Origin of the sequence: Actinoallomurus sp. CA-150999, assembly GCF_050942425.1 — a bacterium.
GTDB lineage: Bacteria > Actinomycetota > Actinomycetes > Streptosporangiales > Streptosporangiaceae > Actinoallomurus.
Window position 1 is genome coordinate 8,805,001 of record NZ_CP192063.1, and the last position, 55,179, is coordinate 8,860,179.

Here is a 55,179-nt window from a genome sequence, read left to right on the forward strand (position 1 = left end):
GCAGTGCCCGGACCCACAGCGAGCTGCCGTCTCCGCCCGCCTGAGGCCGCATGGAGTGCCATCGGCCGCTGTAAGTCCGTGATCAACATGCGCCCGTGGAGGGATTCCGACGGCCGCGAGCGCTGAGGCCGCGTCCTGCTACATCCTGGAACGGCAGTTTTCGACCCAGCTGAGCTGGACGACCTTCTTCGTCTACAGCCGGCGTGATCACATCCGCCTCCTGCTCAACGAGTTCTTCTTCGACGCCGCCGTTCCCGCGACCTTGCGGGGGCCGCGGCTGCGCAGGGGCGAGGAACTACAGCTGCCGGACGTTCGACGGGACTTCGCTTCCACCGAGAGCGACCTGCCGGTGCTCTACCCCGACCACCCGCTCGGCTATGGCATGAGTCTGTGGATGCAAGGTCAACGACGAGCCCGCCGCATACTCCACCGACCCGGACCCCGGCTGAGGCGCTCGTATGGAGGCCGAGCCTGCCAGGGCGCTGAAGGACCACCACTCCACGACTCGCGTGGAGGCCGGGCCACCCAGAGCGCTGGAGCGCCACCCTCCACGAGACGCCACTCCACGGCCGCCTGAGCCGCCATGCGCACGAGGCCGGCTCATCCCGACCTTGCGGTCAGGGTGAGCCGGCCTCGTGGCTGCGGGAACGGGCCGCGAAGGGCCCGCAGGGCGTTCAGGCGGTCGGGAGGGCCGCCAGTTGGGCCTCGAGCCGGGTCACGTCGGTGCGGGCCTGCTCGAGGCGGCTGCGGGTCTTGGCGACGACCTTCTCCGGCGCCTTCGCCATGAACTGCTCGTTGCCGAGCTTCCCCTCGGCCTGAGCGATCTCCTTGCCGGCCGCCGCGAGGTCCTTCTCCAGGCGCGCGCGCTCCGCCGCGACGTCGATCGCGCCGGCGGTGTCCAGGCGGACGGTGACGCCGTCGACGGGCAGAGACGCCGTGGGGCTGAAACCGTCTTCCGGGGGCGTGAGGCGCAGGAGGGTCCGGGCCGCCTCCTCGTACGCGGGGTCGATGCCCTCCAGCGCGGCCGCGACCCGCTGGCCCGGCTTGAGGCCCTGGTCGGCGCGGAAGCGGCGGACCTCGGTGACGAGCCGCTGGAACCCGGCGATCTCCGCCTCGGCACCGGGGTCGGAGAACGTGCCGGGCCGCGGCCAGGACGCCGCGACGAGGGTCTCGCCGCCCGTCAGGGCCGTCCACAGCTCCTCGGTGACGAAAGGCGTCAGCGGGTGCAGCAGGCGCAGCAGGACGTCGAGCACGTGCCCGAGGACGGCGGAGGCATCGGTGCTCATCCCCGGCACCTTGGACAGTTCGACGTACCAGTCGCAGAACTCGTCCCAGGCGAAGTGGTACAGCGTCTCGCACGCCTTGGCGAACTCGAACCGCTCGAAGTGCCCCTCCACATCGGAGACCACCGACGAGAGGCGGGAGACGATCCAGCGGTCGGCGACGGTCAGGTCCGCGGGCAGTCCCTCGCCGACCACGCCGACGCCGCCGGCCGGGCTGGTCGCGCCGTTGATGAGGGCGAACCGGGTGGCGTTCCAGAGCTTGTTGCAGAAGTTACGGGAGCCCTGCGCCCACTCCTCGCTGACGGCGACGTCGCTGCCGGGGTTGGCGCCGCGCAGGAGCGTGAAGCGGGTCGCGTCCGCGCCGTACCGGTCGATCCAGTCGAGCGGGTCGACGACGTTGCCGAACGACTTGGACATCTTCTTGCCGTACTGGTCGCGCACCATGCCGTGCAGCGCGATGACCTTGAACGGCTCGACGCCGTCCATGGCGTACAGGCCGAACATCATCATCCGGGCGACCCAGAAGAACAGGATGTCGTACCCGGTGACCAGCACGGACGTCGGGTAGAACGCCCGCAGTTCGGGGGTGTCGTCGGGCCAGCCCAGCGTGGAGAACGGCCACAGCCCCGACGAGAACCACGTGTCGAGCACGTCGGTGTCCTGCGTCCAGCCCTCCGGCGCCTCCTCGCCGGGGCCGACGCAGGTCGTCTCGCCGTCGGGGCCGTACCAGACCGGGATGCGGTGGCCCCACCACAGCTGACGGCTGATGCACCAGTCGTGCATGTTGTCGACCCACTCGAAGTAACGCGGGGCCATCTCCTCCGGCACGATCCGGACCCGGCCGTCGCGGACGGCGTCGCCGGCGGCCTTGGCCAGCGGGGCGACCTTGACGAACCACTGCAGCGACACCCGTGGCTCGACCACCGTCTTGCAGCGTGAGCAGTGGCCGACCGCGTGGACGTACGGGCGCTTCTCGGCGACGATCCGGCCCTGCTCGCGGAGTGCGGCGACGACCGCCGGGCGCGCCTCGAGCCGGTCCAGTCCCTGGAACGGGCCGTGCGCGGTGATCACGCCACGCTCGTCCATCATCGTGATGGAGGGCAGGTCGTGGCGGCGGCCGATCTCGAAGTCGTTCGGGTCGTGGGCGGGCGTCACCTTGACGGCGCCGGTGCCGAACGCCGGGTCGACGTGCGCGTCGGCGACGATCGGGATGCGGCGGCCGGTCAGCGGCAGCTCGATCTCCGTGCCGATCAGGTGGGAGTACCGCTCGTCGTCGGGGTGCACGGCCACGGCCGTGTCGCCGAGCATGGTCTCGGCGCGCGTGGTCGCGACGACGATCGACGCGTCGCCCTCGCCGTAGCGGATGGAGACGAGCTCGCCCTCGTCGTCGGAGTGCTCGACCTCGATGTCGGAGAGCGCCGTGAGGCAGCGCGGGCACCAGTTGATGATGCGCTCGGCGCGGTAGATGAGGCCGTCGTCGTACAGGCGCTTGAAGATGGTGAGGACCGCTCGGGAGAGGCCCTCGTCCATCGTGAACCGCTCGCGGCTCCAGTCGACGCTGTCGCCGAGGCGGCGCATCTGGCCGAGGATCTTGCCGCCGGACTCGGCCTTCCACTCCCAGACCTTCTTGACGAAGGCCTCGCGGCCGAGGTCGTGCCGGGACAGGCCCTCCGCCGCGAGCTGCCGCTCCACGACGTTCTGGGTGGCGATGCCGGCGTGGTCCATGCCGGGCAGCCACAGCGTCGCGACGCCCCGCATCCGCTGCCAGCGGATCAGCGCGTCCTGGATCGAGTGGTCCAGCGCGTGGCCGACGTGCAGGGAGCCCGTGACGTTCGGCGGCGGGATGACGATCGAGAAGTGCGGCTTGCCGGGTACGGCGTCCGGGGTGAAGTGGCCGCCGTCGATCCAGCGTTCGTAGAGTCGCCCCTCGACATCGGCCGGGGTGTATTGAGTCGGCAGGTCAGCACGCGAAGTCACGAGGAAAAAGTCTAGAGACGTTCGGGCGGTCCCGTGGCCGCACCCCGCAGATCCGGATCTTTCAGCGATGCGCTCGGCCCGCCGCCGTCTTTAGGGGTCTGGCGTTTCGTGGGCCAGGACAGGCGCCACTGGGTACGGTTCGAGGCCGCCTCTCCGCGAGGCGGAGAGGCGGTCGGGCCTGCCGCAGCCGCTGTGGCGTGGCCGCGTGCAGGCAACCTGCGGCGCGGACGCTCCGTCGGCGGCACGTGTCCGGTCGGCCGCCGACGGGTCCGATCAGGCCGACTTCTCGCGCGGCTCGCGCTTGTTGCGCTCGCGCGGGACCAGCGTCGGGTTGACGTGCTCGAGGACCGCCTCGCGAGTGATCACGACGCGGGCGACGTCGGCGCGGCTCGGCACCTCGTACATCACGGAGAGGAGAACCTCCTCCATGATGGCGCGCAGGCCGCGAGCGCCGGTGCCGCGCAGGATCGCCTGGTCGGCGATGGCCTCGAGGGCGTCGTCGGTGAACTCCAGGTCGACCCCGTCGAGCTCGAACAGCCGGTGGTACTGCTTGACCAGGGCGTTGCGCGGCTCGGTGAGGATGCTGATCAGCGCCTCACGGTCGAGATTGTGCACGCTCGTGATCACCGGCAGCCGGCCGACGAACTCGGGGATCATGCCGAACTTGAGGAGGTCCTCGGGCATGACGTCGGCGAACAGGTCGGCGGTGTCGTCACCGTCGTCCTTGGTGCGCAGGACGGCGTTGAATCCGATGCCCTGCTTGCCGACGCGCTGCTCGACGATCTTCTCCAGGCCGGCGAACGCGCCGCCGCAGATGAACAGCACGTTCGTCGTGTCGATCTGGATGAACTCCTGGTGGGGATGCTTGCGGCCGCCCTGCGGCGGAACGCTCGCGGTCGTGCCCTCCAGGATCTTCAGCAACGCCTGCTGGACGCCCTCCCCCGAGACGTCCCGCGTGATCGAGGGGTTCTCGCTCTTGCGAGCGACCTTGTCCACCTCGTCGATGTAGATGATGCCGGTCTCGGCCTTCTTGACGTCGTAGTCGGCGGCCTGGATCAGCTTCAGCAGGATGTTCTCGACGTCTTCGCCGACATAGCCCGCCTCGGTGAGGGCGGTCGCGTCGGCGATGGCGAACGGAACATTGAGCAGTTTGGCGAGCGTCTGCGCGAGGAGCGTCTTTCCGGAACCGGTCGGGCCCAGCAGCAGGATGTTCGACTTGGAGAGCTCGATGTTCTCATCCCGGCCGCCGCTGCCCGACTGGATCCGCTTGTAGTGGTTGTACACCGCCACGGACAGGGCCTTCTTCGCCTTGTCCTGCCCGATCACGTACGAGTCCAGAAACTCGAAGATCTCCCGTGGCTTCGGCAGGTTGTCCCACTTGAGATCGGAGGACTCGGAGAGCTCCTCCTCGATGATCTCGTTACAAAGATCGATGCACTCGTCGCAGATGTACACGCCCGGACCCGCGATGAGCTTCTTGACCTGCTTCTGGCTCTTGCCGCAGAACGAGCACTTGAGCAGGTCACCACCGTCGCCGATGCGTGCCACCCTGTCTCCTTTTCGTGGGGCCGCTCACCCGCTGAGAGCGGGGCGAGGGAGCGTGCTGAGGCTCTCGACGTTGTGTCTCGACGTTACCGTCTCCTGGACCGTGAGTGAGCCCTCTGGCGTGGTCTATCTGGCGGACACCGTCGGATCACCCACAGGTCCGCTTATGACGACACTACCTCGGAAGCGCGCTTCTTGCGGCTGGCGATGATGTCATCGACCAGACCGTACTCCTTGGCCTCCGCGGCGGTCAGGAAGCGGTCGCGCTCGATGTCACGGCGAACCTTCTCCACGTCCTGGCCACTGTGCTTGGACAGGATGGTCTCCATCTCCTCACGGATCCGGAGGATCTCGTTCGCCTGGATCTCGATGTCGCTCGCCTGGCCGTAGCCGCCCTCGGTGGCCGGCTGGTGGATCAGGATCCGCGAGTGCGGCAGCGCCGCCCGCTTGCCCGGCGTCCCGGCCGCCAGCAGCACCGCGGCCGCCGACGCGGCCTGGCCGATGCACACCGTCTGGATGTCGCACCGGACGAACTGCATCGTGTCGTAGATCGCCGTCATGGCGGTGTACGAGCCGCCCGGCGAGTTGATGTAGATGCTGATGTCACGCTCGGGGTCGATCGACTCGAGCGTGAACAGCTGGGCCATGACGTCGTTGGCCGAGGCGTCGTCGATCTGCACGCCCAGGAAGATGATCCGCTCCTCGAAGAGCTTGTTGTACGGATTCATCTCCTTGACGCCGTACGTGGTGCGCTCGACGAAGGACGGGATGATGTAGCGGCTCTCCGCGGGCTGCAGGCCCGCCCGGATCTCCTGGCTCACGGTGTTCAGTCCCCTCGGGTCGAAAGTCATGACACCGCGCCTTCCGAGGCGACCTGGTTGGCGTTGTGCACGACGTGGTCGATGAAGCCGTAGTCCTTCGCCTCTTCCGCGGTGAACCAGCGGTCACGGTCGGAGTCGGTCTGGATCTGCTCGATCGGCTGACCGGTGTGGAAGGCGATGCGCTCGGCGAGCGTCGTCTTCACGTACAGCATCTGCTCGGCCTGGATCCTGATGTCGGCGGCCGTACCGCCGATGCCGCCGGACGGCTGGTGCATCATGATGCGCGCGTGCGGCAGGGCGTAGCGCTTGCCCGCGGTGCCGGCGCAGAGCAGGAACTGCCCCATCGAGGCGGCCAGGCCCATGCCGACCGTCGCGACGTCGTTCGGGACGTACTGCATCATGTCGTAGATCGCCATGCCGGCGGTCACCGAGCCGCCCGGCGAGTTGACGTACAGGTAGATGTCGCGCCGGGAGTCCTCGGCCGCCAGCAGCAGCAGCTCCGAGCAGATGCGGTTCGAAATGTCGTCATCGACCTGCTGACCGAGGAAGACGATGCGCTCGCGCAGCAGCCGCTGATAAAGCTGGTCTCCCAACGGCAGAAGGGGCGCCTCGGCCGTACGCGCGTCAACGCGCGCCGGACGGTCGAAGGTCGGAGGCGTGGTCACTGCGTCACCTGCTCCGGTTCGTTGTTCGTGGTCGGTTGATTGCGACATTAACGCGCTGGAGCGGGGGCTTAAGCCGCGAGGGTGGCTTGTTCGCTGTCGGCGTGGAGGCCGGTTACGGGAATACGGACGGGCCGGTGCCCATGGCACCGGCCCGTCCGGGGATTCGGACCGATCAGGCGTCCGTCTTCTCGGTTTCCGTCTCGGCCTTCTCGCCGGCCTCGTCGGCGGCGGCCTCGGTGGCCTCCGCGTCCTCGGCCTCGTCCTCGGTCTCGCCGGAGAGCTGCCGCTGCAGCGCCGCCAGGTCGACCTCGTTGCCGTTCTCGTCGGCGGCCTTGACGTGCTCGACGACGAGGTTGAGGGCCTTGCTGCGCAGGACCTCGGACACGACGGCCGGGATCTGGTTGTTCTCGGTCAGGTGCCGCGCCAGGACGTCGGGCTGCACGCCCATCTGCATGGCGTTGGAGACGACGTACTCGGTGAGCTCCTCGTTCTCGACGGTCAGCTCCTCCTGGAGGGCGAGCTGGTCGAGGATGAAGCCGCCCTTGACCGCGTCACGGGCGTCCTTCGCGAGCTCCTCGTCGTACTCCTCGGCGCTCTGCTCCTGCTGCTCGAGGTACTTCTCCCGGTCCAGGCCGTACATCTGCAGCTGCTGGTCGAGCTGCTCGTTGCGGCGCTCGACCTCGGCCTCGATCACGCTGTCCGGGAGCGGGATGTCGATCTTGTCCATGAGCGCCTCGAGCGCCTTGTCGCGCGCCTGGCCGAGCTGCTGGGCGCGCTTCTGGTTCTCCAGGCGCTTGCGGACGTCCTCACGGAGCTCGTCGATCGTGTCGAACTCGCTGGCGAGCTGGGCGAACTCGTCGTCGAGCTCGGGCAGCTCCTTGATCTTCACGCTCTGCACGGTGACCGTGACCTCGGCCTCCTCGCCGGCGCGCTCGCCGCCGACCAGGGCGGAGGTGAAGGTCTTCGACTCCTCGGCGTTCATGCCGGTCAGCTGCTCGTCCAACCCGTCGATGGAGGAGTTGCTGCCGACCTCGTACGAGTAGCCGCTGGTGCGGGCGTCCTCGACGTCCTCGCCATCGATCTTCGCGGCGAGGTCGATGGAGGCGAAGTCACCCTCCTGGGCGGGACGGTCGGCGTTCGTCAGCGTCGCGAACCGCTCGCGGAGGTTGGAGATCGTCTCGTCGATCTCCTCGTCGGTCACCTCGACCGAGTCGACGGTGATCTCCAGGCCATCGTAGTCCGGCACCTCGAACTTCGGCCGGATGTCCACCTCGGCGGTGAACGCGAACTGCGCGTTGTCCTCGAGCTCGGTGATCTCCACGTCGGGCTGGCCGAGGGCGAAGACCTCGCTCTCCTGGACCGCGCGGCCGTACAGGTCCGGCAGCGCGTCGTTAACCGCCTCCTGCAGGACCGCGCCCCGCCCGACGTACTGGTCGATCAGGCGAGCCGGCACCTTGCCGGGGCGGAACCCCTTCAGGCGAACCTGCTGCGAGAGCTCCTTGTACGCCTTGTCGAGGTTGGGCTTCAGCTCGTCGAAGGGCACCTCGACGGTGAGCTTGACCCGGGTCGGGCTCAGCTCCTCAACATCGGTCTTCACTGGGGCGGTCTCCTTGATCCGGCCGCGGCACGGATTTCACGTTGGATGTCGTGGGCGGCTGCGTTCTCCAGCCGGGACGCGGGCACGCCGAATGCGGGCACCGCGCGCCTTCGCGCGCCAAGTCTATGGCGTTCGAGCACGTCTGCGGACAGTCGGGGCGGCAATGCGGGCCCAAGTATTGCGAAAGGGCGCTTCTACCTGAGGCGCGACCGGCCGTCATCGAGGCGTTCAGCGCGGGGATCTCCACGGTGGAGCCCAAGGATCAGCCACGAATTCGTAAATGTCATGCCATGATGCTCCGATGCTCGAGACGCGGGTCATCGGCGCATGCCTGATCGCAGCGCTGGCCCTGACCACCGCCGGCTGCGGCGGCGTGGACAAGAAGGCGTGCGGCCGGCTGGAGAGGACGCTCGCCGACATCAGGCAGCAGGCGATGAGCCAGGTCGACGATCCGGCCCACGTCGCGCAGGCGTACACCTCGGGCGCCGCGACCCTCCGCCACCAGGCCGAAAGCACCGACGGCAAGCTGAAGAAGTCCGCGAACAAAGCGGCCGGCGCCCTCGACCGGCTCGGCGGACAGGTACGTGCGGCGGCCGACGGCACCGGCTCCGGCGTCGACTCCTCCGAGTTGATCAGCGCCACCACCGAGCTCAAGCGGACCTGCGACGGGTCTTAGGGCCTGTCTCGGAGTCGGCGCCGCGCAGCCTGACAGCGGGACTCCGAGACAGGCCCTAAAGGCCGTTTCAGCGGCCCGCTGTCAGGCTGCGCGCCTCCTCTGCCCTTCCCAGCGCTCACGGGCCTCCGACACCCGCTCCAGGTAGGCCGCGTAGCCCTCGGCGTAGAACGCGGAGCGGCCGGAGTCGGGTTCGCGGACGCCCGCGGGCCGGGTCCAGGCGGCGACGTCCAGCCCGACGCCGAAGCGGTCGGCGGCGGCCAGCACGGCGCCGCGCGCCCCCACCTCGCCTCCGGCGATGCGCAGCGGGCGGCCGAGGACGTCGGCGAACAGCCGCAGCCACGCGTCGCTCTTCGTGCCGCCGCCGCACACCGCGAGCTCGCCGGTCAGCCCGGCGGCTTCCAGACAGTGCCGCGCGGCGTACGCGATGCCCTCACAGGTGGCCCGGACGAGGTCCGCGCGGGTGGTCTCCAGGCTGATTCCGGACAGTTCGGCCCGCGCCCGCGGTTCGACGAACGGCGCGCGCTCCCCCGACGGCGCGAAGTACGGCAGCACGCCGACGCCGTGGGCGCCGGGCGGGGACTGCCCGAGCAGGTCGGACACCTCGTCGTGGCGGACCCCGGTCATCGTCAGCACCCAGTCCAGGGCGGCGGTGCCCACCATCGCGGGCATGGCGCGCAGCCACCGGCCTGGCGAAGGCATCGCGAGGTGGAACCCGGTCGGCTCCCCCGACAGGTCCAGTGAGTCGATCACGACCTGGCAGGCGAGCGTCGTCCCGATGATGAGCAGGCCGTCGCCGCGTTCGGTGACGCCCGCGCCGATCGCGCAGGCCGGCAGGTCGAACGGGCCGCCGGCGACCGGGGTGCCCGGGCGCAGGCCGAAGGCGGCGCTCTCCCCCACGGGCAGCGGATCGCCGATCGGCGCGAGCAGGTCTCGCCGGTGGCCGAGCCCGCACGCGGCGACCGCGCCCTCGTCGTACGTCCGGGTCCGCGGGTCGAGGAACGGCACGGAGGCGTCGGAGACGTCCGTCGCCCGTACGCCCGTGAAGCGCTGGAAGACGACGTCCTTGCAGTAGCCGGCGGTGGCGGCGGCGTCCAGCGCCTCCGGCTCGTGGCGGTCGAGCCAGGCCAGGGCCGGCGCGGGGCAGCCGGGGAACATCGTGTTCCCGGTGCGCCGGAAGACCTTCTGCGCGATCCCGTCGGCCGTCCACTCCGCGACGACGTCGACGGCCCGGCCGTCCATCCAGGACAGGGCCCGGCGTACGGGGCGGGCGTGTTCGTCGACGAGCCAGACCCCGTCCCCCTGGCCGGTGAGGCCGACGAACGCGGGTGCGGCGTCGGCGGTCAGCGCGCCGAGGACGGTGCCGACCGCGTCGTACACCTCCTCGACGTCCTGTTCGACACGCCCGTCGCGGACGTCCAGGCGCGTCGGTTCGGACACCACCGCGGTGACGGCGCCGTCCTCGTCGAACGCGGACGCTTTGACGACGGACGTGCCCACATCGATCCCGACGAACACAGGGGCCTCCTCAGGAGCTTCGGGCGGTGCACGAGCGGTTCGCCCCCGGGACCGCCGCCCCTCCCGCGTGACATCCGAATCGGAACGGTTCGCAGAGCTTGTAACACGAAGATCCCCGTCGTCAACGCCGGGTGACGCGCCGTACCGGGCCGGTGGTCCGTGGTCGCAGGGACCTTCGTCCCATGATCCGAGGATCTTCGCCCCGCCGCGCCCGCTTCCGTTGTCGTTAGCGTCGTAGGCGAAGGCACCCAGCACTCGTGGACCCTGTTAGGACGGCGGCCGTGTACGACTCCGGAGGCCTGGAGATCCTGTCAGAAGAGGAGTGTCGTCGATTGATCACGGCGGCGCCTCTGGGGCGGATCGTGTTCACGGACCGTGCGCTGCCGGCGATCCAGCCGGTCAACTTCGTCGTCTCCCGCGGCGAGGTGATCATCCGGACGTCGTCCGGGTCCAAGCTGGCCGCGGCGGCCCGCAACGCCGTGGTGGCGTTCGAGGTCGACGAGTTCGACCCGTCCATCCACACCGGGTGGTCGGTGGTGATCGTGGGGCACGCGCGCGTCGTGTCGGAGAACGGCGAACTCTCCAAGCTGCGCAGCCTTCCACTCCGCACCTGGACGCCGAACGAGCACGACTACTTCATCGCCATCAGGCCGGAACTCATCTCCGGGCGCCGCCTGCCCGAGGCGGCCTGACGGGCCGGCGGCGGGCATGTTCAGACCGTCAAGCGGGCGGCGCCCGTCAGGCACTCCGGTCTTCGGATGATCGGATGATCGGATGAGAGGCACTCGGCACTTCAGGCCCGGGCGTGGCTCCAGGCCTGGGGGGCTCCAGGCTCGGGCGTGGCTTCAGGCCCGGGCGTGCTCGACGCCGACCGCACGGGCACACGACGCGCCGCAGAAGATCCTCTCGTCCGCCTCGGCGCCGTGCCCGAGAACCCGGCATCCGCAGTGGGCGCAGACCGGAGCGATCGCGTGGGCGGCGCACTCGATGCTGTCGAACACCCGTGAGACCCCGTCCGCCGTGATGACGGTGAACGCCTTGTCGTACTCATTGCCGCAGACATCACAGTGAGCCATGAGAAATCCCCCGATTCTCGTCATGACGTCGCATCTTCCGCGATTCCGTCTGTAGCGATTCCCCGTCGCCCGATCCTCAAAGCGGCCACAACGGGAGTTCTCGGCCGGAGAGCCTGGAGCCCTGCCGGAGCCGCCGGGGTATCCCAGGCCGGGGCCGCCAGGGGGATTCCTGGGCGGAGAATCGGCTGCCCGTGCGCGGTGCGTCACGGCGTGAAGCGGGCAGGACGCCCCCATGGATGAGATCACGCTACGAAGCCCCGCGTTCGACGACCACGCGGAGGTCCCGAAGGATCATTCTCACGAGGCTGGGGACGTGTCACCGCCGCTCCGTTGGTCGGAGGTGCCCGAGGAAGCCGTCGAGCTCGTCCTCACCTGCGAGGATCCCGACGCCCCGGTCGGCACGTTCGTCCACTGGCTGCTCGCGGGCGTCCCTCCGGAGACCGGGGGCCTGGAGGCGGGCGACGTGCCGCCCGAGGCGGTCCCGGGACGCAACGACTACGGACGTCTCGGGTACGGCGGCCCGCATCCGCCGCCCGGAGACCGGCCGCACCGATACTTCTTCCGGTTGCGAGCCCTGGCCGAGCCGTCCGGCCTGTCGGAGGGGTTCTCGGCCGGTGATCTGGACGAGGCGCTCGAGGACAAGGTGATCGCGGCCGGCGCCCTCGTCGGCGTCTACGGCAGGTGAGCCGCAGGTGGACCTGCCGGACCCGCGCGGAAGCGAAGACCTTCCATGACCGCGGGCCGAGGTGTGCTCCCCCTGAGGAACGGCGGAACCCCCGGGGCTCGACCCCGGGGGTTCCGTCTACCGCGAACGGAATGTCGGGCTGGGGAGATTCGAACTCCCGACCCCTGCGACCCAAACGCAGTGCGCTACCAAGCTGCGCTACAGCCCGTGAGTCATCGAGTGTACCGAAAAGCCGTCGTTCCCGGCTGCCGGACTCTTCTCACGTACGGTGACGGCGGCACGGCCATGCCGGGCTCGATCCGGAGCACGCGGGGAGCGTCGCGCACCACGACGCGCCGAGCGACCCGGAAAATATCTCCTCAATTCGGATATAACGCCAATTCAGGAATGAGCTCCGGCGTCATTCCGTGATGCCTCCACCTCCCCGCCGAGGCGTTTCGCCCGGATTGTAACCAGCCGATATTCACGGTCAGTAATCGCCTCGGCGCGAAAAGTGATCTTATTAATAGTGCGATCAATTAATGCGTCATGCATGGCCGCAATGCAGCTCTGATCAGCTACTCTATTGCACATGTCACACGTCCGGGAGGCCCGGAGGCCCGTCACTGACGGGGGTTCAGAGCCTCTTGGACGTCACCGGGAGTAATGAAGAACGGCGTCCCAGGGACGCTCTAGATCATTTTTTCGCCGGCGGCCACGGCGGGTTTCCGCCCGTCGCGCCGACGGCGAGCGAAGAACGTCATCGGCGTCCGCAGGCGCCGTACAACAGAAAAAGGCATCAGGGCCGCCCCCATCTCCCGACCGGGGACTGTTGGCGCAGCCGGCGGTAGACGCGGGCGGCCCCCTCCTCCATCGAACCTGCCGGTTTGGGGAAACAGACAAGGCTCGCGGGAGTCTCTGAAATGGCTATTTCGCGTGTTCTGCCGCCATTGAGCAGGCCTCACGGCGGTCACAGCTTGCCATCGCGTCCTACCGTACGCCACCGGCGGCCGGCCGGTCGGCGGTTTGATGCTTCCGGCCCAGGCGGGCCGCGCACGGTCATCGGCGGCCACCATGGATGAGAGAAGCTCGCCGGCGCCGCGCGGAGACGGCGCACCCTCGTCCATGCGTCACCGTCACGCCCGACGGAGCCCCCGGCGGCCCCGCAATGTGCTGTACGTCGCAGGCGCGCTCTTCGGAGCGAGCGGGACGGGATGGTGGCTGTCCGAGACCCGACACGAGGGCCTCGGCCTCGCCGGCGTCCGCGTGCCGGCGTCCGTGGCGATCTGGGGCCTGATCGGGCTGGCCGGCTGGGGAGCGCTCCTCCTTCTCGGGGAGCTGGCCCTGTTCGTCCTGGCGATCGTCAACGTCGGCGACGCCGAGGTGCACGACCGGTGCCGCAACCTGATGATCCTCTGGGGGTACGTCCTGACGCTCGGCACGTCCCGGCTGTTCCGGAGACTGCCCGCGCAGTTCGCCCAGTTGTTCGCCGACGAGGGCACCACCCTGCCACCCGCCCGCGACCGGCGACGGCGCCGCAAACCCGCGCAACGGCGCTGACGCCCGCCACCGGGCCGTGGGCGCGGTCACCAGGTATATGTGCACAAGGGGGGCTCGGGAACCGGTACGCTACGCGAGGGACGTTGTGAGATGGGCGCTCGTCCGCCTCTCTCCGGCACACGCGGGCGTAGCTCAATGGTAGAGCCCCAGTCTTCCAAACTGGCTACGCGGGTTCGATTCCCGTCGCCCGCTCCAAACGAAAAGGCCCAGGTCAACCGGCAATCCGGGACCTGGGCCTTTGATCTTCAACTGGCCTTCTTACGCTTCCGTGCCCGTTGCGTGCCCGATCGGCTCCGCGTGCCCCTTCCGAGCGGCTCCAGCGTCACCAGCTCCGAACCGTTCGCACGGGACGGGCGCCGGGTTGTCCGTTCATCGGGTGTGCTCCAGTGCCGTCGCGTCGGTGATCGACCGGTAGTAGCACGTAGGCCGTGGTGAACCCGAGGGCAACCGCGTGTGACAGGCCCCGCCTGTAGTCCGACGTACCACGTAGAGCAGCGAGTTCTGTTCGCAGTTGACACGGACCTCGACGAGCGACAGCGTGTCCCCGGAGGTTGCGCCCTTGCGCCACAGCTCATTACGCGAGGTTGACCACAGGACCGCGATCCGCTCTTGCAGCGATACCTTCACGGCTTCCTCGTTGGCGTATCCCACGAAGAGGACGTCACCACTGTCGTGGTCTTGCAGGACGACGGGAAGCACGGCGACACCTCGTGCCGCAACCTCAGTGATCTTGCCGAAATCCAGGTCGAGCGTGGTGCCTTCTTCGAGTTCGGTCACCGGCTCATCTTGCCCGGTGACCTAACTGACAGCACGTGATTAAGCGCGACGGCATGACAGCAGCAGGGGCAGACTCCGGCGGATGATCACGGCACCACGCAGACGGGCCGACGACGGCCGCCGCCGAGGACTACGCGGCCTCCATCGGCCGCATCGGCTAGCGTTTACTCAGACACGAATGTCTACATATCTAGCCAGCGGGTATCGCCTGGCAGGGCGAGGTGGCGCCATGCAGGTCGGGTTCGACTGCGAGGAGGCCGTGTGGTTGAGGAGCGCTCTGCTGGAGATCGCTGCCACGCTCTACTCGGATCGCCGCCCGGTCATGGTCCGCCAGTGGATCGACCCGGTACGCCTCCATGATCCCGAACCGGTCGGTCATCGTTTTCTCTTCCTGGTCGCTGTCGGCGGGGACGACCGCCCGGCTTCTCCCGACATCGACGATGTCGTGGACGCCTTCAGAGCAGCGGGGTGGGAGGCTCACGAGCCCCGATACGGGCGCGAGCCGGGCACGGGCTGGGCTGAGGCCAGACGAGAGGACTTCAAGACCAGCATCGATGCGGGCGCCGGACCTGGAGTCCTGACGTTCACCGGCTGGACGCCAGTGGTGTTCACCACTGGGCGGCAGTTGCGGCAGCCCCAACACACCCTCAGCACGGTCTACGGGGTGCTGTGCCGCGAGTGCCACGGTTGGGGAGCCTGCCTCGACTGTGACGGCACCGGCCGCGGCACGGAACCCGGCAGCTACGGGCGCTGCTGGTGCCACGGCGGCCAGGGCGGACCGGGCGCCTGCATCGAATGCGGTCTGTCGGGGCAGATCACCGAGTCGTCGCCGTGGCATCTTCTGAAGAGTTACGGCTTCGCTGATGCCGACGCCCCGGACGCTGATGCCGACGGCCCCGACGCCTTCCGGATGCCGCCGATCGAGAAAGCTCACGGCTCCAACATCGACGCCCTCACCGACGTCGCCCACAGGACCTGCGCGTGCGGAGAGTTCCGCAGCCGGTGGAGCAATCAGCTCCGCGAAGCGGACGACCACCTGGTCTCCCTGTTCACCGGCAGGTGTCGGGGCTGCGCCAAGCAGCGCGCGTACGCCTTCATGCTCCCCCACCGCAAGCTACCGCCGCCTCCGCCGCCCCCGTCACCGCCGCCGTGCCCGCGCTGCGCCCAAGTGCCGGTGCCCCTGGTCCGCGGGCTCCATTTCCCCGGATCTGCCACGATGCGCGCGCTGGAGCTGGGGTTGGTGGAGGCCTCCGATCGAGGCTGCGAGGTCCGTCCCGATGACCCGAACTGGCGCTGCCCGGCATGTGGGCACGCCTGGCAGGACGCCGACGAGCGGCGGCGCGCCAGGATCCTGCGCTCGATCCTCGCCGATCTGCCCGCCTCCTAGCGCTGCCTCCCCGCACGGACCACGAGGTGTCCCCCCGTGTCCCCAAACCGCCTCTGACCAGGGCAGATTTGGGAGCCCGGCGGGGACGTCAGTGTTCGGCGCGGGGGCCGGCGTGGCGGCGGCCGATCCGGATTCCGCCGAACACCAAGTCGACCAGGAAGACCAAGATTCCGATGATCAGCAGGAAGAAGAGGCCTTTCACCACCCACCCGGTGATACCGAGTGCGACCGCGATAAGGATGAGGGCCACGAACAGCGCCATGTCACGCCTCCTTACGGAGTCCCTGTTCAGGGGCATACCCGCCGGATGACGTCCGTACGACCCGGCCCGTGCTCTTCGGCCAGGCCGCATCGATGGAGCCGGGTACAGGCCCGACCTGGCGCGATTCAGTGCTGATCTGATCAGCGCCGGATCTGTTCGAGCGCCCCTTGTACGATCAGCCCGTGCCGAGCGAAGTGATCCCTGATAAGGCCACCGCCTACGGCGAACGCGTCCGCCGGCGGCTCACCGACGAGATGACGATCTGGCTGACGACCGTCGGACCTGACGGCACCCCGCAGCCGAACCCGGTCGGGTTCCTCTGGGACGGCGGCGACAGCCTGCTGACCTACAGTCAGACGGACGCCAGGCGGCTCACGAACATCCGGCGGCAACCGCTGGTCTCGCTCAACCTCGACAGCAACGGCGGCGACGACATCGTCGTCCTCATCGGCACCGCCGAGATCCTGGACGACCACCCGGCGGTGTCCGACAACCCCGCGTGGCTGGAGAAGTACGGCGAGGCCATCGACGCGCGGTTCGGTGACGCCGTGAAGTTCGCGGAGAGGTTCTCGGTGCCGGTCCGCATCCACCTCACCCGCGTCCGCGGCTTCTGACGCACCGGGCACGTGCCCCGCTCGTACGTCGTCACCGGCGGTGCTTGAGCCGTCTACGAGGTCTGCTCACCGAACTCGCTACACCGTGAAGGCCATGGCCGGCTTTTCATCGTGGCTCGGCTCGGAACGCACGGCGGTAAGCGCCCGGCGTTGTGCCCAGGGCGTTGATGAAGCGCCTGCGGAGATTGGCGGCCGAGGAGAGCCCGACGCGGCGGGCGACGGCGTCCAATGGGAGGTCGGAGGACTCCAGGAGGTCCCGGGCCGTGGCGATCCGCTGGGCGAGCAGCCACTGCCCCGGGCTGGTGCCGAGCTGATCGGCGAACCGTCGGGCGAGGGTACGCGTTGAGACGCCCGCGTACGCGGCCAGGCTCTCGATGGTCACCGGTTCGCCGAGTCTCCTGGTGGCCCACTCCAGCAACGGCGCGAGCGTGCCGTCGATCTGCGCGGGGTGTGGCGGCGCCGAGTACTGCAGCTGCCCGCCCTCGCGGTGGGGCGGCATGACCATGGTCCGTGCGATATGTGCGGCGTACCGGGCGCCCTGGTCGCTGCGGACCAGGTGCATGCACAGGTCGATGCCGGCCCCTGCGCCGGCGCTGGTGGCGACGTCACCGTGGTCCACGTACAGCACATTCGAGTCGACCCGAATGTGCGGGAAGCACGCGGCGAGCTCCTCCGCCAGCGCCCAGTGGGTGGTCGCCTGTCGTCCGTCCAGCAGGCCGGCGTACGCCAGCGCGAAGGCGCCGGAGCAGATGCTGACCACCCGCGCGCCGCGGGAGTGCGCGCGGCGCAGTGCCCGTACGACCGCAGGTGAGGGTGGCTCCTTGGTGGGCAGCCAACCCGGGACGATCACGGTGTCCGCCCGGTCGAGTGCGTCCAGCCCGTCGGTCACGAGCATGTCGTACGCGGCGCGCGTCGCCACCGGTCCGGGGTGCTCCGCGCACACGCTGAAGGCGTACCGCGTGGGCAGTTCTGGCCGCTCGATCCCGAACACCTGGGCCGCGCAGGCGAGTTCGAAGGTCGATTGCGGTGGGCGGACGAGCGCCACTACGCGATGCATGGCAGGAAAGTAACGCATGATGTCTTTCCTGACACTCGGCAGGGCAACGGCCGGCCGCCAGGCTGACCCCATGACGACAGAACAGAACACGCCTGCCTATGTGTGGTCCGCCGTCCAGGACGCCCCGGTCCGCGAGCTCTTCCCGGGCATCCGGCTGCGCCCGCTGTGGAGCGGCGACAACGGCGCGAAGGCCTATGTTCTGGAGATGGACGCGGACACGTGCTGGCAGGGCGTCGACGTCCACGAACCCGGCCCCGAGGAGGTCTTCGTAGTCTCCGGCGTCTTCAACGACGGCGACCGGGACTACCCGGCCGGCTCCTTCATCCACGCTCCCGCAGGCTCGTCGCACGTCCCGCAGACGACGGTCGGCTGCACGCTGTTCCTCTTCTACCCGGAGGGGTAGCTCGTCGAGCTCCGAGATCGGATGTATGTCCCCTATGGCGCTTTGAGGTGGGCCGATTCTAGGGTTGTGCCCGATAAGTAGTCCGATGTCTCATTGAGGTGCGCCATGGCCGACGACCCGTACGCCCTGACCGGCCGGCCGGTCCCGGCGTGGTTCACCGACGCCAAGTTCGGCGTCTTCATCCACTGGGGCGCGTACTCGGTGCCCGCCTGGGCGGAGCCGACCGGCGAGCTGGGCGCCACCGATCCCGAGGTGTGGTTCGCGCACAACCCGTACGCCGAGTGGTACTGGAACACCAGCCAGATCGAGGGCAGCCCCGCCTGGGCGCACCATCGCGCGGTGCACGGGGGCCGCCCGTACGACGAATTCCTGGATCTGTGGCGCCCCGAGTCGTTCGACCCGGGTGAGTGGGCGGACCTGTTCGCCCGTGCCGGTGCCCGCTACGTCGTGCCGACCACCAAGCACCACGACGGCATCGCACTGTGGGACGCGCCGGGCACCGGCACGCGCAACACCGTGCATCGCGGCCCGCACCGCGACCTGGTCGCCGACCTGGCGGACGCCGTACGCGCCCGAGGACTGCGCTTCGGCGTGTACTACTCCGGCGGTCTCGACTGGTACGCCGGGCGCCGCGCCGTGATCCGCCACGAGGACCGGATCGACGACTACGGCCGTCCCCACGAGGCCGCCTACGCCGCCTACGCGCTGCGCCAGGTACGCGACCTGATCGACCGCTACCGGCCGGACGTGTTGTGGAACGACATCGGCTGGCCCGACCTCGGCATGGCCGACCTGCCGGGCCTGTTCACCGACTACTACGCCGCCGTCCCGGAAGGCGTGGTCAACGACCGCTGGGACGGCGCCCACGCCGACTACCTGACCAGCGAGTACCAGGCGGGCCGCGAGAATGAAACGGCTGCCGCCTGGGAGAACTGCCGAGGCGTCGGCCTGTCCTTCGGCTACAACCGCAACGAGGGTCCCGAGCACCTGCTCGACACGGCGGGCGCGGTACGGCTGCTCGTGGACGTGGTCTCGCGCGGCGGCAACCTGCTGCTCAACGTCGGCCCGAAGGCCGACGGCACCCTGCCGGACGAGCAACGTGCCGTCCTGGAGGGCATCGCGTCCTGGATGACGCACCACGCCGCCGCCGTCCACGCGACCAGGCCCCTCGAACCCGGCGACGCCGTCCCCAGCGGCGAGACCGCCGATGGAGAGGGCCCGCCCTGGGTCCGCTGGACCCGCGACGACCAGCACGCCTACGCGTTCGTCGCCGGCGCACCGGGCGGCGAGGCCGTGCTCAAGACCCGGCCGGGCCTACTCGACCCGGCCACCGCGACCCGACTGGACGGCGGCCCGGTCAGCGCCACGACCGTCTCGGACGGCGTACGGATCGCCTCCCCCGGGCTCGGCGCACCACTCCCCGCCGCGATCCGCTTCACGCCGGCATCACCGCGATGAGCCTCACACCGACGTCACCGTTGCCCGCTCCGACCACGGATACCCAGGTCATCCGGTATTCCGGAAGCCGGGCCTTCCGTCAATCGGTGTACGGCTCTGGGTGCGTCTCGGGGCTGCCGAATCTGGCCACGTAGTGCCAGACACGCTTGAGGGCCTGCTCGTCGTATCGGCCGGTGCGAGAGGCGTCTCCCAGGATTCGTGGATCGAGACGACCGGCCTGGGCGAGAGATGTGCCGAGGTCTACGAACTCTTGGCCCCGGTACTCCGGGTATCGGCGTAGTTCCGCCGTGGTCAGGGTGAAGCCGCCATGCCACTCGACCGGGCAGGGCAGTCGCCGGGCCGCCTTCTCAATCGATGTGTCGCGATAGCAGGGGTCGAGGACCAGTGCTTCGGCGTCCCGGCTGAGGTCGATCACACCATGTACGTGGGCTTCGATGTAGTCGTCCAGCGGGTCCTTGCCGTCGGCCTCGGCCAACGCGATCAACGTCGACAGTCTCGACACCACGCCGAAGTGCCGCGGCTGGAAGAAACTGTCCGGGTAACAGAACGTGGTGCGCGCCAGAGTGTGCTCGGCCAGGCGCAGGTAGGCCGAGCCGAAGCGTGGTGAGCCGCCGACCAGGCGTCGGCGAAAGTTCAACGATCCGTACTTGGGCCGATCGGCCGCCGGCCCGTCGTCATAGGCCCCCGCGAAGATCCGGCTCTCCCACCGCCAGCGATCACCGCCAGGGTGCGCCGTCAGCCCCCCGTTGCTGATCCCGGTCTCGAACTGCGACCGGTACAACCTGTCACGGGCCAGGAGGTCCAGGATCGGCGTCCCCGCCACGAGTCGATCAGGGTGAAAGTGCAACGTCACCCGCGCCGACGGATCCACCGGCTCGCCGATCGCCAGCGACATAACGTGGGCGATGGCTCGCTCCCCAGGGTGCGGCATGGCGACAGTATTCACGGGCGCAGCGTCGCTCGGGGATCCGCGGTGTACGGGATGCGGCTCACTCAGACGTGAGTGCCTTGCGGAGGATCACCGCCTGCCGGTGATAGCCCATCCGCTTCTCGTAGAAGGGAATGGACAAGGGGCTGCTGAGATTAGTGTCGGTGACGGCTACCGTCGCGCCTCTTCGCCGTCCCCACTCCTCAGCGCCCTCCATGAGCGCCGTGCCGGCCCCCTTGCGCCGATACTCTTCGGCGACGGCAAGCGCATTGATCACGAGTCGCACCCGGGATAGATCGCGCTGCAGCTGCCAGCGGGCATCCGGGGCGGGTCGGGTCACAGCGGCTTCGATGACCCCGACCACCTGTCCATCGTCCTCGGCGACAAGCCAGGCGGTGTCATCGTCCCGCTCCTGACGGATGCCCTGTTCGAACCACTCCACGAGGCCGTGAGAATCGGGCTCCTGAATCACCTCGGGCACGATCATGGCGTAATGGCGGCCGGCATCTCGCCACGCCCGCGCACAGCCCTCGCCGTCTCCTGACCGGATTTCTCGCACCGTGAGTCCGCTCACGCCGTCAATCTTCGTCCTCCGATGAGCTTCCGGCCTACATGCGCGTAAGGAACCTATCCCTCAGGCATACGACCCGACGCCTAAGGTCCAGCGTGCGCCCTGGCGCGGAGCGGGCCAGGGCCACGCCTCTGCCTTGATGACTGCGTGGGTCAGCTGTTCGAGGTCGGCAGCCTCGACGAGCCGCCACCCGCCTGCGACCGGCAGCGCAGCCCACCAGACGCCGGTCCGGTGGCCGAACCAGAACACCAACCCCGGGAATCGCTGCCGCAGAACGCTGACCGCGTTCGGGTTCATCGTCCTTCACCGGGTCCCGCGTCCCGCGCTTTGAGATATTCCGCGATCTTCTTCGCCGCGCCGGCCGGATCGTCTGCCGCGTGGCAGGCCTGGTCATCTCGGCGCCATACGAACCACTCGCCGGAGGGGTCGATCTCGATCCACGTTTTCCTCTGGACGAGGTCACCGCGTACGGACAGCGCCGGACGAGCATCACTCAAGCCCACTTTCACCCTGAGCTTGGACAGTTCGTGGCACAGCGCCACAAGCGCGCCAAGGTTCCGATTCATATCCGATGTACTCACACCTCAGCCCTCCAGGAGTTGTCGTGTTCATTTGGTTACACACAGTCAAACGCCGCCAGTACGCTGCCGGTAGATGACAATGCGGGGCAGGACAGGGCACGAGATACGTGTCCCCGAAGTGGTGGCGAGGGGTGCTCATGGCCGGTGCGCGACGAATGTGGGCTGATCGCATCCGCCGCATCCGCAAGGGGCGTGGATGGGACAAACCAGAGATGGCGCGCCGACTCGCGCAGGCTGCCGGGGAAGCCCGCGGTAGTCTCCCCGACCACGAGACGCTGCTCGGCTACGTGAAGCGCTGGGAGCGTGCTTCCGTCGGCATCTCCGAGCGGTACCGAATGCTGTACGCGCGGGCGTTCTCGATGGATGAGGATGAACTGTTCGGTGACCAGTCCGTTGCCACTTCGACCGCCGAGCCGGCGACTATCGGAGCCTCAGCAGGCGACTTCTCCACGGCCGGCCGCGTGGGTGCCAAGGATGTCGACGAGGTCCATCGAGCGATCCAGCGGCTCTACTCGATCGATGATCAGTATGGTGGCGGCCGACTACGCGACTCCGTACTGAGCCTTCTCCAGCAAATTCAGCACCTGCTACGCGACGGGGTCTACACCGAGCAGATCGGGACCACCATGCGCAGCGCCGCTGGTCATGTCTCCGAACTCGCGGGTTGGACCTTCTTCGACACAGGTGACCAAGAACGTGCACGCCGGTTCTACCTTGAGGCGTTGTTCGCCGCGCAGGTGGCACAGGATCACCGCCTCACGACGCTTACGTTGTCCAGCATGAGCACCCAGGCCTACTACCAACGGCATCCCCAGGAGGCTTTTGATCTGGTCAGCGCTGCAGCGGCGTCCGCACGTGGCTGGGCGACCCCACGGGTGCGGTCCATGCTCGCGCTGCGTGAAGCGGTTGCTCATGCGGCGATGAAAGACCGCTCGGCGTTCTCCAATGCGATCGCCCGGGCTCGCTGGGAACACGCGGACGCGGCGGAAGTCACTGATCCCCATTGGGTGGAGTGGCTGAGCGACTCCGAACTCACGGTCCAGGAGGCAAGCTGCTTCATGGACCTCGGTGAGCCGGAAGATCTGCATCGCGCTGAGACGCTCCTCAGCGAGGCGCTTGAGCGTACAGCCAGCTCATATCGACGTAACCGGGCGCTATATCTCGCATGGCTGGCGTCTGTCCTGTGCCACAGGGGTGATGTCCGAGGAGCTGCGCAGACCGGCATGCGGGCCCTCGAACTCCAGACCTCCGTGTCGTCCGCTCGCGGCGTCGCGCATCTTCAGACGCTCCGGAATCGCCTCAGACCTCATGGTGGCGTCGCCGTCCAGGAATTCCTTGACCGCTACCACCGCGCCCTCGCCGGCGTGAATGGATGAGCCACATGTCGGACGTGGTCGTTCGTACGCATGACGGCAGCGCGCCCGACGCGCTGATCGGACAGATCGTGGACCTGTACGCCGCTGTCTTCGCCGAGCCGCCGTACGGCGAGGGACCGGAAGACGTCGAGGGCTTCCGGGAATTGCTGGCGGTCGAGCTGCCGCAGCCGGGTTTCCGCCTGGTGACCGCTGCGGTCGACGCGGAGCTGGTCGGGTTCGCCTACGGCTACTCGCTCCGCGCGGCGACGCGGTGGTGGGAGGGCATCGCCCCGCCACCGCCTCCCGAATTCACCGCCGAACGCGACGGCCGCACGTTCGCGATCAAAGAACTGGCCGTCGCATCGTCGTACCGGCGAAGAGGGATCGGCCGGTGCCTGCATGGCGCGCTCCTCGGTCGACGTACCGAGGAGAGAGCCACCCTCACCGTCCGGCCGGACGCCACCCCTGCCCTCGCTGCCTACGAATCCTGGAATTGGTCCCGGCTCGGAGTGGTCCGACCGGATGCCGGGGAGATCGCGTACGTGGTCATGGTCCGCTCGCTGCCCTGATCCGGTTCGTGGGGCCGCCGGTCGTCGGCGAGGATGGCGGTCAGTCTCCGGTGGCGTTGACGCCGGCTTTCTCGATCATCAGTACGGCGCTGCGGACCGGGACGACGGGGCGGTGTGGCATGCCGGCCGGGACGGCGAACGCCTGGCGGGGGCCGAGTTCGACGGTGTCGGTCCCCTCGAGCTCGATGCGGAACAGGCCGTCCAGGACGAAGAAGAACTCGTCCTGCTCGTCATGTTTGTGCCAGTGGAACTCCCCCTGCATGACCCCCAATCGCACCAGAACGTCGCCGATGCGGATGAGGGTCTGGTTGTACCAGGGGTCGTCGACCTGGTCGATCAGTGCTTGGACGTCCATCGTCTGCAGTGCGGCGAAGATCGGCTCGTAGTGGATGGCGTAGTCGGGTTGCGGCATGGCCCCTCCCTGAGGTCGTTGATGACGCCGGTCCCACGGATCACGACGTGGTGGTGATGGGCGCCAGCCGAGGGGCGGCGAGACGCACGTAGTCGTCGGTGGCCAACGCGATCGAGCGGTCCAGCCGGGCCGCGTTGAAGAACAGCTCCGGCGCGTCGAGCAGCGTTGGATCCGCGATGAGCTCCAGCCGGGGGTGGTAGCTGAACGGAAGCACGGTTCCGCTCACGCTGCCGGCCAGTTCCTCCGCCTTGTCCTTGCTCGCGAAGGTCACGTAGGTCCCGTCCAGGAGCGCCTTGACGGCCTGCAGGTCCAGCCGAGCGTCGCCGGGCACTACGGCCAGCGCGTAGCGGGTCTGCTTCTTGCCGATTTTGACCATGACGATCAGGCACTTGGCGGCCGATGCGACGTCGTGCCCGCGGAGGGCGCTGACCAGGTCGGTCCGCCCTTCGGGCGCGTGGTCGATCAGCCGGTAGCGCGCGTCGGCGCTCTCCAGATCCGTGATCAGGCGCTCGTACAGGTTCGGAGCCGGTACGGGCTCCGCGACGTCGGCCGACAGATCACCAGTCACCGCTCAACAACTCCTTCGCTTCCGCGATACGGGCTTCGTCACGTTGGTAGAACACCCACTGCTTGATCTTCTTGCCGTGGACCAGCCCGGCCTGGCTGAGGATCTTCAGGTGTCCGCCGCACGTCGGCTGGCTCACTCCGAGCTTCTCGGCGATGAACAGCGAACACACGCCGTCACGAACCAGGTCGCCGTCGCGCTGTGCCGGGAAGTGCTGCTCGGGGTCCCGCAGCCACTCCAGGATCAGCAGACGCTTGTCGTTGGCCAGCGCCTTGATCAGTTCCACGTCGATCACGAAGGAAGTATGGCAATTAGCTAATTGCCTGTCTAGAGGGAACGGGGCTTGCCTCTGACGTACGGGTCAGGGGTTAGCGTCGCGACGCCTTATGGCTCATCGCGGCTACTCGTTCCAGGAGCGTTCGATGTCACAACTGCCTTCAACCTCCCGTGAGGTCCGTCTCGCGGCTGTTCCGGCCGGGCTGCCGCGGGCGGAGGACTTCGAGGTCGTCGAGGTGCCGCTGCCGGTGCCCGGCGACGGCGAGGTGCTCGTCCGGAACCGGTTCTTCCTCGTGTTCGCGGCGCTGCGGACGCTGCTCGGCGGCGACGTGAAGGGAACGCCGTTCCCGCCGATTCTGCCCGGGGACACGCTGTTCGGAGCGGCGATCGGCGAGGTCGTCACCGCCCCGGACGGCAGTGGCCTGCGGCCCGGCGACCTGGTCTCCCACTGGCTGGGCTGGCGTGAGTACGCCGTCCTGGCCGCCGCGGACTGCGCTCCTCTGGGCGACGCGCTGCCCGATCCGGTCGCGCATCTGGCACAGGGACGGACCGCGTACGGCGCGCTGACCCGGGGCGCGAAGGTCGAGCCGGGTGACACGGTGTTCGTCTCCGGCGGGGCCGGGTCCGTGGGGTCGCTGGCCGGGCAGATCGCGCGGTTGCTGGGGGCCGAGCGGGTGGTCGGCAGCACCGGGTCGCCGGAGAAGGCGAAGCGGATGGTCGCCGAGCTCGGCTACGACGCGGCCCTCGTACGCGGGGAGGGACCGCTGGCCGAACAGCTGGCCGCGGCGGCGCCCGGCGGCATCGACGTCCTCTTCGACAACGTCGGTGGCGAGGACCTGCGGGCCGCGGTCGCGGCGGCCCGTACGGGTGCGAGGTTCGTGCTGGTCGGTGCGTTGTCCGGGCAGCTGGCCAAGGACGGCTCCGGGACCTCGGCGCCGGTGGAGCTGGACGCCTACCAGCTGATCCTCAAGCAGATCACGATGCGCGGGTACAGCGCCATGGGCGACCCGGAGGTGCAGCCGGAGTGGATCGACCGGTTCGGCGAGTGGCTGCGTTCCGATGCCATCGATTTCCCGTACGTCCGCGTCGAGGGCATTGAGCAGGCGCCGCGGGCGTTGCACGAGACAATGATCGGGCGGCATCTGGGCACGGTCGTGGTGGCCCTGTAGGAGCGGAGGACGAATGCGGATCGGCGACGCGGCGGCAGCGGCGGGGACGACGCCCCGGGCACTGCGGTTCTACGAGCAGAACGACCTGCTGCCGCCGCCTCGCCGTACCGCGGCCGGGCAGCGCGAGTACGGCCCGCGGGACGTGGCCCGCGTCCGCGTGATCCGCGAGCTGCTGTCGGTGGGGCTGACCGTCGCGGACGTACGCGACTGCCGGGATCGCCTGGATCTGCTGGTGGATGACACGCTCCCGCCGTACGGAGGGCCGGGAGCCTGCGCGCGCCCCAGCGGCATCGCGCAGCGCCGGCTCGACGCCCTCGACGCGGAGATCGCCCGGCTGACGCGGCTGCGTGAACGCCTGGCGTCCCGGATCGGGGCGGGGACGACGGAACCGGCGCGGTCCTGATCTCAGTCCTGGCCGACGCGGAGCGTGGCGTGCACCGATCCGGTGTCCGGGTCCTCCCAGATCATGGCGCCGAGGGTGCGGAGGGCCGCCACGGCGGCGGCGTTGGAGATGTGGGTCTCCGCGATGATCGCGTGCGCCCCGTGGGTCCGCGCCTCGTCGATCAGCAGGCGGAACGCCTCGGTGCTGTAGCCCTTCCCGCGGGCGGAGCGGCCCAGCCAGATGTTCGCCTGCACGGCGCCGGGGGCCTCGGCGGGGATGATCCGCGCCGCGCCGACGAGCTGCCCGTCGACCAGCACCGCGTAGGCCGCCCCGTCCGCCGGCCGGTGGTGTTCGCGGAAGGCGGCCCGGCGGGCGTCCGTCCACCGCGGCGCCCCGGGGAGGCTCGGCATCACCTCGTGCGGCTCGGTGTCGGCGGCCGCCAGGTCGAGCAGCCTCGGCAACAGGTTCTCATCGACCGGTTGCAGTGTGACAGTGCTCATAGTCGCAGCCTGCCAGGTGCCGGGCGCGGGGACGTGGCGACACGGCCTGAGAATCGTCACTTCCGCCAGATCAGGACCAGCGCGCAGTCGTCGTCGCGGGCGGCGGCCATCTCGGTGACGAGCTCGGTCGCCCCCTCTTTGAAGCCGCTGGGCACGAGGCTCTCGACGGCGCCGAGCAGCCGGTCGATGCCGGCGTCCAGGTCGCGGCCCGGCGCCTCGACGAGGCCGTCGGTGTAGAGCAGCAGCGCGTCGCCCGGGCCGAGCACACCGCTCTCGGGTTCGGAACTCATCTCGGGAACGACGCCGAGCACGACGCCCTTGGCGGAGCTGACCCGCCACGTGCCGCTGCCCGCGTTGAACTGCACGGCGGGCGGATGGCCGGCCGACTCGACGGTGTACTCGCCGGTCTCCAGGTCGATGGTGAGATGGACGGCGGTGACGAACCCCTCGTCCCATCGCTGGCGCTGCAGGTAGGCGTTGCAGGCCGGCAGGAACCGCTCCGACTCCAGCGACCCGAGCAGCCCGCCGAACGCGCCGGACAGCATCAGCGCGCGGGTGCCGGCGTCGACGCCCTTGCCGGACACGTCCACCAGCGCGACCTCGAGCGTCTGCTCGTCGCAGACCGAGACGAAGAAGTCACCGCCGAACGACGAACCGCCGGCCTGGAGCAGCACCACCGTGGAATCCCAGCCGGGCGGCAGGTTCGGCATCTCCCCGTGGCGGCGCAGCCGGTCGCGGAGTTCGAGCAGCATCTGCTCGCCGCGCAGCCCCTTCACACCGAGTTGCTCACGGCTGCGGGCCAGCACCGTCGCCAGGACGGCCGTGACGATGATCGTCGCGATGACGCCCGGGCCGACGCGCGAGAATCCCATGGCGATCGCGTCGTACAGCAGCGCGGCGGCGACCACGCCGAGGAGGACGCCGAGGCTGCGGACGCGCAGCATGAGACCGCCGGCCAGCACGGTCAGGACGACGGCGCTGGGCGAGAACCAGGTCTGCGACGCGGGCGCGGAGATCCCGATGACCACCGTGACGGTGATCAGGGCGATGAGGGCGTTGCGGTCCCGGGTGAGCTGACCGCGCTGGAGCCACTGGTACAGCCGCACGAGAACCGGGATCCGGCGCAGGAAGCGACGGACCCTCGGTGGCAGGAGCTGGACCAGGCGGCTAAGCATGATGCGGGCACTGTATCGAGCATCGCCTGGTCCGCGCTCAGGGCCGCCGGGCCGGATCGAGCTCTCGGCCGTCCGAAAAACCGCTGGATCGCCCGTCGGCACCGCGCATCGCCCCCCGGGGAACGGCCGTCCGCCCTGCGCGTGTTTTCGGGCCGGGTATCGAGGGGAGACCTAAAAGATCATCGGATCTTTCGGAGGTGGCGAATGGGACAGGGCATGCGTCTCACGGTCGACGCGGCGATGCGGGCCCGCGACGTCTCACGCGCCCGTACGGAGGAAGAGGCGCCGAGCCCGCCGGCCGAGGCACCTCAGCCCGTCAAGCCCCGGAGGGGAGAGAAGCGGCGGCTGGCCAAGCGCCGCGCCGCCGCGCGCCTCTGAGATACGTCAGTACGGCAGGCGGGGAAGGTCACCCGTCTGCTCGTAGGCGGTCAGCATGGCGATACGCCGAACGTGGCGCTCCCCGCCGGAGAACGGTGTGTCGACGAAGATCCCGACGAACCGGGTGGCCTCGTCGATCGGGTGCATCCGCGCGCCGATGCTGATGACGTTCGCGTCGTTGTGCTCCCGGCCGAGCCGGGCGGTCTCGTCGCTCCAGGCCAGCGCGGCGCGCACGCCGGAGACCTTGTTCGCGGCGATCGCCTCGCCGTTGCCGGAGCCGCCGATGACGACGCCGAGCGAACCGGGGTCGGCGGCGGTCCGCGCCGCCGCGTCCATGACGAACGGCGGGTAGTCGTCCTGGCCGTCGTACTCCTTCGGACCGCAGTCGACCGGCTCGTGCCCCTGCTCGGCGAGCCACCCGATCAGGTGCTGCTTCAGTTCGTACCCCGCGTGATCGGAACCGAGATAGACGCGCATGCCGCAAAGTCTGTCAGGTCGGTGCCGCCGGGCGTACGGCCGGGGCCTCGCGTCGCGCCGGGACTCCCGGCCGCGAGTCCGCTCCGGAATTGAGGGCCCTCCGAGCCGGAGGGACCTGACCTCCAGGAACTCCTCCAAACCGTGGCCGCCGCCAGGCGTCCGGGGGACGGATGTGGACCCTCACTGTTGCAAGTACTTTGCAACAAGGATTCAATGGCGGTAAGCGTCAGCCCCGAACGAGGAGGATCCATGACGACGGTGCAGTCCGCGACGCGCACCCGCCTTGGGCGGGCGGAGTGGGGACGCCTCGCCGGGATGGCCGGCTTCGTGGCGCTGCTGCACGTGGTCGGCTGGGGGATCCTGCTGCTCCTGGTCGAACCCGGGCACTACCACCTCGGTGACGGCAAGGTGTTCGGGGTCGGGATCGCGCTGACGGCCTACACGCTGGGCATGCGGCACGCGTTCGACGCGGACCACCTCGCCGCGATCGACAACACCACCCGCAAGCTGATGTCCGACGGCCAGCGCCCGGTGTCGGTCGGGTTCTGGTTCTCGCTCGGGCACTCCTCGGTGGTGTTCACCGCCTGCGTGCTGCTCGGCTTCGGCATCAAGGCGCTGTCCAACGGCGTCTCCGACGAGAACTCCGGGCTGCACAAGATCACCGGGACGATCGGCCCGACCGTATCTGGAACGTTCCTCGCCATCATCGCGATCATCAACCTCGTGATCCTCCTGGGGATCGTGAAGGTGTTCCGCGAGATGCGTGGCGGCGCCTACGACGAGGCGGCGCTGGAAGAGCAGCTGAACAACCGCGGCTTCATGAACCGTTTCCTCGGCCGCTTCACCAAGGCGATCACCAAGCCGTGGCAGATGTACCCGCTGGGCTTCCTGTTCGGGCTGGGCTTCGACACCGCCACCGAGGTGGGCCTGCTGGCCCTGGCCGGCTCGGCCGCGGCCGCGAGTTCGCTTCCCTGGTACGCGATCCTCTGCCTGCCGATCATCTTCGCGGCCGGCATGTCGCTGTGGGACAGCATCGACGGCACGTTCATGAACTTCGCGTACGGCTGGGCGTTCTCCAACCCGGTCCGCAAGATCTTCTACAACATCGTCCTGACCGGGATCTCGGTGGCGTTCGCCTTCGTCATCGGCGGCACCGAGCTGCTGCAGGTCGCCCAGGACCGGTTCGGGCTGCACGGCGCCTTCTGGGACTGGATCGCCGCCCTGGACCTCAACACGGCCGGTTTCGTGATCACCGGCCTGCTGCTGGTGATCTGGGCGGGGGCCCTGGCGGTGTGGAAGTTCGGCCGTATCGAGCAGCGCTGGTCCGCCGCCCTGCAGGACTCCGACGCCTGAACCGGACGGTAAAGAGCTCTTTGCCCTAGTCGTCCGCCTATGTACGGGCCGATCGCAGGCCCCTACGCTCGGTTTTCGTGAGTACCCCCGAGTCACAGCAGGCGCAGCCGCTGCCGGAGTCCGCGCAGTCCCGCCTGGCCGCATCGTCGCAGGGCCACCGCTGTTTCACCTCAGACCTGTCGGTGAACGAGTTCGTGCTGACCACCCAGGCGGGGTTCGAGCCGCTCGGCCTCGTGATGGGGACGTGCATCTACCACATCGGCACCCAGCCGACCCGGTGGAAGGTCAGCCAGGAGCTCCCCGTCCTGACGCAGGCCATGTACAACGCGCGAGAGCTGGCCATGGCGCGCATGGAATCCGAGGCCGACGTCCTCGGGGCCGACGGCGTGATCGGCGTCGAGATCCGGTCACGGAGGTACGCGCTGTCCTCCGACGTCATGGAGTTCGTGGCGGTCGGCACGGCCATCCGCGGCAACCAGGCCCTGCGCACCCCCGCGGGCCGGCCCTTCACGTCGCACCTGTCCGGTCAGGACTTCTGGACCCTCATCCAACACGGCTGGGCACCGCGCGCGATGGTGCTGGGCACCTGCGTCTACCACGTCGCCCACATGTCGTTCCGCCAGGTGCTCCAGGCGGCCGGGCAGAACACCGAACTCGGGATCTACACCCAGGCGATCTACGACGCCCGCGAGCTCGCGATGGCCCGCCTGCAGTACGAGTGCCAGCAGGTGAGCGGCGACGGCGTCGTCGGCGTCACGGTGTCCGAGGACGACTGGATCTGGGGCGAGCACGCGGTGGAGTTCTTCTGCATGGGCACGGCGGTCAGCCGTTTCCGGCCCGATGCCCGCCCGGTGAACCCGACGATGACGATGCCGCTCACCGACTGAGCCGGCCACCCGCTGATCGTCCATCCGGTCCCGACCGGGTGGACGATCAGCGCGCCGACACCGTCAGTCGAAGATCGGGTCTCGGGTGCGGCTCCGCTTGAGCTCGAAGAAGCCGTCCGTTCCCGCGACGAGACGGACGCCGTCCCAGAGCTTCGCCGCCGCCTCCCCGCGCGGGATCGGCGACACGACGGGGCCGAAGAAGGACGCCCCCTCCACGGAGATCACCGGCGTGCCGACCTCGTAGCCGACCCGGTCCATGCCGTCGGTGTGCGAGGCGCGCAGCGCCTCGTCGTACTCGTCCGTGTCGGCGGCGGCCACGAGGGAACGGTCCAAGCCGGCCGCCTCGAGGGCCTCCTCGACGACCTGGCGGGTGTCGGACCGCCGCTCGTTGTGGAAGCGGGTGCCGAGCTCGGTGTAGAGCGGGCCGAGCACCTGCGGCCCGTACTTCTTCTCGGCCGCGATGGCCACCCGGACCGGCCCCCACGCCTGCGTCATGAGCTCGCGGTACTTCTCCGGGAGGTCACGGCCCTCGTTGAGCACGGACAGGCTCATGACGTGCCACCGGACCTCGATCGGCCGAAGCGACTCGACCTCGAGGATCCATCGAGAGGCGATCCAGGCCCAAGGGCACTTCGGGTCGAACCAGAAATCCACCGGTGTGCGCCCGGTATCGGTCACCGCAACCTCCCTGATGTCCCGGCGCGTCCTCGCGGACCGCCGTCGAATGGCCGGAAGACCTCGCACCGAGGCCGCCGAGCCGTCTGCCAGGCCCCGGAAGTCACTCCGACACCGGGCCCTGTACCCGGCAACCACGGCATTTCGGTCGGCATTCCACATGAGAGTTCTCCCAGATCCGGGGGCATGATCACCATCTCGGGGTTAGATGTGTCCTGAGACCGGCTCGCCGGTCGTACGGCCGGGTATCGGGCCGTACGGTGGGAAGACAATGACGTCGCGAAACAAGGCGAGGAGTTCACTTGGCTGGCAATCTGACGCGCGACGAGGCGCGTGATCGCGCCCGGCTGCTGACCGTCGAGTCGTACAACGTCGACCTCGACCTGACGGCGGGGGCGGAGACGTTCGTCTCGGACACCACCATCAGGTTCGGCTGCGCCGAACCGGGCGCGGCCAGCTTCGTCGACCTGCACGGCGCGACCGTCCGCGAGATCACCCTCAACGGCCAGAAGCTCGACCCCGGATCGTACGACCCGGACAAGGGCCGCGTCCCGCTCCCCCGGCTCGCCGCCGAGAACGAGCTGCGGGTGGTCTCCGACAACGCCTACTCGCGGACCGGCGAGGGACTCCACCGCTTCGTCGACCCGGTCGACCAGGAGGTCTACCTCTACACGCAGTTCGAGACCTGCGACGCCCACCGCATGTACGCCTGCTTCGACCAGCCCGACCTGAAGGCGAAGTTCGAGCTGAGCGTGACCGCGCCCGGGCACTGGCAGGTCATCACGAACAGCGCGCCCGACCGGTCCGAGGGCGGCCGCTGGCACTTCCCGGCGACCCCCGGCATCTCCACGTACATCACCGCCCTGGTCGCCGGGCCGTACCACGTGGCGCGCGACGAGTACGCCGCCGACGACCAGCGCATCGCGCTCGGCGCCTTCTGCCGGGCGAGCCTCGCCGAGCACTTCGACCCCGAGGCGATCTTCGAGGTCACCAAGCAGGGCTTCGACTTCTTCCGCAGGGTCTTCGCGCGGCCGTACCCGTTCGACAAGTACGACCAGCTGTTCGTGCCGGAGTTCAACGCCGGCGCGATGGAGAACGCCGGCTGCGTGACGTTCCTCGAGGACTACGTCTTCCGGTCGCGGGTCACCGACGCCGCCTACGAGCGCCGCGCCGAGACGATCCTGCACGAGATGGCGCACATGTGGTTCGGCGACCTCGTCACCATGCGCTGGTGGGACGACCTGTGGCTGAACGAGTCGTTCGCGACGTACATGAGCGTGCTCTGCCAGGCCGAGGCCACCCGGTGGAAGGGCGCCTGGACGACCTTCGCGAACCTGTGGAAGGCCTGGGCGTACCGCCAGGACCAGCTGCCGTCCACCCACCCGATCTCCGCCGACATCCCGGACATCCGGGCGGTGGAGGTCAACTTCGACGGCATCACGTACGCCAAGGGCGCGAGCGTCCTCAAGCAGCTCGTCGCCTACGTCGGGCGCGACAACTTCATCAGCGGCGTCCGCAGCTACTTCGACCGGCACGCGTGGGGCAACACCTCGCTGTCCGACCTGCTCGACGCCCTCGAGGAGACCTCGGGCCGCGACCTGACCTCCTGGTCCAAGGAGTGGCTGGAGACGGCCGGCGTCAACACGCTGCGCCCGTCGTACGAGGTCGACGGCGAGGGCCGGTTCACCTCGTTCGCGGTCCTGCAGGAGGCGCCGGAGAACCACCCGACGCTCCGCTCGCACCGCGTGGCGATCGGCCTGTACGACCGGACGGATGAGGGGATCGTCCGCCGCAGGCGGGTCGAGCTCGACATCGTGGGCGGCCGTACGGAGGTCGCCGAGCTGGTCGGCGAGCGGCGTCCCGACCTGGTGCTGGTCAACGACGACGACCTGACCTACGCCAAGGTCCGGCTCGACGAGCACTCGCTGCGCACGCTCGTCGACGGGATCGGCGAGATCACCGACGGCCTGCCGCGGGCGCTGTGCTGGTCGGCGGCCTGGGACATGTGCCGTGACGCCGAGCTCGCCGCCCGCGACTACGTCCGGCTCGTGCTGTCCGGCATCCGCGGCGTCACCGACATCTCGGTGGCGCAGACGCTGCTCCGTCAGGCCCGCCTGGCGACGTCGCAGTACGCCGACCCGGCGTGGCGCGACACCGGCTACCGCCTGCTGGCGGGCGCGCTGCACACGCTGATGACCGAGGCCGAGCCCGCCTCGGACTGGCAGCTCACCTACACCCAGGCGTTCGTCTCGGTCGCCACCTCCGACGAGCACGTCGCGTACGTCCACGGCCTGCTCGAGGGTTCGACGACCCTCGAGGGCCTGGTGGTCGACACGGACCTGCGCTGGTCCCTGCTGCGGCGCCTCGTCGTCCGCGGCGTCGTCGGCGCGGACGAGATCGCCGCGGAGCTGCGCCGCGACCCGACCGCCGCGGGCGAGCGGCAGGCGGCCGCCGGCCACGCCGCGGTCCCGACGCCGGAGGCCAAGGCGGCGGCGTGGGAGCGGATCATCGGGGGCGAGCTGCCCAACGCCGTCTACCGCGCGACGCTCGGCGGTTTCGTCGACACCGACGACATCTCCCTGCTCGAGCCGTACGTCGAGAAGTACTTCGCCGAGGTCGCCCGCGTCTGGTCGTCCTGGTCCAGCGACATGGCCAGCACGTTCGCCGAGAGCGCCTACCCGTTCCTGGTGATCGCACCGGCCACCATCGACCGGACCACCGCCTACATCGACGCGGAGAACCCGCCGCCGGCCCTGCGCCGGCTCCTCGTCGAAGGCCGCGACGGCGTGGCCCGCGCCCTGCGCGCCCGGGAGAAGGACCGCGCGAGCGAGTGAGTGAGACGTGCGGGCCCCCAGGGGCCCGCACGGTATACGTGAGAAAGGCCCGGCCGGTTCTCCGGCCGGGCCTTTCCGGTGTCACTCAGTAGAGGGCGGTCGAGCGCTGGCGCTGCCGGGTGCCCAGGACGTGCTCGACGAGCGTGATGAGCACCTGCTTGACCGACTCCCGCTCCCGGGCGTCGCAGGCCAGCACCGGTATGTGGGGTTCGAGGTCGAGCGCGCTCCTGACCGCCTCGATGTCGGGCTGGGGCGCGCCCTCGAAGCGGTTCAGCCCGACGATGAACGGCATGCCGCGCCGCTCGAAGAAGTCGATCGAGGAGAAGCAGTCGGCCAGCCGCCGGGTGTCGGCGAGGACGACCGCGCCGATCGCGCCCACGGCCAGTTCGTCCCACATGAACCAGAACCGCTTCTGTCCCGGGGTGCCGAACACGTAGAGGACGAGTCCGTCGCCGAGGGTGATACGGCCGAAGTCCATCGCGACGGTCGTGGTGGTCTTCTGCTCCACGCCGGAGGTGTCGTCGACGCCGACGCTCTGCGAGGTGAGCATCTCCTCGGTGCGCAGCGTCTGGATCTCACTGACCGTGTTGACCATGGTGGTCTTGCCAGCGCCGAATCCGCCCGCGACCAGCACCTTGACCGCGAGCTGGGTTCCCATCTGCATCTGAGTACGCGCCTTCGCTTTAGTGCGTGCCCTGGCGGGGCCGCGATGAGATGTGCTCGCCGACGCGTTTCACGAGGACGGCCATCTCATAGGTGATCACTCCGGGGTCGACATCCGTGTCGCTGAGAACGGCCAGGCAGGCGCCATCACCGGCCGCGGTGACGAACAGGAACGCGTCCCGCATCTCGATGATGGTCTGCTGGACATTACCGCCATCGAACTGGCGTCGCGCGCCCTGGGCGAGGCTCTGGAAGCCGGCCGCCAGCGCCGAGAGGTATTCGGCGTCGGCGTGGGTGAGCCCGGCGGAGGCGCCCATCAGCAGACCGTCCGTGGACAGCACCGCCGCTCGTCTCACCTCGGGCACGCGTTCGACCAGCCTGTCGATCAGCCAGTCGAGAGTGCCGGCCGAATCAGCCCGCTGGGGCGTCACTCGCATTCTCCTCTTCCTGCCGTTCTCCGCCGGTCCGTCGCCCGGCCTCGTCGCGCCGACCGCTCGGACCGGGGTCATCGCGGTCCGCCGCCATGATCCCACCGAGAGCTAAGCAAGATCCACGAAACTGAGTACGGGTTTGTAACTACCGCACTAACGTTGCGGTGGTTTCGTCTTACTTGTAGCTATTCGACGTGAAAGATGGCGCTATGACGGACTGGCACACCCGCCCGGCCCTCCGGGCCGAACGGACTTCGGTGCAATGAGGACGCGCAGGCGGTCGATCCGGTTCGCCATCCTCGGCCTGCTCGTCGTTCCGCTGGCGTCTCTGACGGCATTGTGGGGATTCGCAGCGCAGAACACCGCGGATGACGCCATCGAGAAGCGCAATCTCGACACCATCAACCGGCGGTACGGCGGCGCCGTCCAGCCCTTGTCGGTCGACCTCGCGCAAGAGCGACTCCAGGCGGTCGTCTGGTTGAGCGGCGGCCGCAAGGCGTCGCGCGACGCCTTGGACGAGCAACGCGGGCGGACGGACGCCTCCGTCGCGCGCTTCGTGCGGACGACCGGTTCCGGATCGTTCCGCCGTACGCTGACCGCCCAGATGAAACAGCGTCTCGCCGCTCTCGTGGACAAGATCGGCGAGCTGCAGACCATCCGATCCGGCATCGATTCCGGCGCGATGGACCGGCTGGCCGCGTTGAACGCGTACGACGCCGTGTACGACGCGCAATTCGAGCTCTCCTATCTGGTCATCGCCGTCAGCGATCCGACGATCTACCGGCAGGCGTACCAGGTGATCGAACTGTCGCGCGCCCAGGAGCTGGCCGCCCGGGAGCTCACACTCGTCACCGGCGTGCTCCTCGCGGGCGGCCGGATGAGCAGGGCGGAGCACGGCGTCTTCGCCACGATGGTGATCGAGCAGCGCTACCTGGAGAAGGACGGGCTCGCCCAGTTCGTCCCCGAGATCGGCACGCCGTTCCGCCGGCTGCTGGACTCGGCGGCCTACACCGACTTCAAGTCGCTGGAAGACCGGATCCTCGTGAGCCCCGGCGGAAAGAGGCCGTTGAAGATCGACTCGGTCGCCTGGCGCTCCGCCGCCGATACGTTCATCGGCGGGATGAACGAGGCCATCGACCAGGCCCGGCCGGTCGTCGCCCGGAAGTCGAAGGGCCTCGGCGACTCCCTCATCAGGCGTCTCGCGCTCGTCGGAGGCGCCGGCCTGGCCGCCGTCCTCCTGTCGGCCTTTCTCATGCTCCGCTTCGGGCGGCGGATGACGCGGGAGCTCGTCGGCCTCCAGAAGGCCGTGAGCGACCTCGCGGACCGGCGTCTGCCCGACATCGTCGGCCGGCTACGGCGCGGAGACGACGTGAACGTCGCCGACGAGGCACCTCCGCTGGACATCGGCCGGACCGCCGAGGTCGCCAACGTCGCCGAGGCCTTCTCGACGACCCAGCGCACCGCCATCGAGGCGGCGGTCGGGCAGGCCACGCTCCGCAAGGCGGTCAACAAGGTGTTCCTCAACCTCGCACGGCGCAACCAGGCACTGCTGCACCGCCAGCTGGCGATGCTCGACGCCCTCGAGCGGAAGGCCGCGGACCCGGACTCGCTCGAGGAACTGTTCCGGCTCGACCACCTCACGACGCGCATGCGCCGGCACGCCGAAGGCCTGATCATCCTCTCCGGCGGGACCCCGGGCAGGGGCTGGCGCCACCCGGTGACCGTGCTGGACGTACTCCGCGGCGCCATCGGAGAGATCGAGGACTACACCCGCGTCGAGGTCGTCACGTTGTCGGGCGAATCGATCGGCGGCACGGCCGTCGCCGACGTCATCCACCTCGTGGCCGAGCTGGTGGAGAACGCCGTCTCCTTCTCCCCTCCCACCGCCCCCGTCGAGGTCGGCGCCGGGCTCGCGGGCAACGGATTCGTGATCGAGGTCGTCGACCGCGGGCTCGGCATGAACGCGGACAAGCTCGCGGCGATCAACGAACGGCTCGCGAACCCCCCGGAGCCCGGAGTGGCCGACGGCGACCAGCTCGGCCTGTTCGTCGTCGGCATCCTGGCCACGCGCCACGGCATCAAGGTCTCCCTGGCCCCCAACCCGTACGGCGGTCTCACCGCGATCGCGCTCCTCCCGCATGGCCTTGTCGTCGCCGAGCACGAGGCCTCGGCGCACGATATGGTCAACGATCATGGCGGGGACCAGGCGGCCGACGATCTTGAACGGCACGGCGGCAAGAAAATCGCAAGTGCGGCGACGGTCCTGGGAGACTCCGTCGTACGGCCGCTGGAGGACCGGTACGACCCGTTGGAGCAGACCGGACCACGGCGCGGCGGATCACGACGCCGGCTCAGGAGAGTCGAGCCCCTCGGTGCGGATACCCCCGCCGAGCCCGTCGGCGCGGACGCTCGCGCCGAGCTCCCCGCCGGGGACAGGCCCCTGGAGCTTCCGGCCGGAGACGTGCCCGTCGAGCTCCCGGCCGGGGACACGCCCGTCGAGCCCCTCGCCGGGGGGACACCGGCCGGGTTCCACGAGCCGACCCATTCGCCCGCGCCCGGACCGGTGCTCCCGGAGACCGGCCGAGGCGGCGCGGTGAACGCGGAGCACGTCGGCGTGCCGACCGCCGGAACGCACGCCGGGATGCCGCGCCGCGTCCGACAGGCCAGCCTGCCGCCCGAGCTGCGCGGCCCGGCCCCCACCGCGTCCCGAGCGGCCTCGGAAACCATCCGACCCGCCTCGGAAACCATCCGACCCGCCTCGGAAACCGTCCGGCCCGCCGCGGACGACGGCCGGGCGGACTCCAGAATTCGGCCGGCTTCGGGCGGTGGGCCGGATTCGGGCGCCGGCCGTTCCCCGGAACGGGCGCGCTCCATCATGTCGTCGATGCAGAACGGCTGGCGTCGCGGGCGTGCCGAAGATCCCGCGAAGGACACCTCGGACGGCGGTACCCCCGCGCCGGGCGACCATGAAGGTGAGTGATGGCACAGACGCACACGGCCGGCGACGTGCACAGGCTGGTCGATGATCTGGTCCGCAGGGTCGGGGCGGTGGACCGCGCGGTGCTCCTGTCCCGGGACGGACTCGTCGTCACGGGATCGTCCGGCATGGAGCGCGAGGACGCCGAGCACCTGGCCGCCCTGGTGGCCGGCGTCCAGGGGCTGGCCCGCGGCGCCTGCCGGCACTTCGAGGGCGGCGAACTGATGCAGACCGTCATCGAGATGGACTCGGTGTTTTTGTTCGTGTTGCCCGTCGGTGAGGACGCCTGCCTCGCCGCGCTGGCCGACGCCGACGCCGACGCTGGCGTCGTCGCGTTCGAGATGACGGAGCTCGCCGAACGGCTCGGCGACCGGCTGCCGGTCGAGCCCCGCCTGCCCGGCCGGGGTTCCGGCGTGGGATGAGCCCCGCATGAGCTCGCCGGAAGATCGATGGCTGGACCAGGCCGCGGGGCCGGTCGTCCGCCCCTACACACTCACGCGTGGACGGACCCGGCCTCGCGGTGAGCCGATCGACCTCATCGCCGTCATCGAGGCGACCGATGCCCGGGCGCACGTACGGCTGCGGTTGAGCCCCGAACATCGCCGCCTGCTCGTGCTCTGCCGGCATCCGGTCGCCCTGGCCGACCTGGCGTCGGAGGTGGATCTCCCCGTCGACGTGGTCCGGGTGCTGCTCGATGACCTGCGCGACGAACGCCTGGTCCGAGTGCTCGAGCCCACTCCGTCCGGCCGACGGCCGGACGAATTCGTACTGAGGAAACTGCTGCATGGACTACGTGCCTTCTGACACGGCCGGCTCCGGGAGGGCCGTGTCACCTTCGCCTGCGGACTCCGAACGGCCGATCACGGCGAAGATCCTCATCGCCGGCGGATTCGGGGTCGGCAAGACCACGCTGGTCGGCGCCATCAGCGAGATCCGCCCCCTGCGCACCGAAGAGGTCCTCTCCGACCGCGGGATCGGCGTCGACGACACGGAGGGCGTGGACGCCAAGACCACGACCACCGTCGCCATGGACTTCGGCCGCATCACTCTCGCCGACAACCTGATCCTCTACCTGTTCGGGACGCCCGGGCAGCAGCGGTTCTGGTTCATGTGGGACGAACTCGCCCACGGCGCGGTCGGTGCGGTCGTCCTCGCCGACGTCCGCCGCCTCGCCGACTGCTTCCCCGCCATCGACTACTTCGAAAATCGGGGCACTCCGTTCATCGTCGCGGTCAACCTGTTCGACGGCGCGGAGCGCAAGCACCCGGACGACGTCCGGATCGCCCTCGACCTCGACGACCACGTGCCGCTGATCCTCTGCGACGTCCGCAGCCGCGAGTCGGCCAAGCACGCCCTCGTGACGATGGTCGAGCACGTCCTGAGCGAAGTCTCCTGAACCCATCGCGGGGGGCTGGATCGTACGGGCGCGGGCGGCGGTTGTCGGCGAGGCGTGGCAGAGTGAACGGGTGGAGACGGCACGCGAAGTACTCACGGCACTCGCCCGGCGCTACGCCTTCGGGGACCTCGCCGCGTTGTGCGAGGCAGGGGCGGCGGGCCTGCGACCGGACGTCACCGCCGAGGTCCGGCTGCTGTGCTCGTTCGGGCAACGGCTGATCGACCTGGACGCGGAGGACTTCGGCGTGCCCGAACGCACCGGAGACCCGGTCGTCGACGCCCACAAGGTGCCCGACGATCTGCTGGCCCGGGCCCGGGCCAGCAGGATGCCGCAGTCCGCCAAGGAGCGCACCCGCGGGGCGCTGCGAACGCTCCGCCCCGCCTACGGCCTGCTGCTCGAGGTGATCGAGGCGCGCTGGCGACGCCGGGAGATGGCGGGCGTGGTCGCCGCGGTGCACATCGCCGCCGAATACCTCCCGCTCCTGGCCTGGGAGCCGGTCCTGGGTCACGCCGGCGACCCGGCGCTGCTGCCCGCGGCGGTCGGCGGCGCCGGCAGCCGGTTCGGCGTGATGCCCGAGCCGGGGAAGCCTCGTGAGTGCGACCTGACGCGCCCCGAGCAGTCCGCCGCCGAGCGCGCGCTGCGGGTGGCCGGGGAGCCCGGTCCCGGCTGGCGCGCCTACCTCGACCGCCAGCACAGCACGCTGGCGTCCGCCCTCGGCCGCTGCGCCGCATCGTGCCGTACGCCCTGCGACGTGGTCACGCGCCTGTCCCCCGACGTGCTGGACCCCCTGTCCGCCCGCTGCCGGCTCGCCCAGGAGTTCTCCGACGGCGCGCTCGTACGCCTGCGCCACGCCGCGCCCGTCGGACACGGCTTCGGGGTGCCGAGCCCGGAGGAGGTCGAGGAGGCCTGGTCGCGCACCCGCCGGTCGGTCGGCAACCAGCCGCTCGGGCGGGCCGTGGCCGAGCCCAGCACCGTCTACTGCCTGCCGGGCCTGCCCGAGGTGTTCTCCGCCGCGGCCGGGCGCCCGATCCTGCCCGACACGCTGCTGCACGACGTCGCCGCACACATCGTGAACGTCCTGGAGCGCTAGCGGTGTCCGATGACCGTGCCCGGGCGGCCGCCAGGTAGGCCGCCCCGTGGCGTACGGCCGAGCACCGGACCGAGAGCCGTCAAGGGCCTCTACGGGCGCCGCTCGCACGGCGACGGTCGGCCGAGCACCGGGCCGAGGGCTGTCATCAGCCGTGGATGGCGGGGCAGGTCGTCGAGGAGCACCGGGTGGCCGACGGCGTCGGCGAGGGGGATCCGCCAGTTCGGGTACTCATCGACCGTGCCCGGCTGGTTCTGCGTGCGCCGCTCGCCGACCGCGTCCGCCAGCGACACGCCGACCAGCCTCGCCGGCGTCCGCGAGAGGAAGGCGTGCAGCGCCGCCGTCATGTCGGCCGTGTCCAGGCCGAGCGAGGTCAGCAGCTCCTTCCACTCGCGCAGCGACGGATCCAGCTCGGCGTACTCCTCGGCCGCGGGCCGGGTGAGCAGACCCAGGCGCTCGCGCAGTGCGATGTGGTCGCCGCCCAGGTAGCCCTCGATGGGCGGCATGTCGTGGGTGCCCACGGTCGCGAGGCACGGCTCCCGCCACTCCTCCGGCGAAAGCGGCGCGCCGCTCTCATCGCGTTCGAACCACGCCATCGACGTGCCGAACACCCCACGCTCGGCGAAGACGTCGCGCATGTAGTCCGCCACGGTGCCGAGATCCTCGCCGATCACCACCGCTCCGGCCTCGTGCGCCTCGAACAGCAGCACGCCCAGCAGGTCGCCGTACGGGTAGGAGACGTACGTCCCGTCGGCCGGGGAGGCGCCTCGCGGCACCCACCAGAGCCGGAACACCTGCATGGCGTGGTCGAGGCGGAGCCCGCCGGCGTGCCGGAGCACGTGGCGGAGCATGTCGCGGTACGGCGCGTAACCCGCCGCCGCGAGCCGCTGCGGGTGCCAGGGCGGCTGGCCCCAGTCCTGACCGCGCTGGTTGAACTCGTCCGGCGGCGCGCCCACGCTCATCCCCGACGCGAACAGATCCTGGTACGCCCACGCGTCCGCACCGCCGGGGTCGACCCCGACGGCCAGGTCGTGGACGATCCCCAGCCCCATGCCGGCCTCGCGCGCCGCGTCCTGCGCCGCGCCGAGCTGCTCGTCCAGCCACCACTGCAACCGACGGTGGAACTCCACACGGTCGGCACGCAGGTCGCGCTCGACGGCGACCGCCGCCGAGCGGGGGTCGCGCAGCTCGGCCGGCCAGGCAGGCCAGTAGGCCCCGTGCTCCTCCGCCAGGGCGCACCAGGTCGCGAACGCGGTCAGTGCCTCGCCCTGGCGCTCCCGGAACGCGGCGTACGCCGCCGTGCGCTCCGGTGCGAGCGGCACCTCGGCGAGGAGCTCCAGCGCCGCCCGCTTGGCCGTCCACGCCGCGTCGCGGTCGATCTCGCCGGTCGTACGGGACCGGGTCCGCTCCGGCGCGGCCAGTTCCTCGATCCGGCGTCGCGTCTCGGGGCCGGCCGCGGCGTACTCGGGCACCTCCTCGGGCCGGAGATACAGGGGGCTGGTGAAGCGGCGGCTCATCGGCAGGTACGGCGACGGCCGGATCGGCGGGGCCGGCTCTCCCGCGTGCAGCGGGTTGATCAGGACGAACCCCGCACCGAGCGCGCCGCCGCTCCACGTCGCCAGCTCCCGCAGGTCGGCGAGATCGCCGATCCCCCACGAGCGGCTCGACCGCACGGAGTACAGCTGGGCCATCAGACCCCAGGAGCGCTCGCCGGGGTCCGGGGCCCGCGACGGTGCGACGAGCAGCGGCGCGACTTCCTCCCGGCCGCCGCGCCGGGCCCGTACCCGATGCCACCCGAGCGGCGTCTCCGGCGGCAGCCGGTACTCCGCGCGCAACCCGGCCACCTCCGCCGACGTGGCCGGCGGCCGCCCCCGGCCCGCCGGAGCCTCATCCGCCGACGCGGCGGACGGCGGCGGTTCGGCCCCGGGTGCCGCCTCCCGGCCACCCGCGGACGCCGCCGGTCCCGCCTCAGTACCGCCCGGCGACGCCGAGGCCCTCGGCCCGGGTCCGACCGGGTCCAGGGGCAGCTCGCCGCCGGTCGCGAACTCGATCCATACCTCGGCGTCGTCCGCCGCGAGCAGGTCCTCCCCCGCGAAGACGACGGCGGTCGGTGGGAGCAGCCGGGCGCGGCGCTCGGACTCGATCCGCTCCAGCTCGCGGCGTACGGCATCCGGCGACGAGACGTCCGCGCCCAGGGCGGTGAGGACGGCCCTGATCGTCGTGGCGGGGACGTCGGCCGGCCGGCCGCGCCAGTCCGTATAGGAGGTCTCGACGCCGTACGCGGCGGCCAGCGCGTTCAGCTCCTCGATGTCCTCGCCCACGACGTCCCCTGTCCTCGGTCCGTGTCCGGCTCCTGCCACGTCGCTATGCCCGGGTGGATCAGTCCCAAATCGGCGGACGGCGGTCCGCCCACGGACGGGCCTCCTCCAACTGCGCCGACAGTGCGATCAGCGTCGCCTCGTCGCTCGTCCGGCCGACCAGCATGACGCCGATCGGCAGGCCGCCGTCGGTCCAGTGCAGCGGGACGTTCACCGCGGGCTGGCCGGTGACGTTGTAGACCGAGGTGAACGGGGTGAAGCGCTTCTGCCGCTCGAAGTTCTCCGCGGGGTCGACCTCCTCGAAGTATCCGATGGGGGCGGGCGGCTGCGCGAGGGTCGGGTGAAGGATCACGTCGTAGCCTTCGAGGACCGGCAGCCGTCCCCGTACGGCCGCCTGAAGCGTCGCCTGGGCGTGCAGCAACTCGTACGCGCTGATCGCCTGGCCGCGTTCGCGCAGCCACCGGGTGAGCGGGCGCAGCCGCTCCTCTCGCTCGGGCGGGACCGGGGTGAGCGTGGCCATCGACGCCCAGAGGGTCTCGAAGTGCGGCATCAGTTCGCCGTTCCACGGCGGGTCGATGTCCTCGACCTCGTGGCCGAGTTCCGCCAGCAGCGTGCTGGCGGCCTCGTAGGCGGCGAGGCAGTCGGGGTGGACCTCGGCGCCCGGCACCGGGGGCACCGCGCTGCGGCCGATGCGGAGCCGTCCCGGCGCCCGGTCGGCGGCCTCGAGGAAGGTGCCCTCGGGCGGCGCCGCGCGGTACATGTCGCCTGGAGCGTTCCCGGCCATGACGTCGAGGAGGAGGGCGGCGTCTCGTACGGTCCGGGTGATGGGGCCGCTGGTCGCCAGGCCGACGAGGTCGGGAACGATGGGCCCCTGGCTGATGCGGCCGCGCGTCGGCTTGATCCCGAACAGGCCGCAGACGCTGGCCGGGATCCGGATGGACCCGCCTCCGTCGCTGCCGTGCGCGGCCGGGGCGAGCCCGGCGGCGACCGCGGCGGCGGCGCCCCCGCTGGAACCTCCTGCGGAGCGTCCGGTGTCCCAGGGGGTGCGCGCGGGCGGTGCGACGGCGTTCTCGGTATAACAGGGCAGTCCGAATTCCGGCGTATTGGTCTTCCCCAGAAGAATCGTGCCCGCCTCACGCAGAAAAGCGACGACGTTGTCGTCGCCGAATGCCGTGAAGTCGTCATAGGCCGCCGAGCCGAGCGTCGCCCGTACGCCCTTGACCATGTTGAGGTCCTTGATGGGGAGGGGAACGCCGAGCAGCGGCGCCCCGTCGCCCGCCATCAGCGCCCGTTCCGCGGCCTTGGCCTGGTCACGCGCCAGATCGGCGGTCACGGTGACATAGGCCCCGACCTGGTCCCCCAGGCGGTCGATGCGCTCGAGGTAATGCTCGACGACGTCGACGGGTGAGAGTTCGCGGCTCCGGATCGCGGCCGCCTGGTCCCGCATGCTGAGATGGTGAATATGCGTCACAAGTGAAAACGGTACGCCCACCGAAAGTTGCAGCAGCGCAGCGGGGGATGGAATTTATCTACCCTGGTAGGATGCCAGCGAACCGCTCAAGGGCGGGGACAAAAGTATCATCCGGACACGACTATGCACTCCACTCGGGCTCTGGTTACGCTTCGCACGGGAAGATCATGTGCTGCCGTCAACCGAGCACGGAGTGTCAACAATGGCCAGTGTGGAGCGAGGCGAGTCCACTCAGACGTCCACACGCGAGCACCCTGACGAAGAACGCCCGTTCGAGCTGCCCGGCGAAGACGGCTCGGCCGGACGTCCTGACCAGGAGCGCCCGCCCAGGCGGCGTAAGGAGCAGGCGATCGGCGCCCGGATCAGCGATCCGCAGATCCAACGCTGGATGATCCGGATCGGCGCGGCCGCCGTCCTCGGCCTGCTGTTCGCGATCGTCTTCGAGATCCGGATCGGTCTCGCCGTAGCGGTGCTCACCGTGATCGTCGATGTCGTCCGACGATCACGACAGCATTCGAGCGTGGAGGCCTGGCGCAAACCGTCGGTCGCCGAGCGCAGGACCGAGCGGCAGCTGCGGGGCATGGAGAAGGCCGGTTATCGCACCCTCCACGCCCGCGCCGTTCCCCGTGACGAGGACGGCGTCAGCGACGGGCAGATCGACCACCTCGTGATCGGGCCGACCGGCGTGTACGCCGTCGACTCGGAGAAGTGGGACAAGCGGCTCCCCGTGCGCGCGCTGTCGCACCGCAAGCTGTTCCTCGGGCCGTTCAACAAGAAGGAGCGGCTGGACGAGGCCCGGTGGGAGTCCGACCAGGCCAGCAAGCTGATCAGTGCGGAGCTCGGGTACGAGGTGCCCGTGCAGCCGTCGCTGGCCATCTACGGCCCGGCGATCTCCTGGAAGGTGCTGATGGTGCGCAACGTCGACGTCTACTCGGGCGGGCGGGCGCGCAACTACCTGCGGCGCCGGCCCAAGATCCTCACCGCGGTGGACGTCGAGCGCATCTTCAACGCCGCCGAGCGGGTGCTGCCCCCGAAGTATCCCGGCTCCTGACCGGCCGGACCTCCCTTCGCGTGCCCGGATCCTGGGTTCGGCGTCTCGTAACCTGAGACTGGCGTCTCATGCGCGCCGCCGACCCCATACGATCGAAGTCTGAGCACGAATGGATGGGAGAGGCAGATGCCCCCGCTGAGGTCACGAACGGTCACGCACGGCAGGAACATGGCGGGAGCCAGGGCTCTTCTTCGGGCCACCGGCGTAGCGCGTGAGGACTTCGGCAAGCCCATCATCGCGGTCGCCAACAGCTTCACCGAGTTCGTCCCCGGCCACGTCCATCTGCGCGAGGTCGGCCAGGTCGTCGCCGCCGCGGTCAAGGAGGCGGGCGGCATCCCGCGCGAGTTCAACACGATCGCCGTCGACGACGGCATCGCGATGGGCCACGGCGGCATGCTCTACTCGCTGCCGTCGCGGGAGCTGATCGCCGACTCGGTCGAGTACATGGTCAACGCGCACTGCGCCGACGCCCTGATCTGCGTCTCGAACTGCGACAAGATCACTCCGGGCATGCTCATCGCGGCCATGCGGCTCAACATCCCGACCGTGTTCGTCTCCGGTGGGCCGATGGAGGCGGGCAAGCCGGTGGACGGCACGACCAAGCTCGACCTGATCGACCCGATGATCGCCGCCGCGGACGAGTCCGTCTCCGACGAGACCCTCGCCCAGATGGAGGAGAACGCCTGCCCGACCTGCGGGTCCTGCTCGGGCATGTTCACCGCCAACTCGATGAACTGCCTCACCGAGGCGATCGGCCTGTCCCTCCCCGGCAACGGCACGGTCCTCGCCACCCACGCCGACCGCAAGACGCTGTTCGAGGACGCCGGCCGCCGCGTCGTCGAGATCGCGAACCGCTACTACCGCGACGACGACGAGTCGGTGCTGCCGCTGAACATCGCGACCCGCGACGCGTTCGAGAACGCCATGGCACTCGACGTGGCGATGGGCGGGTCGACCAACACGATCCTGCACCTGCTCGCCGCGGCCCGCGAGGCCGGCGTCGACTTCGGCCTGAAGGAGATCGACGAGCTGTCGCGCCGCGTGCCCTGCGTCTGCAAGGTCGCCCCGGCCACCGCCAAGTACCACATCGAGGACGTCCACCGGGCCGGCGGCATCCCCGCCATCCTCGGCGAGCTCGACCGGGGCGGGCTGCTCAACCGCACGGTCCACACGATCCACAGCGCGTCGCTGGGCGAGTTCCTCGAGGCGTACGACGTCCGCTCCCCCGGCGTCCGGCCGGAGGTGGTGGAGCTGTTCCACGGCGCGCCGGGCGGGGTTCGCACCACCAAGCCGTACAGCCAGGACAATCGCTGGGAGGAGCTCGACCTCGACCGCGAGCAGGGCTGCATCCGCGACGTCGAGCACGCCTACACCAAGGACGGCGGGCTCGCCATGCTGTACGGCAACCTGGCCGTCGACGGCGCCGTCGTCAAGACCGCCGGCGTCGAGGAGGAGCTGTGGACCTTCGAAGGCCCGGCGGTCGTCTTCGAGAGCCAGGATGACGCGGTCGAGGGCATCCTCGGCAAGAAGGTCAAGCCCGGCGACGTCGTCGTCATCCGCTACGAGGGCCCCAAGGGCGGCCCCGGCATGCAGGAGATGCTCTACCCCACGTCGTTCCTCAAGGGCCGCGGGCTCGGCAAGGCCTGCGCGCTGATCACCGACGGGCGCTTCTCCGGCGGCACCAGCGGCCTGTCCATCGGCCACGCCTCCCCGGAGGCGGCCGCGGGCGGTGACATCGCCCTCGTCGAGGACGGCGACCGCATCGTCATCGACATCCCACGCCGCGAGCTGCGCCTCGACGTGCCCGCCGACGAGCTCAACGCCCGCCGCGAGCGCCTCCTGAAGGAGCTGGGCTCCTACCGGCCCCGCGACCGCCACCGTCCGGTGAGCGCCGCCCTGCAGGCCTACGCCGCGATGGCCACCTCGGCCTCCACCGGCGCGGCCCGCGACATCTCCCAGCTCGGCGGCTGATCCCGCCCGGGTCCGGCGGGCGCGTCACCGCCCGCCGGACCATTCCGGTTCCTCGGCCCGACAGTGTGTCAACCGCCGGTCAAGCTCGCGTGTCGAACCTACGGAAGATCGACATCGCGGGAGACCCACTCTCCGCGAGCCCGCCAACGGAACGGGGAGAACCATGCTCGTCTCGTCGAAGCGAGCCGCACCGGTCGGAGCCGGTAAGGACGCCAACACGAACTCGATCGCCCTGATCCGAGGCACCCGCTCGCTGTGGGGAGCCGGTGAACTGATCCTCGACAACGGAGACTCGGTAGCGACCATCTACCGGTACGACCCCGCGAGCTGACCCGGTCGATCCGGTGGTGGTTCGGGCATCTCAGGCGTGGGTGCCGCCGACGAACTGCATCAGGCCGTACGCGCGCTGGCGCAGGGTCGTGAAGCCGCGGGCCCGCAGGGCTTGGCAGAGGTCGTCGGTGCCGAACATCCGGATGCCCGTCAGCCGGCCGAGCACGGCGCTGCCCGGGCCGACGAGCGGGATCTCCGGCCGCCGGGTCGTGAGGAACACGACCCGGCCGCCCGGCTTGAGCACGCGGGCGATGCCGTCGATCGCGGACCAGGGGTCCGCGAAGAGGTACAGCCCGCCGAAGCAGCACACCGCATCGAACGTGCCTTCGCGGAACGGCAGGTCCGCCGCGTCGCCGCGAACATAGGCGACGTCGGCGGCGCCGTTCTCGCCCCGGCCGGTCGGCCGGACCGTCTCGGCCATCGCCCGGTCGAGCATGGTCGAGGAGGCGTCGATGCCGACCACGAGCCCGTGCCCCGTCATCCCGGCGGCCAGCGCGCGGGTGACGTTGCCCGGGCCGCAGGCCAGGTCGAGCACGGTGCCGTCCGGGACGGCGGCGAGGTCCAGCCAGTCGCGGGCGAGGTCGTACTCCTCGTCCATGCTCGGCCCGAGCGGTCCCTTCGACAGCCCGAAGATCACCGGCCGCCACAGGTCCTCATAGATCTTCGGGAGGAATCCGGAGCGCATGAGCCGTTGCGCGAGCGTGTCGTGCGGCCGCGCCTCCTCGCCGAGGAGGTCGAGGTAGCCGCGTGACACATCCGGCTCGGCGGGCGGCGGGTCGAGCAGGGGCAGCACGCGTTCGAGGGCAGTCAAGCGACCTCCTTCCTCCGGGCGCGCCGTGCTTTTGATTCGCTCGCTCATGTGTGCTGCGGTTCCTCTTCCGGCGTCAGGCCGGTGTGGGCGGCCATGAACGACAGGGTGTCGACGGTGAGTTCGATCGAGCGGCTGACCGCGCGGGCGCCGTGCCCGACCTCGGCCTCGTTGCGCAGGAGGATGGGGCTGCCGTCGTCGGTGGTCGCGTACTGCAGCGCCGCGCACATCTTGCGGGCGTGCAACGGGTCGACGCGCGTGTCGCTCTCGAAGATCGTGAAGAGGGTCGCCGGGTAGGCGACGCCCTCACGCACGTGGTGGTACGGGGAGTAGGCGTAGAGCCAGCCGAACTGCTCCGGGTCCTCGGCCGAGCCGTACTCGACGTTCCACGTCTGCCCGAGGCCGAACTTCTCGTACCGCACCATGTCCAGCAGCGGCGCCGAGCACACCGCCGCGGCGTACAGGTCGGGCCGCTGGGTGATCGCCGCGCCGACGAGCAGGCCGCCGTTGGATCCGCCGGAGATCGCGAGCCGGTCCGCGGTGGTCCATCCGTCGGCGATGAGCTTCTCGGCCGCGGCGTGGAAGTCGTCGAAGACGTTCTGCTTCTTGTCCAGCATGCCGGCGCGGTGCCATTCCTCGCCCTCCTCGGAGCCGCCGCGCAGGTTGGCGACGACGTAGACGCCGCCGGCCTCCACCCAGGCGAGGCTCCCGGCGGAGTACGCGGGCGTGAGCGGGACGTTGAAACCGCCGTAGCCGTAGAGGATCGTCGGCCGGGGCGTGCCGTCGCCGGGCACCGCGTCGGCGCGGGCGATGACGAGCATGCGCACCTCGGTGCCGTCCTTCGAGGCGTAGGTCAGCTGGCGCGCCTCGACGTCGGGCACGTCGACCGTGCCGGGCGCGGACGCCCACAGCGTCGTCTCGCCGGTCCTGGCGTCGAAGTGGTGGATGGACGTCGGGGTCGTGTGGTCGACGTAGGCGAACCATGCCTCGTGACCGCCGTCGGGACGATCAGTGATCCCGCCGATCGTGCCGAGGCCCGGAACGGGGACCTCACCGATCCGCTCGCCGGTCACCAGGTCGTGGATGGTGATCTCACTGATCGCGTGGCGGGTCCACCCGGCGAGGAGGATGGGCCGGTCGAGGTCGTCGAGGATCGCGAAGTCCGACAGGACCGCCTCGGAGTCCTCGGGGATCAGGTCGCGCCAGGTGCCGGGCGACAGATCGGACGGGTCGGCCACGCACAGCCGGGCGCGGGGGGCGTCCCGGTCGGTGAAGACGTACGCGCGCCCGTCGCGCCCGATGTGCACGCCGGTCTCGGCGTCGACGTCCTCCTGGACGACCCGCAGCTCCGGGGTCTCGAGCGGGGACGTGCTCAGGTCCGCGATCCACAGGTCGTTGCGCGGCGCGGTGCCCTGCGAGGAGGAGAGAGTGAGCCAACGGCCGTCGCGGCTGACGCCGACGCCGTAGTAGTTGGTCTTCTCCCGACCGTCACCGAAGATCATCACGTCGTCGGTCTCGGGGTCGGTCCCCACCCGGTGCAGGTAGACGCGGCGGTGGTACTGCTCCTCCCCCGCGGGCACCTGGCCGGCGGCGAGCCGGCGGACGTAGTAGTACGCGTCGCCGCCCGGCAGCCAGGCGATCGGCGTGTAGCGGCACCGGTCGATCGGCCCCTCGATCGTCTCGCCGGTGGCGACGTCCATCACGTACAGCTTGGACTCCTCGTCGCCGCCGTGGGACAGCTGGTACGCCAGCAGGCGCCCCTCCTTGTCCGGCTGCCAGGAGTCGAGCGTCGTCGTGTGGGTCGAGTCGAGCGCCATCGGGTCGATCAGTGCCCGCTCGCTCGTCTCGCCGGGGTCGACGGTGTAGAGGACGGCGTGCTCCTGCTCGGCGGTGCGCCGCATGAAGAAACGGCGTTCGCCCCGCCAGACCGGAGCGCCGACGCTCCCGGCGCCGAGCAGCTCGCGCACCCGCGCCCGCAGCCGGTCCCGGCCGGGCAGGTCGTCGACCTCACGGTGGAACAGTTCGTCCTGGGCCGTCAGCCATTTCTTGGTGTCGTCGGCGTTCGGATCCTCCAGCCATCGGTAAGGATCGGCGACGCGATGACCGTGGATCTCCTCGGCGATGTCCTGACGATGTGCGGACGGGTACAGCGGTCGGCTCATGAACGCACTTTAACGAGGTCGGCGTACCGACCCGCGCCGGGCGTGGCGGTTTCCCCCCGGTCGTCGCACCGAGAAAGATGTGGGGCGCGTCTTTCCACGTCACTCGGGGGGAACAATGGAAGACACGATCGACCCGCACAGAACGGCCGCACGTACGAGTCGGTACGGCCGCCGTACGGCCTTGGTCGCCGCACCGGCGCTGGCCACGGTCGCTCTGGTGGCCGGCGCGTCGGCCGGCTCGTCCGCGCACGCGTTCGCGCCGAAGCCGCACCCCGCGGCGTCACCGCCGGAGTCGCAGCGCGCCGAACGACCGGCACATCGAACGCAGCACTCCGCACAGGCGTCACAGGCCGCCCAGCTGCCTCACCGGGCCCACGAAGCCCAGGCCCGGGCGGCCCAGCAGCACCAGGCCCAAGAGGCGCGACCGGCCCAGCAGCACCCCGCGCAGCCGGCCCACGAAGGCCAGCAGGCCCGACCGGTCCAACAACACCCGGCTCAGCAGGCCCACGAAGGGCAGCAGGCTCGAGCGGCCCAACAGCACCCCGCGCAGCCGGCCCGCGAAGGGCAGCAGGCACGGGCGCTCCAACAGCGCCTGGCTCAGCAGGCCCACGAGGCCCAGCAGGCGCGACCGGACCAACAGCAGCAGGCGCAAGGGGCGCGAGCGGCTCAGCAGCACGTGGCTCCTGGTTCCCATGAGGGGCACGAGCCGCGAGCGGCCGAGCCACCCCGCGCGGCGTCACACGAGGGCGCTCAGCACTCTCGCGAGGCGCAGGGAGGGCACCGGGCGCAGGAGGCGAGCCCGCGGCTGGTCTACGACAAGCCGGAGGAGGCCACGGGCGGCTCCGGGGTCATCTGGCGCTGGACCGTCGTGAACGGGGGATCCCGGTCGGCCGACGACGTCGTCGCGACGCAGAAGATCACGTCCGGTCACAAGGTCCTGGGGCAGTCGAAGCCCTGCGCGTCGGAGCACGAGACCATCGTCTGCCGGTACGAGACGATGGGCGCGGGCGACAAGCGCACGGGCTGGCTCAAGACCTCGGGGAACCTCAAGGGCGGCCCGCTTCGCCTCGACGCCAGGATGACGTGGCGCGAGCGGCCGGGTGAGGAGGCCGCGTCGCACGCCGGCGCCGAGACCGAAGGTCGTCACCCAGGTCACTGACCCGTCCGGCCGCCCTCGCGGGCGCGCTTCCAGCGAATGCCCCGGATATGGGGTAGCGGGATCAGCATCTCAGCAGCCACACTGAGTCCAACTTGGGTATCACCCGTGAGGAGGTCCTCGTGTCGGGTGCGCTGGTGAGAAAGATCGTTATGCCTCATGCCGAGGCACGCTGGAGCGTGGCCCGTGAGGCGGCCGGCGCCTGCGGCACGGAGGCCGTCTGATGAGACAGGTCCTACTGCTCAACGCGACGTACGAACCCCTGACAACCCTTCCGCTGCGGCGTGCGGTCTGCCTGGTCCTCCGGGAGAAGGCCGAGATCGTGCATCATGACACATCCGGAGCCCAACTGCGATCGGCCTCGGTCGTCGTCGAGATGCCGTCGGTGATCCGACTTCTGCGCTACGTCCGTATCCCCTACCGACAACGGGTGCCGCTCACCCGGGCGGCCCTCATGCGGCGCGACAACTTCCGGTGTGCGTACTGCGGCCTTCGCGCGGAGACGATCGACCACGTCATCCCGCGCAGCCGCGGAGGAAAACACATCTGGGAGAACTGCGTCGCCTCCTGCATGCCTTGCAACCACCGCAAGGCCGACAAGCTACTTGAAGAGATCGGGTGGAAGTCGCGCGTCGTCCCGGCCGTTCCGCGCGGGGCGCACTGGCGGCTCATCGGCCTGGTCAACGACGGCGACCCGCAGTGGGCGCCGTACGTCACCGAGCCCGCCGCCTGATCACGACTCCGAACCCACCGCCGGATCGCCATCGGAGGCGGTGACGTCGTACGCTATGGCCGTGCCACGCTACGACTTCCGCTGCCGCGCCTGTGGCGCAACGTTCGAAGTGTCCCGCCCGATGGCCGAGGCGTCCGCGCCGGCCGCATGCCCCGACGGCCACGAGGACACGGTGAAGCTGCTGTCCACGGTCGCCGTCACCGGCGGCGGCACCGCGGCCCCGCCCAGCGGCGGCGGGGGCTGCTGCGGAGGCGGCTGCTGCGGCTGAGCCGACCGCTCTCACTCCCGAGCGGTCGCCAGCGTCACCGGCGGCACTCGGGTCGCCGACAGCGTGCTCCACGCACTCGCCACGCCGGTCACGATGAACGCTCCCGGCACCAGCAGGCCCAGGAGTTCCCACGGCACCGCGACCAGGGGCGTGCCGACGGCCCGGACGGCCGCCGCGCCGATCCCCGCCAGTGCCCCCGCCGCGACCAGGAGACCGAGGAACAGCCCGATCGCGGTGACCGCCGCCGCCTCGATCAACGCCATCCGCACGACCTGCGGCCGGCTCATCCCGGTGAGGCGCAGGACCGCGAACTCGGCCCTGCGCTCGGCACCGGCGATGACCACCGCGTTGACGACGGCGACGGCCGCGTACAGGCCGCCGAGGCCGACGAGCACCGCGAAGATCGCCTCGTTGCCCTTCTGCTGCGCGTCGGCCTCGGCGTCGGCCCACTTCGCCACGGTGCGGACCGTTCCGATCCGCGCGGCGCGGATCCGCTCGGTGACGGCCGAGGGCGGTGTACCGGGGGCGACCTGGACCACCGTCCGGGTCGGCGCCTTGGCGATGACGTCCTCCGGGATCAGCTCGCGCGGCAGGATGAAGCCGTCCGCGCCGTTCTCGAGGACGGGGGCCATGACGGCGACGATCCGCAGCCGCACCCGCCGCTCGCCGATCCGGGCGACCGCCACGCCCCCACGCCGCAGGCCCTCCTCACTCAGACCCGGCCCCACCGCGATCGTCCGCCCCCGCAGGGCCGCCAGCGAGCCGGAACGGGGCGGCCGCCGATACGTCCGCCGGTACGCCGCCGGATCCACCGCGACGATCCCCGAGTAGTAGGTCCGCCGGTACGCGCCGTGCCCGACCGTCACGGCGATCGGGAGGGTGGCCTGCGGTGACGCGACGGCGACCCCGGGCACGACCGCGACCCGGGACGCCTCCGCGCCGGTGGAGTCGACGACCAGATCACCGGCGACGATGCGCTTCTGCTCCTCGCCCGCCATCCTGCCCAGCGACGCCAGGGTACCCATGAGGCCGACCACGAGCGACACCAGCACGATCAGCGGCGCGGCGGTCGACGCGCTGCGCCGTACGCTGTCGCGCAGGTTGGCCTGGGCGAGCTCGCCGAAGGTGCTCCGGCGCACCAGGAGGCCGAGGAGGCCGCCCACGAGGGGCACGACCAGGGGGCTGAGCAGGCTCAGGGCCACCGCGCCGACGACCGAGACGGTCATCGCGATCAGCATCGCGCCCAGGACGTCGACGCGGCCGGTCTGCGCGGCGGCGACCAGCCAGATCACGAACGCCAGCGAGGACAGGCCGAACACCCAGCGGGCCACGGTCATGACCCTGGCGGCGCGCCCGGTGTCCCGCAGCGCCTCCAGCGGCCGCACCAGAGCGGCCCGGCGCGCGGCCGTCAGCACGCCGAGCAGCGCCACGGTGAGCCCGACGCAGGCGGACGCCAGCATGATCCCGCCGTTCAGGTGGGGGGAGACACCGCCGGGCAGGAACCCGAACGCCACCAGCAGCCAGGCCTGCGCCCACGTGCCCGGCACCCCCAGCAGAACCCCGGCCGTCGCACCGGCCGTGCCGAGCAGCGCGGCCTCCCCGACCAGCAGCATGACGATCTGCGGACGGCTCGCCCCGGCCAGCCGCAGCAGGGCGAGCTCGCGGCGGCGCTGGGCCACGGTGAAGGCGAACGTCGAGCCGACGATGAACAGCGCGAGGAACCCCGCGAGCATGACCGTCATGCCGAGCAGCGTCGCGGCCCCCGCGTAGGCGTCCCGGATCCGCTCCCGGGCCTGGCCGGACAGCCCCGCGGGGATCCGGGCCTCGGACACCGCCGCCATCACCGACAGCGAGGACTGCATCAGCGCGACGCCCAGGGCGACGGCCAGGATGGCGCCGGTGAACAGGCGCCGGTGCTCCCGGAAGTTACTGA

General features: G+C 70.2%; 56 protein-coding genes and 2 tRNA genes (1 of these 58 only partly in view). 28 read left to right on the top strand and 30 right to left on the bottom strand.

Going from position 1 to position 55,179, the window contains the following annotated elements; translation table 11 throughout:
* Positions 1-674 precede the first annotated feature (674 nt).
* From ACQP2O_RS40710 to tig, 5 genes are all read right to left on the bottom strand, one after another.
* Positions 675-3,260 carry a valine--tRNA ligase gene (locus tag ACQP2O_RS40710; protein ID WP_433174529.1) on the bottom strand — a complete coding sequence of 862 codons (2,586 nt, stop codon included), beginning with the start codon at positions 3,258-3,260 and terminating at the stop codon, positions 675-677.
* A gap of 273 nt (positions 3,261-3,533) precedes the next feature.
* Complete coding sequence (gene clpX / locus ACQP2O_RS40715) at positions 3,534-4,808, bottom strand: ATP-dependent Clp protease ATP-binding subunit ClpX (RefSeq protein ID WP_433174530.1); 1,275 nt, start codon at positions 4,806-4,808, stop codon at positions 3,534-3,536.
* A 161-nt stretch (positions 4,809-4,969) separates the two neighbouring features.
* The gene (locus ACQP2O_RS40720) at positions 4,970-5,656 is read right to left on the bottom strand and encodes an ATP-dependent Clp protease proteolytic subunit (RefSeq protein WP_433174531.1); all 687 of its coding nucleotides are present in this window, start codon (positions 5,654-5,656) and stop codon (positions 4,970-4,972) included.
* Positions 5,653-6,291, bottom strand: coding sequence for an ATP-dependent Clp protease proteolytic subunit (locus ACQP2O_RS40725; protein ID WP_433174532.1), 639 nt, complete (start codon positions 6,289-6,291; stop codon positions 5,653-5,655). Before ACQP2O_RS40725 ends, ACQP2O_RS40720 begins: the two co-directional genes overlap by 4 nt.
* A 172-nt stretch (positions 6,292-6,463) precedes the next feature.
* Entirely contained in the window at positions 6,464-7,888 is a 1,425-nt protein-coding gene (gene tig, locus ACQP2O_RS40730) for a trigger factor (protein WP_433174533.1), read from the bottom strand.
* A gap of 301 nt (positions 7,889-8,189) precedes the next feature.
* Between tig and ACQP2O_RS40735 the strand changes: the two genes are divergently transcribed.
* Positions 8,190-8,564, top strand: coding sequence for a hypothetical protein (locus tag ACQP2O_RS40735; RefSeq protein ID WP_433174534.1), 375 nt, complete (start codon positions 8,190-8,192; stop codon positions 8,562-8,564).
* An 81-nt stretch (positions 8,565-8,645) separates the two neighbouring features.
* On the opposite strand, the gene ACQP2O_RS40740 is transcribed toward ACQP2O_RS40735, so the two are convergent.
* Positions 8,646-10,079: an FGGY family carbohydrate kinase gene (locus ACQP2O_RS40740; protein ID WP_433174535.1), complete on the bottom strand. Its 1,434-nt coding sequence runs from the start codon at positions 10,077-10,079 to the stop codon at positions 8,646-8,648.
* A 281-nt stretch (positions 10,080-10,360) separates the two neighbouring features.
* Between ACQP2O_RS40740 and ACQP2O_RS40745 the strand changes: the two genes are divergently transcribed.
* Positions 10,361-10,771, top strand: coding sequence for a pyridoxamine 5'-phosphate oxidase family protein (locus tag ACQP2O_RS40745; protein ID WP_433174536.1), 411 nt, complete (start codon positions 10,361-10,363; stop codon positions 10,769-10,771).
* Positions 10,772-10,924: 153 nt separating this feature from the next.
* Here the strand turns inward: ACQP2O_RS40745 and ACQP2O_RS40750 are convergent, their stop codons facing one another.
* On the bottom strand, positions 10,925-11,155 hold the full coding sequence (locus tag ACQP2O_RS40750) for a hypothetical protein (protein ID WP_433174537.1): 231 nt from the start codon (positions 11,153-11,155) through the stop codon (positions 10,925-10,927).
* Positions 11,156-11,387: 232 nt separating this feature from the next.
* Between ACQP2O_RS40750 and ACQP2O_RS40755 the strand changes: the two genes are divergently transcribed.
* A complete protein-coding gene (locus ACQP2O_RS40755; RefSeq protein WP_433174538.1) occupies positions 11,388-11,840 on the top strand; it encodes a YbhB/YbcL family Raf kinase inhibitor-like protein in 453 nt (150 codons plus the stop codon).
* A 134-nt stretch (positions 11,841-11,974) separates the two neighbouring features.
* Here ACQP2O_RS40755 and ACQP2O_RS40760 read toward each other — a convergent pair.
* Positions 11,975-12,048, bottom strand: a tRNA-Pro gene (locus tag ACQP2O_RS40760).
* A 941-nt stretch (positions 12,049-12,989) separates the two neighbouring features.
* On the opposite strand from ACQP2O_RS40760, the gene ACQP2O_RS40765 reads away from it, so the two are divergent.
* Positions 12,990-13,379 carry a hypothetical protein gene (locus tag ACQP2O_RS40765; RefSeq protein ID WP_433174539.1) on the top strand — a complete coding sequence of 130 codons (390 nt, stop codon included), beginning with the start codon at positions 12,990-12,992 and terminating at the stop codon, positions 13,377-13,379.
* A gap of 121 nt (positions 13,380-13,500) precedes the next feature.
* Positions 13,501-13,574, top strand: a tRNA-Gly gene (locus ACQP2O_RS40770).
* A 174-nt stretch (positions 13,575-13,748) separates the two neighbouring features.
* Here ACQP2O_RS40770 and ACQP2O_RS40775 read toward each other — a convergent pair.
* Positions 13,749-14,156, bottom strand: a complete 408-nt coding sequence (locus ACQP2O_RS40775; protein WP_433174541.1) for a phosphoribosyl-AMP cyclohydrolase — start codon at positions 14,154-14,156, stop codon at positions 13,749-13,751.
* Between the two features lie 229 nt (positions 14,157-14,385).
* On the opposite strand from ACQP2O_RS40775, the gene ACQP2O_RS40780 reads away from it, so the two are divergent.
* A complete protein-coding gene (locus ACQP2O_RS40780; RefSeq protein WP_433174542.1) occupies positions 14,386-15,543 on the top strand; it encodes a hypothetical protein in 1,158 nt (385 codons plus the stop codon).
* Between the two features lie 88 nt (positions 15,544-15,631).
* On the opposite strand, the gene ACQP2O_RS40785 is transcribed toward ACQP2O_RS40780, so the two are convergent.
* Positions 15,632-15,805, bottom strand: a complete 174-nt coding sequence (locus ACQP2O_RS40785) for a hypothetical protein (RefSeq protein WP_433174543.1) — start codon at positions 15,803-15,805, stop codon at positions 15,632-15,634.
* Between the two features lie 182 nt (positions 15,806-15,987).
* On the opposite strand from ACQP2O_RS40785, the gene ACQP2O_RS40790 reads away from it, so the two are divergent.
* The gene (locus ACQP2O_RS40790; protein WP_433174544.1) at positions 15,988-16,419 is read left to right on the top strand and encodes a TIGR03667 family PPOX class F420-dependent oxidoreductase; all 432 of its coding nucleotides are present in this window, start codon (positions 15,988-15,990) and stop codon (positions 16,417-16,419) included.
* Positions 16,420-16,525: 106 nt separating this feature from the next.
* On the opposite strand, the gene ACQP2O_RS40795 is transcribed toward ACQP2O_RS40790, so the two are convergent.
* Positions 16,526-17,476, bottom strand: coding sequence for a helix-turn-helix domain-containing protein (locus tag ACQP2O_RS40795; protein WP_433174545.1), 951 nt, complete (start codon positions 17,474-17,476; stop codon positions 16,526-16,528).
* A gap of 70 nt (positions 17,477-17,546) precedes the next feature.
* Here ACQP2O_RS40795 and ACQP2O_RS40800 point away from each other — a divergent pair, with 70 nt between their 5' ends.
* Both ACQP2O_RS40800 and ACQP2O_RS40805 read left to right on the top strand, forming a co-directional pair.
* Positions 17,547-17,879: a cupin domain-containing protein gene (locus ACQP2O_RS40800; protein WP_433174546.1), complete on the top strand. Its 333-nt coding sequence runs from the start codon at positions 17,547-17,549 to the stop codon at positions 17,877-17,879.
* A 105-nt stretch (positions 17,880-17,984) separates the two neighbouring features.
* Positions 17,985-19,337 carry an alpha-L-fucosidase gene (locus ACQP2O_RS40805; RefSeq protein ID WP_433174547.1) on the top strand — a complete coding sequence of 451 codons (1,353 nt, stop codon included), beginning with the start codon at positions 17,985-17,987 and terminating at the stop codon, positions 19,335-19,337.
* Between the two features lie 79 nt (positions 19,338-19,416).
* Here the strand turns inward: ACQP2O_RS40805 and ACQP2O_RS40810 are convergent, their stop codons facing one another.
* The 4 genes from ACQP2O_RS40810 to ACQP2O_RS40825 are packed head-to-tail and all read right to left on the bottom strand — an operon-like array spanning position 19,417 to position 21,402.
* Positions 19,417-20,283: a DUF3626 domain-containing protein gene (locus ACQP2O_RS40810; protein WP_433174548.1), complete on the bottom strand. Its 867-nt coding sequence runs from the start codon at positions 20,281-20,283 to the stop codon at positions 19,417-19,419.
* A gap of 43 nt (positions 20,284-20,326) precedes the next feature.
* The gene (locus ACQP2O_RS40815) at positions 20,327-20,839 is read right to left on the bottom strand and encodes an N-acetyltransferase family protein (RefSeq protein WP_433174549.1); all 513 of its coding nucleotides are present in this window, start codon (positions 20,837-20,839) and stop codon (positions 20,327-20,329) included.
* 60 nt (positions 20,840-20,899) lie between these two features.
* Positions 20,900-21,133 carry a hypothetical protein gene (locus ACQP2O_RS40820; RefSeq protein ID WP_433174550.1) on the bottom strand — a complete coding sequence of 78 codons (234 nt, stop codon included), beginning with the start codon at positions 21,131-21,133 and terminating at the stop codon, positions 20,900-20,902.
* Positions 21,130-21,402, bottom strand: coding sequence for a hypothetical protein (locus ACQP2O_RS40825; protein WP_433174551.1), 273 nt, complete (start codon positions 21,400-21,402; stop codon positions 21,130-21,132). Before ACQP2O_RS40825 ends, ACQP2O_RS40820 begins: the two co-directional genes overlap by 4 nt.
* A gap of 152 nt (positions 21,403-21,554) precedes the next feature.
* Between ACQP2O_RS40825 and ACQP2O_RS40830 the strand changes: the two genes are divergently transcribed.
* Together ACQP2O_RS40830 and ACQP2O_RS40835 are read left to right on the top strand one after the other, a co-directional pair.
* The gene (locus ACQP2O_RS40830) at positions 21,555-22,793 is read left to right on the top strand and encodes a hypothetical protein (protein ID WP_433174552.1); all 1,239 of its coding nucleotides are present in this window, start codon (positions 21,555-21,557) and stop codon (positions 22,791-22,793) included.
* Between the two features lie 5 nt (positions 22,794-22,798).
* On the top strand, positions 22,799-23,341 hold the full coding sequence (locus tag ACQP2O_RS40835; protein ID WP_433174553.1) for an N-acetyltransferase family protein: 543 nt from the start codon (positions 22,799-22,801) through the stop codon (positions 23,339-23,341).
* A 40-nt stretch (positions 23,342-23,381) separates the two neighbouring features.
* Here the strand turns inward: ACQP2O_RS40835 and ACQP2O_RS40840 are convergent, their stop codons facing one another.
* Genes ACQP2O_RS40840 through ACQP2O_RS40850 form a run of 3 tightly spaced genes read right to left on the bottom strand, consistent with a single transcriptional unit; the run spans position 23,382 to position 24,613 of the window.
* Positions 23,382-23,753 carry a cupin domain-containing protein gene (locus ACQP2O_RS40840; protein WP_433174554.1) on the bottom strand — a complete coding sequence of 124 codons (372 nt, stop codon included), beginning with the start codon at positions 23,751-23,753 and terminating at the stop codon, positions 23,382-23,384.
* 40 nt (positions 23,754-23,793) lie between these two features.
* Positions 23,794-24,321: a YbaK/prolyl-tRNA synthetase associated domain-containing protein gene (locus ACQP2O_RS40845; protein WP_433174555.1), complete on the bottom strand. Its 528-nt coding sequence runs from the start codon at positions 24,319-24,321 to the stop codon at positions 23,794-23,796.
* Positions 24,311-24,613: an ArsR/SmtB family transcription factor gene (locus ACQP2O_RS40850; RefSeq protein WP_433174556.1), complete on the bottom strand. Its 303-nt coding sequence runs from the start codon at positions 24,611-24,613 to the stop codon at positions 24,311-24,313. Before ACQP2O_RS40850 ends, ACQP2O_RS40845 begins: the two co-directional genes overlap by 11 nt.
* 127 nt (positions 24,614-24,740) lie before the next feature.
* Between ACQP2O_RS40850 and ACQP2O_RS40855 the strand changes: the two genes are divergently transcribed.
* Positions 24,741-25,763, top strand: coding sequence for an MDR family NADP-dependent oxidoreductase (locus ACQP2O_RS40855; protein WP_433174557.1), 1,023 nt, complete (start codon positions 24,741-24,743; stop codon positions 25,761-25,763).
* Positions 25,764-25,776: 13 nt separating this feature from the next.
* Positions 25,777-26,166, top strand: a complete 390-nt coding sequence (locus ACQP2O_RS40860) for a MerR family transcriptional regulator (protein ID WP_433174558.1) — start codon at positions 25,777-25,779, stop codon at positions 26,164-26,166.
* A 2-nt stretch (positions 26,167-26,168) separates the two neighbouring features.
* Here the strand turns inward: ACQP2O_RS40860 and ACQP2O_RS40865 are convergent, their stop codons facing one another.
* Positions 26,169-26,645 carry a GNAT family N-acetyltransferase gene (locus tag ACQP2O_RS40865; protein WP_433174559.1) on the bottom strand — a complete coding sequence of 159 codons (477 nt, stop codon included), beginning with the start codon at positions 26,643-26,645 and terminating at the stop codon, positions 26,169-26,171.
* Positions 26,646-26,701: 56 nt separating this feature from the next.
* The gene (locus ACQP2O_RS40870; RefSeq protein WP_433174560.1) at positions 26,702-27,820 is read right to left on the bottom strand and encodes a PP2C family protein-serine/threonine phosphatase; all 1,119 of its coding nucleotides are present in this window, start codon (positions 27,818-27,820) and stop codon (positions 26,702-26,704) included.
* Positions 27,821-28,036: 216 nt separating this feature from the next.
* Here ACQP2O_RS40870 and ACQP2O_RS40875 point away from each other — a divergent pair, with 216 nt between their 5' ends.
* Complete coding sequence (locus ACQP2O_RS40875; protein ID WP_433174561.1) at positions 28,037-28,198, top strand: hypothetical protein; 162 nt, start codon at positions 28,037-28,039, stop codon at positions 28,196-28,198.
* Positions 28,199-28,204: 6 nt separating this feature from the next.
* Here the strand turns inward: ACQP2O_RS40875 and ACQP2O_RS40880 are convergent, their stop codons facing one another.
* Positions 28,205-28,675, bottom strand: coding sequence for a ribose-5-phosphate isomerase (locus ACQP2O_RS40880; protein ID WP_433174562.1), 471 nt, complete (start codon positions 28,673-28,675; stop codon positions 28,205-28,207).
* A gap of 249 nt (positions 28,676-28,924) precedes the next feature.
* On the opposite strand from ACQP2O_RS40880, the gene ACQP2O_RS40885 reads away from it, so the two are divergent.
* Complete coding sequence (locus ACQP2O_RS40885) at positions 28,925-30,028, top strand: HoxN/HupN/NixA family nickel/cobalt transporter (RefSeq protein WP_433174563.1); 1,104 nt, start codon at positions 28,925-28,927, stop codon at positions 30,026-30,028.
* A gap of 77 nt (positions 30,029-30,105) precedes the next feature.
* Positions 30,106-30,915, top strand: a complete 810-nt coding sequence (locus tag ACQP2O_RS40890) for a heavy metal-binding domain-containing protein (RefSeq protein ID WP_433174564.1) — start codon at positions 30,106-30,108, stop codon at positions 30,913-30,915.
* Positions 30,916-30,978: 63 nt separating this feature from the next.
* Here ACQP2O_RS40890 and ACQP2O_RS40895 read toward each other — a convergent pair whose 3' ends face one another.
* Positions 30,979-31,593, bottom strand: a complete 615-nt coding sequence (locus ACQP2O_RS40895) for a mycothiol-dependent nitroreductase Rv2466c family protein (protein WP_433174565.1) — start codon at positions 31,591-31,593, stop codon at positions 30,979-30,981.
* A 299-nt stretch (positions 31,594-31,892) separates the two neighbouring features.
* Between ACQP2O_RS40895 and pepN the strand changes: the two genes are divergently transcribed.
* Entirely contained in the window at positions 31,893-34,424 is a 2,532-nt protein-coding gene (gene pepN / locus ACQP2O_RS40900; RefSeq protein ID WP_433174566.1) for an aminopeptidase N, read from the top strand.
* Positions 34,425-34,509: 85 nt separating this feature from the next.
* Here pepN and ACQP2O_RS40905 read toward each other — a convergent pair whose 3' ends face one another.
* Positions 34,510-35,088 (bottom strand): GTP-binding protein, encoded by a 579-nt coding sequence (locus ACQP2O_RS40905; RefSeq protein ID WP_433174568.1) that lies wholly within the window; start codon positions 35,086-35,088, stop codon positions 34,510-34,512.
* A gap of 19 nt (positions 35,089-35,107) precedes the next feature.
* Positions 35,108-35,518, bottom strand: a complete 411-nt coding sequence (locus tag ACQP2O_RS40910; RefSeq protein ID WP_433174569.1) for a roadblock/LC7 domain-containing protein — start codon at positions 35,516-35,518, stop codon at positions 35,108-35,110.
* A gap of 262 nt (positions 35,519-35,780) precedes the next feature.
* Here ACQP2O_RS40910 and ACQP2O_RS40915 point away from each other — a divergent pair, with 262 nt between their 5' ends.
* The 5 genes from ACQP2O_RS40915 (at position 35,781) to ACQP2O_RS40935 (ending at position 40,981) form a co-directional block, all read left to right on the top strand.
* Positions 35,781-38,498 carry a nitrate- and nitrite sensing domain-containing protein gene (locus tag ACQP2O_RS40915; protein WP_433174570.1) on the top strand — a complete coding sequence of 906 codons (2,718 nt, stop codon included), beginning with the start codon at positions 35,781-35,783 and terminating at the stop codon, positions 38,496-38,498.
* On the top strand, positions 38,498-38,917 hold the full coding sequence (locus ACQP2O_RS40920) for a roadblock/LC7 domain-containing protein (RefSeq protein WP_433174571.1): 420 nt from the start codon (positions 38,498-38,500) through the stop codon (positions 38,915-38,917). Before ACQP2O_RS40915 ends, ACQP2O_RS40920 begins: the two co-directional genes overlap by 1 nt.
* 7 nt (positions 38,918-38,924) lie before the next feature.
* Positions 38,925-39,299 (top strand): DUF742 domain-containing protein, encoded by a 375-nt coding sequence (locus ACQP2O_RS40925; RefSeq protein ID WP_433174572.1) that lies wholly within the window; start codon positions 38,925-38,927, stop codon positions 39,297-39,299.
* Positions 39,280-39,891 carry a GTP-binding protein gene (locus ACQP2O_RS40930; RefSeq protein WP_433174573.1) on the top strand — a complete coding sequence of 204 codons (612 nt, stop codon included), beginning with the start codon at positions 39,280-39,282 and terminating at the stop codon, positions 39,889-39,891. Before ACQP2O_RS40925 ends, ACQP2O_RS40930 begins: the two co-directional genes overlap by 20 nt.
* 70 nt (positions 39,892-39,961) lie before the next feature.
* The gene (locus ACQP2O_RS40935) at positions 39,962-40,981 is read left to right on the top strand and encodes a hypothetical protein (RefSeq protein ID WP_433174574.1); all 1,020 of its coding nucleotides are present in this window, start codon (positions 39,962-39,964) and stop codon (positions 40,979-40,981) included.
* A gap of 89 nt (positions 40,982-41,070) precedes the next feature.
* On the opposite strand, the gene malQ is transcribed toward ACQP2O_RS40935, so the two are convergent.
* Both malQ and ACQP2O_RS40945 read right to left on the bottom strand, forming a co-directional pair.
* On the bottom strand, positions 41,071-43,299 hold the full coding sequence (gene malQ / locus ACQP2O_RS40940; RefSeq protein WP_433174575.1) for a 4-alpha-glucanotransferase: 2,229 nt from the start codon (positions 43,297-43,299) through the stop codon (positions 41,071-41,073).
* 58 nt (positions 43,300-43,357) lie between these two features.
* Entirely contained in the window at positions 43,358-44,767 is a 1,410-nt protein-coding gene (locus ACQP2O_RS40945; RefSeq protein ID WP_433174576.1) for an amidase, read from the bottom strand.
* A 202-nt stretch (positions 44,768-44,969) separates the two neighbouring features.
* On the opposite strand from ACQP2O_RS40945, the gene ACQP2O_RS40950 reads away from it, so the two are divergent.
* The 3 genes from ACQP2O_RS40950 to ACQP2O_RS40960 all read left to right on the top strand — a co-directional run bounded on the left by ACQP2O_RS40950 (position 44,970) and on the right by ACQP2O_RS40960 (position 48,120).
* A complete protein-coding gene (locus ACQP2O_RS40950; RefSeq protein ID WP_433174577.1) occupies positions 44,970-45,818 on the top strand; it encodes a nuclease-related domain-containing protein in 849 nt (282 codons plus the stop codon).
* A gap of 126 nt (positions 45,819-45,944) precedes the next feature.
* Positions 45,945-47,789, top strand: coding sequence for a dihydroxy-acid dehydratase (gene ilvD / locus ACQP2O_RS40955; RefSeq protein WP_433174578.1), 1,845 nt, complete (start codon positions 45,945-45,947; stop codon positions 47,787-47,789).
* A 163-nt stretch (positions 47,790-47,952) separates the two neighbouring features.
* Positions 47,953-48,120, top strand: coding sequence for a hypothetical protein (locus tag ACQP2O_RS40960; protein WP_433174579.1), 168 nt, complete (start codon positions 47,953-47,955; stop codon positions 48,118-48,120).
* Between the two features lie 30 nt (positions 48,121-48,150).
* On the opposite strand, the gene ACQP2O_RS40965 is transcribed toward ACQP2O_RS40960, so the two are convergent.
* From ACQP2O_RS40965 to ACQP2O_RS40975, 3 genes are all read right to left on the bottom strand, one after another.
* Positions 48,151-48,930, bottom strand: coding sequence for a class I SAM-dependent methyltransferase (locus ACQP2O_RS40965; protein WP_433174580.1), 780 nt, complete (start codon positions 48,928-48,930; stop codon positions 48,151-48,153).
* A 44-nt stretch (positions 48,931-48,974) separates the two neighbouring features.
* Positions 48,975-51,089, bottom strand: a complete 2,115-nt coding sequence (locus ACQP2O_RS40970; protein ID WP_433174581.1) for a prolyl oligopeptidase family serine peptidase — start codon at positions 51,087-51,089, stop codon at positions 48,975-48,977.
* A gap of 343 nt (positions 51,090-51,432) precedes the next feature.
* Complete coding sequence (locus tag ACQP2O_RS40975) at positions 51,433-51,765, bottom strand: hypothetical protein (RefSeq protein WP_433174582.1); 333 nt, start codon at positions 51,763-51,765, stop codon at positions 51,433-51,435.
* Here ACQP2O_RS40975 and ACQP2O_RS40980 point away from each other — a divergent pair, their 5' ends adjacent.
* The 3 genes from ACQP2O_RS40980 (at position 51,766) to ACQP2O_RS40990 (ending at position 53,246) form a co-directional block, all read left to right on the top strand.
* A complete protein-coding gene (locus ACQP2O_RS40980; protein ID WP_433174583.1) occupies positions 51,766-52,248 on the top strand; it encodes a hypothetical protein in 483 nt (160 codons plus the stop codon). It abuts the gene before it with no gap.
* A gap of 220 nt (positions 52,249-52,468) precedes the next feature.
* Positions 52,469-52,978, top strand: a complete 510-nt coding sequence (locus ACQP2O_RS40985) for an HNH endonuclease (protein ID WP_433174584.1) — start codon at positions 52,469-52,471, stop codon at positions 52,976-52,978.
* A 61-nt stretch (positions 52,979-53,039) separates the two neighbouring features.
* Entirely contained in the window at positions 53,040-53,246 is a 207-nt protein-coding gene (locus tag ACQP2O_RS40990) for an FmdB family zinc ribbon protein (RefSeq protein WP_433174585.1), read from the top strand.
* 11 nt (positions 53,247-53,257) lie between these two features.
* Here ACQP2O_RS40990 and ACQP2O_RS40995 read toward each other — a convergent pair whose 3' ends face one another.
* A protein-coding gene (locus ACQP2O_RS40995; protein ID WP_433174586.1) for an FtsX-like permease family protein crosses the window boundary here: on the bottom strand, positions 53,258-55,179 show its 3' portion. 16 nt of this gene lie beyond the right edge of the window; only the last 1,922 of its 1,938 coding nucleotides appear in the window; its start codon lies off the right edge, out of view; its stop codon occupies positions 53,258-53,260.

Bases quoted from the DNA above. Each gene is read 5' to 3' on its own strand.
- ACQP2O_RS40720 (WP_433174531.1), bottom strand. From the start codon at position 5,656: ATGACTTTCGACCCGAGGGGACTGAACACCGTGAGCCAGGAGATCCGG.
- ACQP2O_RS40735 (WP_433174534.1), top strand. From the start codon at position 8,190: ATGCTCGAGACGCGGGTCATCGGCGCATGCCTGATCGCAGCGCTGGCC.
- ACQP2O_RS40750 (WP_433174537.1), bottom strand. From the start codon at position 11,155: ATGGCTCACTGTGATGTCTGCGGCAATGAGTACGACAAGGCGTTCACC.
- ACQP2O_RS40755 (WP_433174538.1), top strand. From the start codon at position 11,388: ATGGATGAGATCACGCTACGAAGCCCCGCGTTCGACGACCACGCGGAG.
- ACQP2O_RS40780 (WP_433174542.1), top strand. From the start codon at position 14,386: ATGCAGGTCGGGTTCGACTGCGAGGAGGCCGTGTGGTTGAGGAGCGCT.
- ACQP2O_RS40785 (WP_433174543.1), bottom strand. From the start codon at position 15,805: ATGGCGCTGTTCGTGGCCCTCATCCTTATCGCGGTCGCACTCGGTATC.
- ACQP2O_RS40795 (WP_433174545.1), bottom strand. From the start codon at position 17,476: ATGCATCGCGTAGTGGCGCTCGTCCGCCCACCGCAATCGACCTTCGAA.
- ACQP2O_RS40800 (WP_433174546.1), top strand. From the start codon at position 17,547: ATGACGACAGAACAGAACACGCCTGCCTATGTGTGGTCCGCCGTCCAG.
- ACQP2O_RS40805 (WP_433174547.1), top strand. From the start codon at position 17,985: ATGGCCGACGACCCGTACGCCCTGACCGGCCGGCCGGTCCCGGCGTGG.
- ACQP2O_RS40820 (WP_433174550.1), bottom strand. From the start codon at position 21,133: ATGAACCCGAACGCGGTCAGCGTTCTGCGGCAGCGATTCCCGGGGTTG.
- ACQP2O_RS40825 (WP_433174551.1), bottom strand. From the start codon at position 21,402: ATGAATCGGAACCTTGGCGCGCTTGTGGCGCTGTGCCACGAACTGTCC.
- ACQP2O_RS40830 (WP_433174552.1), top strand. From the start codon at position 21,555: ATGGCCGGTGCGCGACGAATGTGGGCTGATCGCATCCGCCGCATCCGC.
- ACQP2O_RS40835 (WP_433174553.1), top strand. From the start codon at position 22,799: ATGTCGGACGTGGTCGTTCGTACGCATGACGGCAGCGCGCCCGACGCG.
- ACQP2O_RS40840 (WP_433174554.1), bottom strand. From the start codon at position 23,753: ATGCCGCAACCCGACTACGCCATCCACTACGAGCCGATCTTCGCCGCA.
- ACQP2O_RS40855 (WP_433174557.1), top strand. From the start codon at position 24,741: ATGTCACAACTGCCTTCAACCTCCCGTGAGGTCCGTCTCGCGGCTGTT.
- ACQP2O_RS40860 (WP_433174558.1), top strand. From the start codon at position 25,777: ATGCGGATCGGCGACGCGGCGGCAGCGGCGGGGACGACGCCCCGGGCA.
- ACQP2O_RS40865 (WP_433174559.1), bottom strand. From the start codon at position 26,645: ATGAGCACTGTCACACTGCAACCGGTCGATGAGAACCTGTTGCCGAGG.
- ACQP2O_RS40870 (WP_433174560.1), bottom strand. From the start codon at position 27,820: ATGCTTAGCCGCCTGGTCCAGCTCCTGCCACCGAGGGTCCGTCGCTTC.
- ACQP2O_RS40875 (WP_433174561.1), top strand. From the start codon at position 28,037: ATGCGTCTCACGGTCGACGCGGCGATGCGGGCCCGCGACGTCTCACGC.
- ACQP2O_RS40880 (WP_433174562.1), bottom strand. From the start codon at position 28,675: ATGCGCGTCTATCTCGGTTCCGATCACGCGGGGTACGAACTGAAGCAG.
- ACQP2O_RS40885 (WP_433174563.1), top strand. From the start codon at position 28,925: ATGACGACGGTGCAGTCCGCGACGCGCACCCGCCTTGGGCGGGCGGAG.
- ACQP2O_RS40905 (WP_433174568.1), bottom strand. From the start codon at position 35,088: ATGCAGATGGGAACCCAGCTCGCGGTCAAGGTGCTGGTCGCGGGCGGA.
- ACQP2O_RS40915 (WP_433174570.1), top strand. From the start codon at position 35,781: ATGAGGACGCGCAGGCGGTCGATCCGGTTCGCCATCCTCGGCCTGCTC.
- ACQP2O_RS40920 (WP_433174571.1), top strand. From the start codon at position 38,498: ATGGCACAGACGCACACGGCCGGCGACGTGCACAGGCTGGTCGATGAT.
- ACQP2O_RS40925 (WP_433174572.1), top strand. From the start codon at position 38,925: ATGAGCTCGCCGGAAGATCGATGGCTGGACCAGGCCGCGGGGCCGGTC.
- ACQP2O_RS40930 (WP_433174573.1), top strand. From the start codon at position 39,280: ATGGACTACGTGCCTTCTGACACGGCCGGCTCCGGGAGGGCCGTGTCA.
- ACQP2O_RS40950 (WP_433174577.1), top strand. From the start codon at position 44,970: ATGGCCAGTGTGGAGCGAGGCGAGTCCACTCAGACGTCCACACGCGAG.
- ilvD (WP_433174578.1), top strand. From the start codon at position 45,945: ATGCCCCCGCTGAGGTCACGAACGGTCACGCACGGCAGGAACATGGCG.
- ACQP2O_RS40960 (WP_433174579.1), top strand. From the start codon at position 47,953: ATGCTCGTCTCGTCGAAGCGAGCCGCACCGGTCGGAGCCGGTAAGGAC.
- ACQP2O_RS40970 (WP_433174581.1), bottom strand. From the start codon at position 51,089: ATGAGCCGACCGCTGTACCCGTCCGCACATCGTCAGGACATCGCCGAG.
- ACQP2O_RS40985 (WP_433174584.1), top strand. From the start codon at position 52,469: ATGAGACAGGTCCTACTGCTCAACGCGACGTACGAACCCCTGACAACC.